The sequence below is a fragment of the Photorhabdus cinerea genome (assembly GCF_011189575.1).
Lineage (GTDB): Bacteria > Pseudomonadota > Gammaproteobacteria > Enterobacterales > Enterobacteriaceae > Photorhabdus > Photorhabdus cinerea.
Genome location: NZ_PUJW01000027.1, coordinates 1 through 48310, shown reverse-complemented (window position 1 = coordinate 48310; position 48310 = coordinate 1). Strand labels below are relative to the sequence as shown.

Annotated in this window: 44 protein-coding genes and 1 pseudogene; 41 read left to right on the top strand and 4 right to left on the bottom strand. The window is 42.8% G+C overall.

The window, feature by feature from the left end:
- Positions 1 to 286: 286 nt before the first annotated feature.
- Positions 287 to 1468, bottom strand: a complete 1182-nt coding sequence (gene ubiF, locus C5469_RS19255) for a 3-demethoxyubiquinol 3-hydroxylase (RefSeq protein WP_207629225.1) — start codon at positions 1466 to 1468, stop codon at positions 287 to 289.
- A 198-nt stretch (positions 1469 to 1666) separates the two neighbouring features.
- On the opposite strand from ubiF, the gene miaB reads away from it, so the two are divergent.
- From miaB to crcB, 24 genes are all read left to right on the top strand, one after another.
- Entirely contained in the window at positions 1667 to 3097 is a 1431-nt protein-coding gene (gene miaB / locus C5469_RS19250) for a tRNA (N6-isopentenyl adenosine(37)-C2)-methylthiotransferase MiaB (protein WP_166310018.1), read from the top strand.
- An 87-nt stretch (positions 3098 to 3184) separates the two neighbouring features.
- A complete protein-coding gene (locus C5469_RS19245; protein WP_207629223.1) occupies positions 3185 to 4162 on the top strand; it encodes a PhoH family protein in 978 nt (325 codons plus the stop codon).
- The gene (gene ybeY / locus C5469_RS19240; RefSeq protein WP_166310016.1) at positions 4159 to 4626 is read left to right on the top strand and encodes an rRNA maturation RNase YbeY; all 468 of its coding nucleotides are present in this window, start codon (positions 4159 to 4161) and stop codon (positions 4624 to 4626) included. The genes C5469_RS19245 and ybeY overlap by 4 nt, the downstream gene beginning before the upstream one ends.
- 72 nt (positions 4627 to 4698) lie before the next feature.
- On the top strand, positions 4699 to 5580 hold the full coding sequence (gene corC / locus C5469_RS19235) for a CNNM family magnesium/cobalt transport protein CorC (RefSeq protein WP_166310014.1): 882 nt from the start codon (positions 4699 to 4701) through the stop codon (positions 5578 to 5580).
- Positions 5581 to 5587: 7 nt separating this feature from the next.
- On the top strand, positions 5588 to 7117 hold the full coding sequence (gene lnt, locus C5469_RS19230) for an apolipoprotein N-acyltransferase (protein ID WP_166310012.1): 1530 nt from the start codon (positions 5588 to 5590) through the stop codon (positions 7115 to 7117).
- Between the two features lie 117 nt (positions 7118 to 7234).
- Positions 7235 to 7696 (top strand): carboxymuconolactone decarboxylase family protein, encoded by a 462-nt coding sequence (locus tag C5469_RS19225; RefSeq protein ID WP_166310011.1) that lies wholly within the window; start codon positions 7235 to 7237, stop codon positions 7694 to 7696.
- 441 nt (positions 7697 to 8137) lie between these two features.
- Positions 8138 to 9031: an amino acid ABC transporter substrate-binding protein gene (locus C5469_RS19220; RefSeq protein ID WP_166309987.1), complete on the top strand. Its 894-nt coding sequence runs from the start codon at positions 8138 to 8140 to the stop codon at positions 9029 to 9031.
- 132 nt (positions 9032 to 9163) lie between these two features.
- Positions 9164 to 9904: an amino acid ABC transporter permease gene (locus tag C5469_RS19215; protein WP_166309985.1), complete on the top strand. Its 741-nt coding sequence runs from the start codon at positions 9164 to 9166 to the stop codon at positions 9902 to 9904.
- Positions 9905 to 10579: a glutamate/aspartate ABC transporter permease GltK gene (gltK, locus tag C5469_RS19210; RefSeq protein ID WP_166309983.1), complete on the top strand. Its 675-nt coding sequence runs from the start codon at positions 9905 to 9907 to the stop codon at positions 10577 to 10579.
- Positions 10579 to 11304: an amino acid ABC transporter ATP-binding protein gene (locus tag C5469_RS19205; RefSeq protein ID WP_166309981.1), complete on the top strand. Its 726-nt coding sequence runs from the start codon at positions 10579 to 10581 to the stop codon at positions 11302 to 11304. The genes gltK and C5469_RS19205 overlap by 1 nt, the downstream gene beginning before the upstream one ends.
- 162 nt (positions 11305 to 11466) lie before the next feature.
- Positions 11467 to 14049 carry a leucine--tRNA ligase gene (leuS, locus tag C5469_RS19200; RefSeq protein WP_166309979.1) on the top strand — a complete coding sequence of 861 codons (2583 nt, stop codon included), beginning with the start codon at positions 11467 to 11469 and terminating at the stop codon, positions 14047 to 14049.
- A 13-nt stretch (positions 14050 to 14062) separates the two neighbouring features.
- Positions 14063 to 14611 carry an LPS assembly lipoprotein LptE gene (gene lptE, locus C5469_RS19195; protein ID WP_339414583.1) on the top strand — a complete coding sequence of 183 codons (549 nt, stop codon included), beginning with the start codon at positions 14063 to 14065 and terminating at the stop codon, positions 14609 to 14611.
- On the top strand, positions 14608 to 15648 hold the full coding sequence (holA, locus tag C5469_RS19190) for a DNA polymerase III subunit delta (protein ID WP_166309977.1): 1041 nt from the start codon (positions 14608 to 14610) through the stop codon (positions 15646 to 15648). Before lptE ends, holA begins: the two co-directional genes overlap by 4 nt.
- Positions 15632 to 16309, top strand: coding sequence for a nicotinate-nucleotide adenylyltransferase (nadD, locus tag C5469_RS19185; RefSeq protein WP_166309975.1), 678 nt, complete (start codon positions 15632 to 15634; stop codon positions 16307 to 16309). The genes holA and nadD overlap by 17 nt, the downstream gene beginning before the upstream one ends.
- An 88-nt stretch (positions 16310 to 16397) precedes the next feature.
- Positions 16398 to 16724, top strand: a complete 327-nt coding sequence (gene rsfS / locus C5469_RS19180) for a ribosome silencing factor (RefSeq protein WP_166309973.1) — start codon at positions 16398 to 16400, stop codon at positions 16722 to 16724.
- 2 nt (positions 16725 to 16726) lie between these two features.
- Positions 16727 to 17197 (top strand): 23S rRNA (pseudouridine(1915)-N(3))-methyltransferase RlmH, encoded by a 471-nt coding sequence (gene rlmH / locus C5469_RS19175; protein ID WP_166309971.1) that lies wholly within the window; start codon positions 16727 to 16729, stop codon positions 17195 to 17197.
- Between the two features lie 39 nt (positions 17198 to 17236).
- Positions 17237 to 19132 carry a peptidoglycan DD-transpeptidase MrdA gene (gene mrdA / locus C5469_RS19170; RefSeq protein WP_166309969.1) on the top strand — a complete coding sequence of 632 codons (1896 nt, stop codon included), beginning with the start codon at positions 17237 to 17239 and terminating at the stop codon, positions 19130 to 19132.
- A gap of 8 nt (positions 19133 to 19140) precedes the next feature.
- Positions 19141 to 20253 (top strand): peptidoglycan glycosyltransferase MrdB, encoded by a 1113-nt coding sequence (gene mrdB / locus C5469_RS19165; RefSeq protein ID WP_166309967.1) that lies wholly within the window; start codon positions 19141 to 19143, stop codon positions 20251 to 20253.
- Between the two features lie 13 nt (positions 20254 to 20266).
- Positions 20267 to 21277 carry an endolytic peptidoglycan transglycosylase RlpA gene (rlpA, locus tag C5469_RS19160; protein WP_166309965.1) on the top strand — a complete coding sequence of 337 codons (1011 nt, stop codon included), beginning with the start codon at positions 20267 to 20269 and terminating at the stop codon, positions 21275 to 21277.
- A gap of 163 nt (positions 21278 to 21440) precedes the next feature.
- A complete protein-coding gene (gene dacA / locus C5469_RS19155) occupies positions 21441 to 22652 on the top strand; it encodes a D-alanyl-D-alanine carboxypeptidase DacA (RefSeq protein WP_166309963.1) in 1212 nt (403 codons plus the stop codon).
- 148 nt (positions 22653 to 22800) lie between these two features.
- Positions 22801 to 23064 (top strand): DUF493 family protein YbeD, encoded by a 264-nt coding sequence (gene ybeD / locus C5469_RS19150; RefSeq protein WP_054476689.1) that lies wholly within the window; start codon positions 22801 to 22803, stop codon positions 23062 to 23064.
- Between the two features lie 131 nt (positions 23065 to 23195).
- Positions 23196 to 23837, top strand: coding sequence for a lipoyl(octanoyl) transferase LipB (gene lipB / locus C5469_RS19145; RefSeq protein WP_166309961.1), 642 nt, complete (start codon positions 23196 to 23198; stop codon positions 23835 to 23837).
- A 109-nt stretch (positions 23838 to 23946) separates the two neighbouring features.
- Positions 23947 to 24912, top strand: a complete 966-nt coding sequence (lipA, locus tag C5469_RS19140; protein ID WP_166309959.1) for a lipoyl synthase — start codon at positions 23947 to 23949, stop codon at positions 24910 to 24912.
- 14 nt (positions 24913 to 24926) lie between these two features.
- Positions 24927 to 25301: a fluoride efflux transporter CrcB gene (gene crcB, locus C5469_RS19135; protein WP_166309957.1), complete on the top strand. Its 375-nt coding sequence runs from the start codon at positions 24927 to 24929 to the stop codon at positions 25299 to 25301.
- Positions 25302 to 25373: 72 nt separating this feature from the next.
- On the opposite strand, the gene cspE is transcribed toward crcB, so the two are convergent.
- Together cspE and C5469_RS19125 are read right to left on the bottom strand one after the other, a co-directional pair.
- A complete protein-coding gene (gene cspE / locus C5469_RS19130; protein WP_021323071.1) occupies positions 25374 to 25583 on the bottom strand; it encodes a transcription antiterminator/RNA stability regulator CspE in 210 nt (69 codons plus the stop codon).
- A gap of 230 nt (positions 25584 to 25813) precedes the next feature.
- Positions 25814 to 26275 (bottom strand): methylated-DNA--[protein]-cysteine S-methyltransferase, encoded by a 462-nt coding sequence (locus C5469_RS19125; RefSeq protein WP_166309955.1) that lies wholly within the window; start codon positions 26273 to 26275, stop codon positions 25814 to 25816.
- Positions 26276 to 26607: 332 nt separating this feature from the next.
- On the opposite strand from C5469_RS19125, the gene nrdH reads away from it, so the two are divergent.
- From nrdH to emrB, 13 genes are all read left to right on the top strand, one after another.
- Positions 26608 to 26838, top strand: coding sequence for a glutaredoxin-like protein NrdH (gene nrdH / locus C5469_RS19120; RefSeq protein ID WP_166310026.1), 231 nt, complete (start codon positions 26608 to 26610; stop codon positions 26836 to 26838).
- Between the two features lie 13 nt (positions 26839 to 26851).
- The gene (gene nrdI / locus C5469_RS19115; RefSeq protein WP_166310024.1) at positions 26852 to 27274 is read left to right on the top strand and encodes a class Ib ribonucleoside-diphosphate reductase assembly flavoprotein NrdI; all 423 of its coding nucleotides are present in this window, start codon (positions 26852 to 26854) and stop codon (positions 27272 to 27274) included.
- Positions 27271 to 29400 carry a class 1b ribonucleoside-diphosphate reductase subunit alpha gene (nrdE, locus tag C5469_RS19110; RefSeq protein WP_166309953.1) on the top strand — a complete coding sequence of 710 codons (2130 nt, stop codon included), beginning with the start codon at positions 27271 to 27273 and terminating at the stop codon, positions 29398 to 29400. The genes nrdI and nrdE overlap by 4 nt, the downstream gene beginning before the upstream one ends.
- Positions 29401 to 29421: 21 nt before the next feature.
- Positions 29422 to 30381 carry a class 1b ribonucleoside-diphosphate reductase subunit beta gene (gene nrdF, locus C5469_RS19105; protein WP_166309951.1) on the top strand — a complete coding sequence of 320 codons (960 nt, stop codon included), beginning with the start codon at positions 29422 to 29424 and terminating at the stop codon, positions 30379 to 30381.
- 597 nt (positions 30382 to 30978) lie between these two features.
- Entirely contained in the window at positions 30979 to 32178 is a 1200-nt protein-coding gene (gene proV, locus C5469_RS19100; RefSeq protein WP_166309949.1) for a glycine betaine/L-proline ABC transporter ATP-binding protein ProV, read from the top strand.
- A complete protein-coding gene (gene proW, locus C5469_RS19095; protein WP_166309947.1) occupies positions 32171 to 33256 on the top strand; it encodes a glycine betaine/L-proline ABC transporter permease ProW in 1086 nt (361 codons plus the stop codon). Before proV ends, proW begins: the two co-directional genes overlap by 8 nt.
- Positions 33257 to 33297: 41 nt before the next feature.
- The gene (gene proX / locus C5469_RS19090; protein WP_166309945.1) at positions 33298 to 34299 is read left to right on the top strand and encodes a glycine betaine/L-proline ABC transporter substrate-binding protein ProX; all 1002 of its coding nucleotides are present in this window, start codon (positions 33298 to 33300) and stop codon (positions 34297 to 34299) included.
- Positions 34300 to 34548: 249 nt separating this feature from the next.
- Positions 34549 to 35739 carry an MFS transporter gene (locus tag C5469_RS19085; protein WP_166309943.1) on the top strand — a complete coding sequence of 397 codons (1191 nt, stop codon included), beginning with the start codon at positions 34549 to 34551 and terminating at the stop codon, positions 35737 to 35739.
- A gap of 114 nt (positions 35740 to 35853) precedes the next feature.
- Positions 35854 to 36612 (top strand): AzlC family ABC transporter permease, encoded by a 759-nt coding sequence (locus C5469_RS19080; protein WP_166309941.1) that lies wholly within the window; start codon positions 35854 to 35856, stop codon positions 36610 to 36612.
- The gene (gene ygaH / locus C5469_RS19075) at positions 36612 to 36947 is read left to right on the top strand and encodes an L-valine transporter subunit YgaH (RefSeq protein ID WP_339414584.1); all 336 of its coding nucleotides are present in this window, start codon (positions 36612 to 36614) and stop codon (positions 36945 to 36947) included. The genes C5469_RS19080 and ygaH overlap by 1 nt, the downstream gene beginning before the upstream one ends.
- 129 nt (positions 36948 to 37076) lie before the next feature.
- Complete coding sequence (gene mprA / locus C5469_RS19070; protein ID WP_036771520.1) at positions 37077 to 37601, top strand: transcriptional repressor MprA; 525 nt, start codon at positions 37077 to 37079, stop codon at positions 37599 to 37601.
- Between the two features lie 238 nt (positions 37602 to 37839).
- Complete coding sequence (gene emrA, locus C5469_RS19065; protein WP_166309937.1) at positions 37840 to 39018, top strand: multidrug efflux MFS transporter periplasmic adaptor subunit EmrA; 1179 nt, start codon at positions 37840 to 37842, stop codon at positions 39016 to 39018.
- A gap of 14 nt (positions 39019 to 39032) precedes the next feature.
- Positions 39033 to 40574, top strand: coding sequence for a multidrug efflux MFS transporter permease subunit EmrB (gene emrB, locus C5469_RS19060; RefSeq protein WP_166309935.1), 1542 nt, complete (start codon positions 39033 to 39035; stop codon positions 40572 to 40574).
- Positions 40575 to 40619: 45 nt separating this feature from the next.
- Here the strand turns inward: emrB and C5469_RS19055 are convergent, their stop codons facing one another.
- Entirely contained in the window at positions 40620 to 41636 is a 1017-nt protein-coding gene (locus C5469_RS19055) for a tRNA/rRNA methyltransferase (protein WP_166309933.1), read from the bottom strand.
- A gap of 137 nt (positions 41637 to 41773) precedes the next feature.
- Here C5469_RS19055 and C5469_RS19050 point away from each other — a divergent pair, with 137 nt between their 5' ends.
- The 4 genes and pseudogenes from C5469_RS19050 (at position 41774) to C5469_RS19035 (ending at position 47833) form a co-directional block, all read left to right on the top strand.
- Positions 41774 to 42448 (top strand): tRNA-uridine aminocarboxypropyltransferase, encoded by a 675-nt coding sequence (locus C5469_RS19050; protein ID WP_166309931.1) that lies wholly within the window; start codon positions 41774 to 41776, stop codon positions 42446 to 42448.
- Between the two features lie 67 nt (positions 42449 to 42515).
- Complete coding sequence (locus C5469_RS19045) at positions 42516 to 45158, top strand: bifunctional acetate--CoA ligase family protein/GNAT family N-acetyltransferase (protein ID WP_166309929.1); 2643 nt, start codon at positions 42516 to 42518, stop codon at positions 45156 to 45158.
- Positions 45159 to 45321: 163 nt separating this feature from the next.
- Entirely contained in the window at positions 45322 to 46677 is a 1356-nt protein-coding gene (gene pssA / locus C5469_RS19040; RefSeq protein ID WP_166310022.1) for a CDP-diacylglycerol--serine O-phosphatidyltransferase, read from the top strand.
- Between the two features lie 275 nt (positions 46678 to 46952).
- Positions 46953 to 47833, top strand: a pseudogene (locus tag C5469_RS19035) (IS982 family transposase).
- Positions 47834 to 48310: the final 477 nt, after the last annotated feature.

Below are 48310 nucleotides of genomic sequence, written 5' to 3'. Positions count from 1 at the left end.
TTTATATTTTCGTTTTCATACTGTATATTCTTTCAAATTTTTATAACCAATTGATTTATATAGAACTTGCACCGGATTCTGATTCCGGCATTCCCAGGTTCAAATCCTGGTACCCCAGCCAGATTTAGAAAACCTGCCATATAGCGGGTTTTTGCCTTATGAGTTTCCTACCTTTGCTTTCTCTGTTTTTCCTTTCGCGCACAAATATACAGGCTGTCTACGTCATAGCTAAATCTACGACGTTATTAGTGGTTCCCCACCACTTCCAGCAATGCTAATTTACACGCTACAATCCCAATGCATATTTGAGCACCGCTTTTTTCATTACGCCAGCTCGCTGAGCTGCCATCAGCGCCAGATTACGTGCTACTTTCAACCCCAGTAATTCACTCCTGAACACGGTGTAAAATAGATCCATTCCAGCCTGCATCATCAGGTTATCTGGCATTCTGCAACGTTGGTAACGCATCAGAACTTCCAATGAATCCCATTGCTCTGTTAATTCTCTGGCCTTCACCAAAACATTAAGCAAAGTATTCACATCACGATAACCAAGATTTACCCCTTGTCCAGCCAGCGGATTAATTGTATGAGCAGCATCACCCAACAACACCAATCCTTCACGCACATAGCTGTTAGCATGATGACGAGTTAAGGGAAATGAGCCAGCTACAACTGGAGTCACTTTACCTAACCGCATAGGAAATGCCTGAAAAATCTCCTGCTCAAGTTGAGCCATTGACATTGTCTGTAACTGCCGTATACGCGCCGGTTTGTCATACCATACCAATGAAGCCCATTGACCAAATAGTGGGAGAAATGCTCTTGGACCTGAAGGAAAAAACTGCTGCCAAGTAATATCCTGTTGTGGCTGCTCTGTTTTTACCGTAATCAACATACAAGACTGTCTGTACTGCCAGCCATAGCTACCAATTCCAGCCATTTTACGAACCTGAGAACGGGCACCATCAGCGCCAACAATCAAACGGGTATTAATTTTAGTTCCGTCAGACAAAGTAACTAACCAACCTTCTTTCTGACGTTGCATAGATTGTAGGACTGCCGGGCACAGCAAAGTCAGAGCAGGATATTTTTCAAACTGTTGCCAAAGAGCCAACTGCAAAATACGGTTTTCAACCATATAACCCAACTCAGGCAACCCCAGGATTTTTGCATCAAACACTAAATTGGAATCATGCTGTTCCCAAGTTTCCAATTTACGGTACGGTACACCGCGCATCTGTAATACCGTATCCCATGCACCAAACTGTTTGAGCAAATCCACAGAAGCACAACTAATCGCCGACACGCGCACATCAGGATAACTCTGTGCATCATAAGGCTGTGGTAGCTGATGATCCAACAAAGCAACTGTCCAGCCTTCTTGAACCAACCCAAGCGCTGTCGCAGCACCTATCATCCCTGCCCCTACTACCACTACATCAAAAGTCTGTTGTAAATTATTCATATCAGTCATGCTATTAACTCATTGATTAACACAGTGTACCGGATTTTTGATCCTTCGGTAGAGAATATCCTGTTTAACAGTCTGGTCACTGCTCCTTCAAATGAATACAATATCCGACAACTTTATGCCTAATACACAACTGCTTTTGCAGTGCAGTAATACCTTTCAGCACTGTAGAAAGCCCGGATGCACAAGAAAATGTCGACGATAAAAAAACTGTATATTAAAACTTGGGGCTGTCAGATGAATGAATATGATTCATCTAAAATGGCCGACCTGCTGGAAAGCACTCACGGTTATCAGTTAACCGATGTCGCCGAAGAAGCAGACATTTTACTATTGAATACCTGTTCAATCCGTGAAAAAGCCCAAGAAAAAGTTTTCCATCAATTAGGCCGCTGGAAAAACCTGAAAGACACCAATCCAGATATTATTATTGGCGTAGGTGGTTGCGTGGCCTCCCAAGAAGGTGATTTCATCCGTCAGCGTGCCCAGTGCGTAGATATTATTTTTGGGCCACAAACACTGCATCGTTTACCTGAGATGATCAATCAAGTGAAAGGTACCCGCAGCCCAATTGTTGATATCAGCTTCCCGGAAATCGAGAAATTTGACCACTTACCTGAGCCTCGTGCTGAAGGCCCATCTGCATTTGTTTCCATCATGGAAGGCTGCAACAAATATTGTACTTTCTGTGTCGTACCTTATACCCGTGGCGAAGAAGTCAGCCGCCCATGTGACGATATTTTGTTTGAAATCGCCCAACTTGCTGCACAAGGTGTACGTGAAGTTAACCTTCTCGGTCAGAACGTGAATGCTTATCGTGGTGCAACTTATGATGGTGACATCTGTTCTTTCGCTGAGTTGATCCGTTTGGTAGCCGCTATAGATGGTATTGACCGCATCCGTTTTACCACCAGCCATCCCATTGAGTTCACAGATGATATTATCGCTGTTTATGAAGATACACCTGAATTGGTTAGCTTCCTGCATCTACCGGTACAAAGTGGCTCTGACCGTATTCTGACGCTGATGAAACGTGCGCATACAGCTCTTGAATATAAGAGCATTATTCGCAAATTACGTAAAGCACGTCCCGATATCCTGATAAGCTCTGACTTTATCATCGGCTTCCCAGGCGAAACCCAAAATGACTTCGAGAAAACTATGAAGTTGATCGCTGATGTCAATTTCGATATGAGCTATAGCTTTATCTATTCTGCTCGCCCGGGAACACCGGCAGCTGATCTGCCTGATGACGTCAGCGAAGAAGAGAAAAAACAACGTCTTTACTTGTTACAGCAGCGCATTAACCAACAGGCTATGAACTACAGCCGTGCTATGTTGGGCAGTGTACAACGTATTCTGGTTGAAGGAACTTCCCGTAAAAATGTGATGGAACTTTCCGGCCGTACTGAAAATAATCGAGTTGTCAACTTCGAAGGCCAGCCTGACATGATTGGCAAATTCGTTGATGTTGAAATTGTTGATGTCTACGCCAACTCACTGCGCGGTAAAGTTATCCGTACCGAAGATCAGATGGATCTTCGTATACACGAATCACCTGAGTCCGTAATAGCCCGTACCCGTAAAGAAGATGAAATCGGGGTCGGCACTTATCAGCCTTAAACATAGAGATAATCAGTGATTCAACAAACTCATTCACAAGTAGCAACTCAGGAAATTTTCCTCGAACCAGCCGATAATCAGCGCCTAATGAGCCTGTGTGGTCCGTTTGATGATAATTTGAAACAGCTTGAGCTCCGGCTGGGTATTGAAATCAACCGAAGAGATAACCGTTTTAAACTGATGGGTAAACCGCTGTGCGTTAGCGCAGCCACCAATATTCTACGCCATTTATATGTGGAAACTGCCCCTGTTCGTGGGGTAACCCCTGATATCAAGCCAGAACAGATTCACTTAGCAATTACAGAGAGCCGGGTTCTAGAACAAACCGCCGAAAGCATGCCTGACTACGGTAAGTCCGTTAATATTCGTACCAAACGCGGTATGGTAAAACCACGAACTCCCAATCAAACGCAATATATCGCCAATATTCTCAGCCATGATATTACGTTCGGAGTTGGTCCAGCTGGCACTGGTAAAACTTATCTCGCTGTTGCTGCTGCGGTCGACGCACTGGAGCGTCAGGAAATCCGTCGCATTCTGTTAACCCGGCCGGCAGTAGAAGCAGGCGAGAAACTGGGATTCCTGCCTGGTGACCTGAGCCAGAAAGTTGATCCATACCTGCGCCCGCTTTACGACGCCTTATTTGAAATGCTAGGTTTTGAAAAAGTTGAGAAGCTGATCGAACGTAATGTTATTGAAGTTGCGCCATTGGCTTATATGCGTGGACGAACCCTGAATGATGCTTTTATTATTCTGGATGAGAGCCAGAATACTACCATCGAACAGATGAAGATGTTCCTGACTCGTATCGGTTTCAACTCCAAAGCGGTTGTCACTGGGGACGTCACCCAAATTGACCTGCCTCGTGGACAGAAATCTGGTCTGCGCCATGCAATTGAAGTATTGTCAGGGGTCAATGGGCTGAGTTTTAACTTCTTCCACAGTGATGATGTTGTCCGCCATCCGGTTGTTGCCAAAATTGTCATTGCTTATGAAGAATGGGAAGCAACTGAGCAAAAACGCAAACAGACAATCAGTGAGCAACGCAAACAGGAAGCACAATGAGTTCAGTAATATTTGATTTACAAATTGCCTGTAAGAATTTACAAGGTCTTCCTGAAGAAACCCTATTCCAGCGCTGGCTGGACGGGGTTTTACCTCAGTTCCAATCTGAAAGTGAGGTAACAATCCGTATTGTTGATGAGGCAGAAAGTCACAATTTAAACCTGACTTATCGTGGCAAAGACAAACCAACAAATGTGCTATCTTTTCCATTTGAAGCACCACCAACGGTTGATTTACCTCTACTTGGTGATTTAATTATCTGTCGACAGGTAGTTGAAAAAGAAGCAGAGGAGCAACAAAAAACAGTAGAAGAACATTGGGCACATATGGTTATACACGGATGCCTACACCTGCTAGGTTATGACCATATCGAAGATGATGAAGCGGAAGAAATGGAATCTCTGGAAACAGAAATTATGCAAAAGTTAGGTTACTCCGATCCCTATCTTGCAGAAAAAGAGTAACCACCTACACCATTTTTATGCTAAAAAATATCAACAACAACTTATTTAATGGGAAATTTTCATTAAAACGCCATGAGCGACGACCATCCTTCAAGTAACGATAACCCTGGCCCTAAGAAAGGGTTTTTTACTCTTCTTCTTAACCAACTTTTTCACGGTGAGCCAAAAAGCCGTGATGAACTGGTGGAACTGATCCGTGACTCTGAACAAAACGATCTGATTGATCCTGATACCCGCGATATGCTCGAAGGGGTAATGGATATTTCCGATCAACGTGTCCGTGATATCATGATCCCCCGTTCCCAAATCGTTACCTTAAAACGTAATCAAACCCTGGACGAATGTCTGGATGTGATTATCGATTCTGCTCACTCACGTTTCCCAGTGATCAGTGAAGATAAAGATCACATTGAAGGGATTTTAATGGCAAAAGACCTGTTGCCATTTATGCGCACCGACGCCCCACCATTCAGTATAGATAAGGTTCTGCGTCAGGCTGTCGTTGTACCTGAAAGTAAGCGGGTTGACCGCATGCTGAAAGAATTCCGTTCTCAACGTTATCATATGGCCATCGTCATTGATGAGTTCGGTGGTGTATCGGGTCTGGTCACTATCGAAGATATTCTTGAACTAATCGTCGGTGAAATCGAAGACGAATATGATGATGAAGAAGATGTCGATATTCGTGCCCTGAGCCGTCATACCTATACGGTACGAGCACTGACTCAGATTGAAGACTTTAATGAAGCCTTTGGTACCCAATTCAGCGATGAAGAAGTGGATACTATTGGCGGTTTGGTTATGCAGGCATTCGGTCATTTACCAGCTAGAGGGGAATCTGTTGATATCAACGGTTATCTCTTTAAAGTTGCCATGGCCGATAGTCGGAGAATTATTCAGGTTCATGTTACGATACCGGACGATGCGCCAATGCCTAACCTTGAACAAGAATAGGGTCTGAATGAACAAAGCTTCATTATTACATTGCCAGCGATTTCGTACCTTGCTGGCACTATTTTTCGGAGCCAGTGGAACACTGGCTTTTTCACCTTTTGACTTCTGGCCTGCCGCTATTATCTCCCTGTTTGGGCTACAACTTCTGACTTTAAACAGAACACCCGGACAAGCGGCATTTATTGCTTTTTGCTGGGGATTCGGCTTATTTGGCAGTGGTATAAACTGGGTGTATGTCAGCATTGCTGATTTTGGTGGAATGCCAACCGCGGTTAATATTCTGCTGGTCATATTACTTGCCGCCTATCTCTCGCTCTATCCTGCTTTATTCGCTGGCTTACTCAACCGTTTCTTCACAAAAACGAACGGGGTCAGGCTGGCAATAGCAGCACCAGCACTATGGCAATTCACCGAATTTTTGCGAGGCTGGATTCTAACCGGTTTCCCTTGGCTACAATTCGGCTACAGCCAATTAGATGGACCAATGAAAGCCATCGCACCCATTTTCGGTGTTGAGGCAATTACATTCCTGTTAATGGCTCTGAGTGGATTATTGGTTCTGGCAGTTATACACAGAAACATCATCGCTGGCATTACCGCTATCGCACTTCTGCTATTACCGTGGTCAATACGTCATTACCAGTGGTATAACCTGCAACCTGAAAAAGCGGTTGATGTGGCGCTGGTTCAGGGAAATATCCCACAATCCCTGAAATGGGACCCCAATATGCTCAGTGAAACTCTGGACATCTATTTAAATAACAGCCGCCCATATATTGGTAAAACACCTATTATCATCTGGCCCGAATCTGCAATTCCATCACTGGAAAGTTATCAACGCGGTTTTCTGGCAAAACTGGATATGCTGTTACGTAATCAGCACACCAGCCTGATTACCGGTATCGTTGATGAAAGAGCGGTTGGTGACAGTTATAAGACCTATAACAGCTTGATTGTTCTGGGTGATAAAATACCTTATCAATATCCATCAACTACTCGCTACGATAAGCATCATCTGGTCCCTTTCGGTGAATTTGTCCCGCTGGAATCTCTACTCCGTCCTTTGGCGCCATTCTTCAACTTACCTATGTCTTCATTCAGCCGCGGCAATTACATTCAACCACAGCTTTCTGTTGCAGGATATAACCTGACCGCCGCCATTTGTTATGAAATTATATTGGGTGAGCAAGTTCGTGATAATTTCAAACCGGATACCGAATTCTTACTCACTGTTTCTAATGATGCCTGGTTTGGTAGTTCCATCGGTCCCTGGCAACATTTCCAAATGGCACGTATGCGTTCCCTCGAATTGGGACGCCCATTACTCCGTGGTACTAATAATGGCATTACAGCTGTTATTTCCCCTGATGGGAAAGTACAGGCAGCACTCCCACAATTTACCCGCAATGTTTTGGAAACTAAAGTGACACCCGCAACCGGGATAACACCCTATGCACGTTGGGGTAACTGGCCGGTATGGATAATTACCGTATTGTTTACCTTATTTGCCCTGATATATAACCGCCTTAAATCTTGATTCCGATATCCATGCACCAGAAGGGGGCAAAATTGCTCCCTTGCATCATGCAAAACAGACTAACTTTCAATCCATTTTTTCATCCCATTGATAGAAAAAATAAAGGAGTAACAAGTTATGCAAACGAGTCGTCTGCGGCCAGCGGAAATTTCACCAGAGCTTTATAGCGCAGTTGCAAAAGTCGATGAATTAACTTACCAATCCACCCTAGGTAAAGCACTCATTGAACTCGTTAAGGTAAGGGCTTCCCAAATCAATGGCTGTGCCTTTTGTCTTAATATGCATTCTAAAGCTGCCCGCAAGGCAGGAAATAGCGAACAAAAACTCTATCTCCTGAGTGCCTGGAAAGAGGCACCCATTTTTACATCACGAGAACGTGCAGCTTTAGGCTGGACAGATGCTTTATCCCGGATTGCCGAAATTGGGGCAAAAGATAAACATTACACCCCATTATTAGCAGAATTTGATGAAAAGGAGATTGTCGATTTAACATTATTAATCGGTCTTATCAACCTCTGGAATCGTCTGGCAATTGGTATGAAATATACCTTGCCTAATCCTGCAACTGACCCATCCTAAAATAATTCAGCATGGTTAATCATTAACGATGATTACCATGCTAATCCTCAACTACTGATATCACTCTATGTTATACAAATAACCTACCTAAACGACTTATTGGTATTAATTTTACCCCTCTTTACTATTTTGGCACGTTAATTGCTGTTATCTCCATGAATGAAAAGGAAAATAGCTGTTTCATTAATAAAAAATGGGAAAATGCACCAGAAAAATGATAGTCACGCACTTTTATTGTGCAAGATAAGCAACATTGTTCATTTATAGTGCGAGACAGCTCCCGAAATAGAAACAATTCATTTTCATTACCTAACCCTTTTGTACTATTTTTTAACACTATATATACATATAACAGCAAATGATCCTTGATTAAAAACAAATCACAGAGAGACTTTTGCAAACACAACATCGCAAACGATAACCACATGAAAGGAGTTGTATATGCGAATGCGTAACCTAGTATTAACCATGATGTTACTTGGCGCAGCAGGTGCTGTTCAGGCTGAAGAATTGACGGGAACACTGAAAAAGATTAAAGATGATGGCGTGATCATTGTGGGGCATCGTGAATCCTCCGTACCTTTTGCTTATTACGATAATAATCAAAATGTCGTCGGCTATTCGCAGGATTACTCTAATCTGATTGTTGAAGCCGTTAAGAAGAAACTGGACATGCCAAATCTGCAAGTAAAATTGATACCGGTGACTTCTCAAAATCGTATTCCACTGCTACAAAATGGGACTTATGATTTCGAATGCGGTTCTACTTCCAATAACCTTGAACGCCAGAAGCAAGTCGCTTTCTCTAACACTATCTTCATCATTAATACGCGGTTGCTGACTAAAAAAGGTTCCGGTATAAAAGATTTTCCAGATTTGGCTGGTAAAAATGTCGTTGTTTCCGCAGGTACGACTTCTGAAATATTGCTAAATAAACTCAACGATGAGAAAAACATGAAAATGCGCATCATCAGTGCAAAAGATCATGGTGACTCATTCCGCACTCTGGAATCCGGCCGTGCAATCGCCTTTATGGTAGATGATGCTCTGCTAGCAGGTGAACGCGCCAAAGCGAAAAAACCTGATCAATGGGAAATTGTTGGTACACCGCAGTCTAGAGAAGCCTATGGTTGCATATCACGCAAAGATGATCTTCAATTCAAGAAGCTGATCGATGAGACCATTGTTCAGGCACAAACTTCCGGAGTGGCAGAGAAATCATTTGAGCGCTGGTTCACACAACCCATTCCGCCCAAGAATCTGAACCTGAACTTCTCTTTGTCTGATGAAATGAAAACACTATTTAAATCGCCAAATGATAAGGCACTTAACTAGAAATATAATTAGAAAAATGACTATTTGATTGGCATCACAGGGTGCGAGGTGGCCGTTCCCTACCTCGCTTTTTTTCTCAGCCAATCAATCGTTTTCAGGGGATCAAGCTACACCCTCACAGGGAGTATTATTATGTCAATCGATTGGAATTGGGGCGTCTTTTTACAAGCTGCCCCTTTCGGCAATACGACTTATCTAGGCTGGTTGATAGCTGGATTTCAAGTGACAATTGCCTTGTCTATCTGCGCCTGGATTATCGCTTTCATTGTCGGTTCACTGTTCGGCATTTTACGTACTGTTCCCAATAAAATATTATCTGGGATAGGTACCTGTTATGTTGAGATCTTTCGTAACGTACCGCTGATAGTTCAATTTTTTATCTGGTATCTGGTTGTACCTGAACTACTGCCAGAAAAAATCAGTCTGTGGTTTAAAACCGAACTGGACCCTAATATCCAATTTTTCATCTCATCCACTGTCTGTCTAGGTCTTTTCACCGCTGCACGGATGTGTGAACAGGTCCGCGCCGCCATACAATCACTACCACGTGGTCAAAAAGCGGCAGGGCTGGCAATGGGGTTAACCCTGCCACAAACCTATCGCTATGTCCTATTGCCAAATGCTTACCGAGTGATCATTCCACCAATGACTTCAGAAATGATGAATCTGGTAAAAAACTCCGCTATTGCCTCTACTATTGGTCTGGTGGATATGGCAGCACAGGCAGGTAAGTTACTTGATTACTCAGCACATGCTTATGAAACATTTACGGCTATTACATTGGCCTATATCGGAATCAATCTGGTGATTATGCTTGCCATGCACTTGCTTGAGAAAAAAGTGCGTTTACCGGGTAATATTGGAGGTCAATAAATGTACGAGTTTGACTGGAGTTCGATTATCCCCAGTATCCCGTTTCTGCTAGAAGGCTTAGTCATTACAGCAAAAATCACGATTGTTGCTATTGTTGTCGGTATTCTCTGGGGAACCGTACTGGCCGTTATGCGGCTCTCTTCTGTAAAAGCACTGAGCTGGTTTGCAACTTTATATGTCAATCTGTTCCGTTCTGTGCCATTGGTTATGGTACTGTTATGGTTCTATCTGATTGTGCCTAGCCTAGTGCAGAATGTTCTGGGGATTTCTCCCAAAACAGATATTCGTTTAATTTCAGCCATGGTCGCGTTTGCATTTTTCGAAGCCGCTTACTATTCAGAAATTATTCGGGCGGGCATTCAGAGTATTTCCCGCGGGCAATCTTCGGCAGCATTGGCATTGGGTATGACGCCGATGCAAAGTATGAGGCTGGTTATCCTGCCTCAAGCATTCCGTGCAATGACCCCACTGCTATTGACGCAGGGTATCGTGCTATTTCAAGACACTTCATTGGTGTATGTACTCAGTCTGGCGGATTTTTTCCGTACTGCGGCAAATATCGGTGAGCGTGATGGTACCCAGGTTGAAATGATCCTGTTTGCTGGTTTTATTTATTTTATTATTAGTTTTGCCGCATCCATGCTGGTTAACTATTTGAAGAAAAGGACTGTTTGATGATCTCCCTGAAAAATGTATCCAAGTGGTATGGCCCATTTCAGGTTCTCACTGACTGCTCAACTGAAATTAAAAAAGGTGAAGTAGTTGTAGTCTGTGGCCCATCTGGCTCCGGCAAATCCACCCTGATAAAAACGGTTAATGGTCTGGAATCCATCCAACAGGGTGAAATTCTGGTTAATGACATTAAAGTCAATGATAAAAATACCAATTTGGCGCAATTACGCTCTAAAGTCGGCATGGTGTTCCAGCATTTTGAGCTGTTCCCGCATCTATCCATCATTGAAAATTTAACTCTGGCTCAAATCAAAGTGCTTAACCGCGATAAAAAATCGGCAGAAGAAAAAGGGTTGCAATTACTTGAACGCGTTGGGCTGGCCAATCAGGCTAATAAATTCCCGTCACAACTTTCCGGTGGTCAGCAACAACGCGTGGCAATCGCTCGTGCACTGTGTATGGACCCTATTGCCATGCTGTTCGACGAACCCACTTCCGCCCTCGATCCTGAAATGATCAATGAAGTGCTTGATGTCATGGTTAAACTGGCAGACGAAGGAATGACCATGATGGTTGTTACTCACGAAATGGGCTTCGCCCGTAAGGTAGCCAATCGGGTAATCTTTATGGATGAAGGCAAAATTGTTGAAGACAGCAAGAAAGAAGATTTCTTTGCAAATCCAAAATCAGATCGCGCCAAAGAATTTCTGGCTAAAATTCTTCACTAAAATATATCATTCCCGGTGGTGGCGCCCGTCGCCACCGGATTTTCCCTAATAACCCTCTGTTGCTTATGTATCAAATCAGATATGCTATGCCGACCTCATATTTTACCAACTAAATGATTGCTACAAACGTAGCTTTTTACTCACCATAGGATCATCGGTGCCATGCAAGAACAATACCGTCCAGAAGATATAGAGCCGCAAGTTCAGCTTCACTGGCAAGAGAAGCAAACTTTCAAAGTGACAGAAGATAACAGCAAAGAAAAATATTACTGCCTGTCCATGCTACCTTACCCTTCTGGCCGACTACACATGGGCCACGTACGTAACTACACTATTGGCGATGTTATCTCTCGTTACCAGCGTATGCTTGGCAAAAATGTCCTGCAACCTATCGGTTGGGATGCATTTGGCCTGCCCGCAGAAGGCGCCGCAGTAAAAAACAGCACTGCACCAGCCCCGTGGACCTATGCCAACATCGAATATATGAAAGGTCAGCTGAAAACACTGGGTTTCGGCTACGATTGGGATCGTGAAGTCACTACCTGTACCCCTGAATATTATCGTTGGGAACAGTGGTTCTTCACCAAATTGTATGAAAAAGGTCTGGTTTATAAGAAAACCTCCGCAGTTAACTGGTGCCCCCACGATCTGACCGTTCTAGCTAATGAACAAGTGGTCGATGGCTGTTGCTGGCGTTGTGACACCAAAGTTGAACGTAAAGAAATTCCGCAATGGTTTATCAAAATCACTGATTATGCTGAAGAATTGTTAAACGATCTGGATACGTTGGAAGAGTGGCCTGAACAGGTCAAAACCATGCAGCGCAACTGGATTGGTCGCTCCGAAGGTGTAGAAATCACCTTTGATGTAGCAGATAGTCAGGAGAAACTGACGGTCTACACCACTCGTCCTGATACATTCCTGGGCGCCACCTATGTTGCAGTTGCCGCAGGTCATCCTCTAGCAAAACAAGCAGCAGAAAATAACCCTGAACTGGTTGCTTTCATTAATGAATGCCGTAATACCAAAGTTGCAGAAGCAGATATGGCAACAATGGAGAAAAAGGGCATGGCAACCGGTATGTTTGTCATTCATCCATTGACCAAAGAGAAAGTAACAATCTGGGTTGCAAACTTCGTCTTAATGGAATACGGCACCGGTGCTGTCATGGCAGTTCCTGGCCACGACCAACGCGACTGGGAATTCGCGACAAAATATAACCTGCCAATGAAAGCCGTTATTCTGGACAGTGAAGGTAATGAACCAAATGTTCATGAAGCCCCGGTGACAGATAAGAATGTCCTGTTTAATTCGGGTGAATTTAGCGGCCTGAATCATGAAGATGGTTTCAATGCTATTGCTAATAAACTAGTAGAAATGGGAGTAGGCAAGCGTAAGGTCAACTATCGTCTACGTGACTGGGGTGTCTCCCGTCAACGCTACTGGGGCGCACCGATTCCAATGGCAACGTTGGAAGATGGCACGGTTGTTCCGGTTCCAGAAGATCAACTGCCAGTTATTCTGCCGGAAGATGTCACCATGAATGGCATCACCAGCCCAATTAAAGCTGACCCTGAATGGGCAAAAACCACTATCAATGGCCAACCAGCATTGCGTGAAACAGATACCTTCGATACCTTTATGGAATCTTCTTGGTACTACGCCCGCTACACTTGTCCAGATTACGATAAGGGCCTAATCGATCCAGCAGCAGCTAATTATTGGCTACCCGTTGACCAATACATCGGTGGTATCGAACATGCCATCATGCACCTGATGTATTTCCGTTTCTTCCACAAACTGATGCGTGATACAGGCATGGTCAATTCCAATGAACCTGCTAAGCGTCTATTATGTCAGGGAATGGTTCTGGCAGATGCTTTTTATTGCACTGGCAAAAACGGTGAAAAAATCTGGATATCCCCAGTTGATACCATTGTTGAGCGTGATGATAAAGGTCGTATCATTAAGGCAACAGACAAAGAGGGTCATGAACTGGTTTATACCGGCATGAGCAAAATGTCTAAATCCAAAAACAACGGTATTGATCCACAATTGATGGTAGAAAAATATGGTGCCGATACCGTTCGCCTGTTTATGATGTTCGCAGCTCCACCAGAGCTAACCCTGGAATGGCAAGAATCCAGTGTTGAAGGGGCTAATCGCTTCCTGAAACGCGTATGGCGCTTGGTTTATGAACATAGCAGCAAAGGGGAAACTCAGCCGCTGAACATCACAAGCTTGACCGTGGAACAAAAAGACCTGTTCCGTGATCTACACAAAACTATCGCTAAAGTCACTGATGATGTCGGTCGCCGCCAGGCATTCAATACTGCCATTGCTGCTGTCATGGAATTGATGAATAAACTGACCCGCGCCCCACAGGAAACTGAGCAAGATCGCGCTCTGATGCAGGAAGCTTTGCTGGCAGTTGTCCGCATGTTGTCACCAATGACTCCACATGCTTGTTTTATTATGTGGCAAGCTCTGGGTGGTGAAGGTGATATTGATACGACTGATTGGCCACAGGCTGATGAACAGGCCATGGTTGACGACACAAAACTGGTAGTCATTCAAGTTAACGGTAAAGTGCGTGGTCGTGTTACTGTGCCAGCAGATGCGGCGAAAGAATATGTTCATGATATGGCTGCAAAAGAATATGGTGTGGCGAAATACCTTGAAGGCGTCACTATTCGTAAAGTCATCTACGTACCAGGCAAATTGCTGAATCTGGTCGTCGGCTAATAAAGGAGGCAATGTGCGGCATCGTATTTTAACGTTGTTGCTGGGGTTAGCGGTGCTGGTCACCGCTGGCTGCGGTTTTCATCTGCGTGGTACCACTCAGGTACCCCAAGAACTCAAAAAGCTGCAATTAGCGAGCAGCGACCCATACGGGCCACTGACTCGTTCTGTGCGCCAGCAACTTCGTCTGAATAACGTCACAATCCTTGAAAATGGCAGCGCCGAAGTTCCTATTCTGAAACTAATAAGTTCTTCTGAAAATAAAGACACCGTCTCTGTTTTCCAGGATGGTAAGGCAGCTGAGCGCCAACTGATCCTATATGTCAATGCACAGGTTATTATGCCAGACGGCAGCGTCTATCCGCTCCAATCTAGGGTTGATCGTTCTTTTTTCGACAACCCGTTAGAAGCACTGGCGAAAGATGCTGAAAACGAGATGATCAATCAGGAAATGCGTGAACAGGCTGCTCGCCAGTTAGTTCGCCAGTTACTGACTGTTCACAGTGCAGAAGAACAAAAAGCCAAGGAAAAACAGGCTGGACAGCAAACTGCACAAGCACAATGATCAAGCTCTATCCCGAACAACTGATTTCGCAGCTCAATGAAGGGCTGCGAAACTGTTATCTGATATGGGGCAATGACCCCCTGCTATTACAGGAAAGCCAAGATCATATCCGCAGAGCCGCTGAACAGCACTCTTTCACTGAACACTTCACTTATGCCCTGGATAATCATACCGAATGGAATGAGATATTCAGTATTTGCCAGTCACTAAGCCTATTTGCCAGCCGTCAAACACTCACTTTACTGCTGCCAGAAAATGGCCCTAACACAGTAATAGCTGAACAACTGGTAAAACTGGCAGAATTGCTTCACCCAGATATACTGCTGATACTACGCGGTTTAAAATTGACCAAAGCTCAGGAAAACAGTAACTGGTTTAAAGTATTAGGAAAAAATGGAGTTTACATCAGTTGTCAGACACCTGAACTGAGCCGTCTACCTCAATGGATCGCACAACGGGCCAAAGTCATGAAACTGACTCTGGAAGAGCCAGCCAATCAACTATTATGCTACTGTTATGAAGGAAACTTACTGGCACTGGCCCAAGCTCTTGAGCGGCTCTTCCTGCTATATCCAGATGGTAAACTGACCCTACACCGTGTTGAAAATGCCGTAAATGACGCGGCTCACTTCACACCTTATCACTGGGTAGATTCATTATTATCAGGAAAGGCAAAACGAGCCTGGCATATCCTGAAACAGTTAAAACAGGAAGGTTGTGAAACTGTTATTTTGCTGCGTACCATACAACGTGAACTACAGCTGCTACTTACACTAAAACGCCAAAGCACCACAACTCCCATGAAAACTCTGTTAGATCAACATCGAGTATGGCAGAACCGCCGCCCATTACTGACAAGTGCGCTGCAACGTCTAACTCGACATGATTTGCAACTAGCAATTCATCTACTTGTACAAATGGAGCTTCGGGTTAAACAGGATTACGGTCAGTCTGTATGGCCAGATTTAGAAACACTTTCCATGTTGTTATGTGGAAAAATATTACCTGAGAGCTTTTTTAATGCCTCATACCATTAATACTACTTGTCCAGTACAACCCGTTATTCAAGCATTATTTGGTGGAACATTTGACCCAATCCATTATGGGCATTTGCATCCAATCGAAACTCTGGCACATCAAACTGGCCTGAAGCGAGTAATTTTGTTGCCAAACCATGTCCCCCCTCACCGCCCACAACCAGAAGCCACCGCACAACAGCGGCTTACAATGGTACGGCTAGCAACACAGGACCATCCACTGTTTACAATCGATACCCGTGAACTGGAACGCACTACTCCTTCTTACACAATCGATACATTGGAATCGTTCCGTCATGAGCTTGGTGAAAGACAATCACTGGCATTTATAATCGGTCAGGACTCTTTGTTATCACTACATACCTGGCATCGTTGGTCAGAACTACTGAATACCTGCCATTTGCTGGTTTGTGCCCGTCCCGGTTATCAAACCCAATTTGCAACAACTGAAATGCAGCAATGGCTTACGCAACACCAAATCTACGACCCTGCCCTACTTAACAGCAAACCTAATGGTTATATCTATCTGGCAGATACACCACTATTGCGTATCTCAGCAACAGATATCCGCCAGCGTCTCCAGCAAGGGCTAAATTGTGATGATTTACTCCCCTCTTTGGTACAAAAGTATATAGATTCACAGGGGTTATATCGCCAATAGCGAAATCTGGCCCGATTAGTCATTTAGTTGGCTTACTCTCCAGTGGCCCGGCATGCTATTATTCGGCACTATTTGATAAAAAATAAGGATGAACCTTTTGCAAGGTAGAGAACTCCAACAATTTGTTATGGATAAACTTGAAGACTCCAAAGCACAAGATATTGTTTCTCTGGATGTTCATGGGAAATCCAGTATTACCGATTGCATGATTATCTGCACCGGGACCTCCAATCGCCACCTGATGTCTGTCGCAGATCATCTGGTTGATGATTGTCGTGCGAGTGGTCTGACTCCACTTGGCGTTGAGGGACAGGGCGTATCCGATTGGATTGTCGTAGACCTCGGTGAAGTTATCGTACATGTCATGCAGGAAGAGAGTCGACGCATGTATGAACTTGAAAAACTTTGGAGCTGAGTTTGAAGCTGCAATTAGTCGCTGTAGGTACAAAAATGCCGGACTGGATACAGGCCGGCTTTACGGATTATTTACGCCGTTTCCCAAAAGATATGCCATTTGATCTGGTAGAAATTCCTGCCGGTAAACGGGGTAAAAATGCTGATATTAAACGCATTCGGGAGAAAGAAGGTGAACAGATGCTGGCCGCTGTCGGCAAAAGCAACCGTATTGTCACCCTGGACATTCCGGGTTCTCGTTGGGAAACGCCTCAACTGGCGCAACAGCTTGAACATTGGAAACAGGATGGCAGAGATGTCAGTTTGCTGATAGGCGGGCCAGAAGGTCTTGCTCCGGCATGTAAAGCTGCGGCGGAACAAAGCTGGTCATTATCACCTTTGACCTTACCCCATCCTTTGGTCCGGGTTTTAGTTGCAGAAAGCCTGTACCGGGCATGGAGCATTACCACCAATCATCCCTATCACCGGGAATAATTTGGTTACCAACGGATAAAAGCGAATTCTGGCAATGGGATGAAGAATAAACGTACCCCTTTTCGTGATTATACGGCTGAATCAGCCCTGTTTGCCCGCCGCGCATTGGTGGCGTTTATCATCATCCTGGTACTGACTGGTATCCTGATTGCCAATCTTTACCATTTACAGATCACTCGCCACGAAGACTACCAAACCCGTTCAAACGAAAACCGTATCAAACTGGTTCCAATCGCGCCAAGCCGAGGTATTATTTATGACCGTAAAGGCACACCATTGGCGCTTAACCGAACAATCTACCAGTTGGAAGTCATACTTGAAAAGGTCGAGAACCTTCAGCAAACGCTGAATGATTTACGGGATATTATCGATCTGACTGATGAAGATATTGCTAACTTTGAAAAAGAACGTAAGCGCTCGCGCCGCTTTACCTCCATTCCACTGAAAACTTCACTGGATCATATCCAAGTAGCACGCTTTGCCGTTAATCAGTACCGTTTCCCCGGTCTCGAAATAAAAGGCTATCAACGCCGCTTCTACCCTTATGGTTCAGCACTGACTCATATCATTGGTTACGTCGCTAAAATTAATGATAAAGATGTAGAACGGCTGGACAAGGAAGGAATTTTACCCAATTACGCCGCCACCCATGATATCGGCAAACTAGGTATTGAACGCTATTATGAGTCTGTTTTACATGGCAAAACCGGTTATGAAGAAGTCGAAGTCAATAATCGTGGCCGAGTGATACGTCAATTACATGAACAGCCGCCACAAGCCGGGCAAGATATTTATCTGACTATCGATCTTGAGTTGCAGATCTATATTGAGAAACTACTCACAACCAGCCGCGCTGCCGTCGTTGTCAGTAATCCACATAATGGGGAAATTCTAGCACTGGTATCTAATCCAAGTTATGATCCAAATCTATTCGTAAATGGTATCTCCAACAAGAACTATCAGGAATTATTAAATAATCCTGACCGACCGCTTATTAATCGCGCTACTCAAGGGATCTATCCTCCTGCTTCAACGGTAAAACCTTTTATTACCGTTGCAGCACTAAGCACCGGCGTTATCAATAAAAATACCACCATTTTTGATCCGGGCTGGTGGCAATTGCCGGGTTCAGAAAAACGCTACCGTGACTGGAAACGCTGGGGACATGGCAGTCTCAATGCATATAGATCCATCGTGGAATCTGCGGATACTTTCTTCTATCAGGTTGCCTATGATATGGGAATTGACCGCTTATCTGAGTGGATGACTAAATTTGGTTATGGTGAATACACGGGCATTGACCTGTCTGAAGAACGCACAGGTATCATGCCTACCCGCGAATGGAAACAAAAAAAATATAAAAAACCTTGGTATCAGGGAGACACTATTCCTGTCGGTATCGGCCAGGGATATTGGACAGCAACGCCAATTCAAATGGTAAAAGCGCTAACAACCTTAATTAATGATGGTAACGTAAAAACACCACATCTGCTGCTGGGTAAGAAACTGAAAGGTGAGATGATCCCTTATCAACAAACAGAAAATATTCAAATAGGTGATATCCATTCAGGATATTGGGAACTGGCAAAAAGCGGTATGTATGGTGTTGCTAACCTGCCAAACGGTACTGGTCACAAGAGTTTTACTAGAACGCCGTATAAAGCAGCTGCCAAATCAGGAACAGCACAGGTCTATAGCTATGAAACTTACAATGCCAGTAAAATTGCTGAGCATTTACGGGATCACAAGCTAATGATTGCCTTCGCCCCTTATGAAAACCCAACAGTAGCCCTTTCTATCATTTTAGAAAATGGTGGTGCTGGTCCAACAGTAGGGACCCTTGTTCGCCAAATCCTCGACCATGTACTGTTAGGGGATAACAACACAACATTACCGGATGCGGCTCCAACCCCACCCGGAACAGAAAATGACTGAATAACGCCATGACAGAAAACCAGAAAAAGGTTCCTCTCTGGACCAGATTACATATCGATTTACCGCTGTTGCTGTGCATTCTAGCACTGCTAGTATACAGCGCTTTTGTTATGTGGAGTGCCAGTGGTCAAGATATGGGGATGATGGAGCGCAGAGTCAGCCAAATTGGTGCCGGACTGGTTGTCATGATAATTATGGCGCAAATCCCCCCAAGAGTTTATGAAGGCTGGGCACCTTATCTATATGTTGTTTGTGTCATTTTACTGATTTTTGTCGATGCGTTCGGACAGATCAGTAAAGGGGCGCAACGCTGGCTCGATCTAGGGATCATCCGTTTCCAGCCTTCTGAGATTGCCAAGATCGCGGTGCCACTGATGATTGCCCGTTTTATGAACCGCGATTTGTGTCCGCCATCGCTAAAAAATACAACTATCGCTCTGATGCTAATTTTCCTGCCAACTTTACTCGTCGCCGCCCAACCAGACCTCGGTACTTCAATTCTGGTCGCTTTTTCCGGCCTGTTTGTCCTATTCCTTGCCGGGATGAGCTGGCGGCTGATTGGTATTGCAGTCCTGTTATTAGCCTGTTTTATCCCGATCTTATGGTTCTTTCTGATGCATGGATATCAACGCGATCGGGTAATGATGTTACTTGATCCAGAAACTGACCCTTTGGGTAAAGGTTACCATATCATTCAATCAAAAATCGCTATAGGCTCCGGTGGCCTATCAGGTAAAGGTTGGTTACTCGGCACACAATCTCAGTTGGAGTTTCTTCCAGAACGCCATACAGACTTCATATTTGCCGTACTCTCGGAAGAACTTGGTTTAATCGGCGTACTACTGTTACTAACATTATATTTGTTATTAATTATGCGCGGGCTGGCCATCGCAACCAGAGCACAGAACACTTTTGGCCGGGTCATGGTTGGCGGCCTGATGTTAATTCTGTTTGTTTATATCTTCGTCAATATCGGCATGGTGAGCGGCATTTTACCTGTAGTAGGCGTTCCTTTACCATTTGTCAGTTATGGCGGATCAGCATTGATCGTCTTAATGGCTGGTTTCGGGATTATAATGTCGATTCACACACACCGAAAATTATTGTCTAAAAGTTTATAGAGAAGAGGTTTCAATGCGTCAACACTGGCTTATACTCGGCATGATTGCAGCTCTGTTATCCGGCTGTACCGCTCCTAACGAGCAAAAATCTTCCCCGTTACCGGCGGTACCAACGCAGGATGTTCTGGGTGCAGAACCTCACTATGAGCCTTATCATCCTGGTGCCAATAATGATTATCAGATGAACGGGCATATTTATCATATTGTGCAAGACCCATCTCAGTTTAGTGAAACGGGTTATGCCAGTTGGTATGGTGCAGAATACAGTGGCAAAATGACAGCAATTGGTGAACGTTTTAACCCTTATGCACTGACCGCCGCCCACCCAACACTACCAATCCCGAGTTATGTTCGCGTGACCAACTTAAGCAATGGCCGTATGATGATAGTCAGAGTCAACGACCGCGGTCCTTATAAGCCAGGGAGAATTATCGATCTATCGAAGGCTTCTGCTGAACGCCTGAACTTAACCCAAAGTACCAAAGTTAAGATTGATTTTATTCAGGTCGCTCAGAATGGTTCTGTATCTGGCCCCGGTACTGTTGGCAGTCAGATAGTTAAACAGAGTTATGCCCTGCCAGGCAGACCAACGCTGACAACAAGCCAGCTAGGAACACCCACAATGGGAAATGTTCCTGATCAGACTGGCAGCCGCCCTCTGACCAATCAGCCTGTGGAACAAACGCAACCATTGGCTATACAACTAGAAGCTACTGAGCAACTACCAGCAATGAAGCTACAACCACCTAAACCGGTTGCCGACAGTGCTTCAACAGCAACAGTACCAACAAGCTCCTCTGCAAATGATTTTATGGTCCAGGTTGGTGCCGTTAGCAGTGAGCAACGGGCAAAAAAGTGGCAACGAACGTTAGAACAGCGCTTTAATGTTCAAGGACGCGTAACTCAATATAGCAATGTTTATCGTGTACAATTGGGACCATTTAACAATCGCCAGCAAGCTACCGATTTACAACAGAAATTGGCTGACCAGATGCAGCAATCTTCTTTTATCGTCAGTCCTTAGCTTTCCTCTCGCTGATATCTGGGTTTTGCTTAGATATCAGCAAGCAAGGTAAAAAAACGTAAACCGGCGGCCTGTCAAAATTTGCCAATGTCAGTATTTTTCTTCATTTGCTATGATGTGGCCCGATATCAACCTTATTCTCACGGATGTTGTCCAACCGACCATGAAATACACAACCACTTCTCGTTTTATAAAAAGCGCCACCTTGAGTATTGCGCTGGCAATGAACGTTCCTGCCTTTGCCAATGGGAATGATGTAAACCTGAAAACGATGATCCCAGGTGTACCTCAGATTGATGCTGAAGCTCATATTCTTATCGACTACAACTCAGGTAAAGTTCTGGCAGAGATGAATGCAGACTCTCGCCGTGACCCTGCCAGCCTGACAAAAATGATGACCAGTTATGTTATTGGTCAGACAATCAAATCAGGCAAAATCGGGCCGAATGATATGGTCACGGTTGGTACTGATGCATGGGCAACAGGTAATCCGGTATTTAAAGGCTCTTCCCTGATGTTCCTCAAACCCGGAGATCAGGTTTCAGTTTCTATGCTATCCCGCGGTATAAACTTGCAATCCGGTAATGATGCTTGTGTTGCAATGGCGGATTATGTTGCTGGCAGCCAAGAGTCGTTCGTCAATCTGATGAATGGCTATGTAAAATCGCTTGGCTTGCAGAATACATATTTCAAAACAGTTCATGGCCTGGATGCAGAAGGCCAATACAGCTCTGCCCGTGATATGGCGCTGATTGGTCAAGCGCTAATCCGCGATGTTCCTGAAGAATATGCTATCTATAAAGAGAAAGAATTTACCTACAACAATATCCGTCAGATAAACCGCAACGGTTTGTTGTGGGATAAAAGTCTGAATGTAGATGGTATCAAAACCGGTCACACTAATGCAGCGGGTTATAACCTGGTTGCTTCTGCAACTGAAGGCGATATGCGTCTGATTTCTGCGGTACTCGGCGGTCACACTTATAAAGGCCGAGAGACAGAAAGTAAGAAACTGCTAACCTGGGGTTTCCGTTTCTTTGAAACCGTCTCGCCACTGAAATCTGACAAAGAATTTGCCTCTGAACCTGTTTGGTTTGGAGACAATGATAGGGTTCAGCTAGGCGTTGATAAAGATGTTTATCTGACTATTCCCAGAGGCCGTTTGAAAGATCTGAAAGCCAGCTATGTCATGAATGATACTGAATTACATGCCCCGCTGGCGAAAAATCAGGTCGTCGGTACAATCAACTTTCAACTTGATGGCAAGACTGTCGAACAGCGTCCTTTAGTTGTTATGAATGAAGTGAAAGAAGGCGGTGTTTTCAGCCGTTTTATCGACTATATCAAACTGCTGTTCCATCACTGGCTTGGCTAATAGTTAAACCTAAAGCAGGGACCTACCGAAACAAGTCAGGCTACAGCCTGACCGTAATAAGTATCCCCGTTGATGTAAACGGGGAAGATATCAAATTTTATAGAAAAGACTGACCAGACGTATTGCGGAAAGCAAAACAGGAGCGCCCATGAAAACAAAATTAAATGAACTGCTTGAGTTCCCTTGCTCATTCACCTACAAAGTAATGGGTTTAGCTGAACCTGAGTTAGTCAATCAGGTCGTTGAAGTGGTTCAGCGCCACGCGCCGGGCGATTACTCTCCACAAGTGAAGCCAAGCAGCAAAGGCAACTACCACTCAGTATCCATTACTATCAATGCTACTCACATTGAACAAATAGAAACCCTGTATGAAGAGTTAGGTAACCTTAAACTGGTACGAGTAGTGTTGTAACATAAACTAAAACAATCCCCTGTAATTTCTTAGGGGATTGCTTATCTATCAGAAACAGCACCATTTCAAGTGTACTAAACTGGTGAGAATCTCTTCTGAGGGTTATACTGGCTAAATCTTATAGCTACCAAATGAAGTTTCAATTGCAACATAAAACGATTTTCTTACGCCAATTAGGAATACAACCCTACGAGCCGATTTCTGATGCAATGCACTTGTTTACTGAGCAGCGAGATATTAGTACACCCGATGAAATCTGGCTGGTACAGCATCCAAAAGTATTTACTCAGGGACAAGCAGGTAAAGCAGAGCATTTGCTATCTCTCGGTGATATTCCGATTATCCAATCCGATCGTGGTGGACAAGTCACCTATCATGGTCCTGGTCAACAGGTTATGTATGTCATGATTGACATCAAGCGCGCCAAAATTGGTGTACGGCAATTGGTTACAGCGATAGAAGATACTGTCGTTAAAACACTTGCTCACTTTGGTGTGGAGTCCTATGCCCGATCAGATGCTCCTGGTGTTTATGTCAATGAAGCCAAAATTTGCTCCCTCGGATTACGAATACGCAAAGGCTGTTCTTTCCACGGTCTGGCACTCAATATTGCAATGGATTTAGAACCATTTCTACGAATTAATCCTTGTGGCTATGCTGGCATGAAAATGACTCAACTCAGTGAATTAGTCCCTGGAATTACTATTGAGCGAGTACAACCTATCCTAGTAGAAACCTTCTGCCAACAGTTAGGATTTAAACTGAATAGTTAAAGATGCTATAATTTTTTGATATTTTTCAAAATTTTTTAATGGATTTATCACACAGTGGGCTGAAGATAAATCTCAACCTGATGAATTTAACACTGGAACCAGCACGACTATGAGTAAACCAATTCAGATGGAACGCGGAATTAAGTACCGCGACGCAGACAAAATGGCGCTGATCCCTGTCAAAACAGTGATTACCGAACGCACAGAAATCTTGCGTAAACCTGAGTGGATGAAAATCAAACTTCCTGCGGATTCCAGCCGCATTCAGGGTATCAAATCTGCTATGCGCAAGAATGGTCTGCATTCCGTTTGTGAAGAAGCTTCCTGCCCTAACCTAGCTGAATGTTTCAATCACGGTACAGCGACTTTTATGATCCTTGGCGCAATTTGTACCCGTCGTTGCCCTTTCTGTGATGTTGCCCATGGCCGTCCAATGGCTCCTGATGCCAACGAACCGGTAAAACTGGCACAAACCATTAAAGATATGGCCCTGCGCTATGTGGTCATCACCTCCGTTGACCGCGATGATCTGCGTGATGGTGGTGCTCAACACTTTGCTGACTGTATTTCTGCTATCCGTGAAAAGAATCCATCCATTAAAATTGAAACCCTGGTTCCTGATTTCCGTGGACGTATGGATCGTGCACTTGAAATACTAACAGCGACACCACCGGATGTTTTTAATCATAACCTGGAAAACGTACCACGGGTTTACCGTCAGGTACGCCCCGGCGCAAACTATGAGTGGTCACTGAAATTACTTGAAAAGTTCAAAGAAGTCCATCCTGATATCCCAACCAAATCTGGTCTGATGGTGGGCCTCGGTGAAACCAACGAAGAAATTCTTGATGTTATGCGTGATCTGCGCCGCCACGGTGTCACCATGCTGACTCTGGGCCAATATCTACAACCCAGCCGCCACCATTTACCGGTACAGCGCTATGTCAGCCCACAAGAATTTGATGAAATGAAAGAAGAAGCTCTGGCGATGGGATTCACCCATGCTGCTTGTGGGCCATTTGTCCGTTCTTCTTATCACGCTGATTTGCAAGCCAGAGGTGAAGAAGTTAAATAACCATAAGCCTCATTATGATTAATATTATTCTGGCTGTATTTATCGGCGGAGGCTTAGGTAGTGTATTACGTTGGTTTATAAGCCTCCGCCTTAATAATATTTCTACTCATATCGCGGTCGGCACCCTTACCGTTAATTGTATTGGTGCATTCCTTATCGGACTGGGGTTGGTATATTTTAATAAATCCACATATCTTAATCCGGCCTGGAAATTAATGCTGACCACCGGCTTTTGTGGTGGTTTAACAACATTTTCTACTTTTTCTGTCGAAGTTGTTTATCTGCTACTAGATGGAAAACTAGGGTGGGCACTGGGAACTGTTTTGCTTAATCTTTTTGGATCACTGCTGATGACAATTTTAGCTTTCGCATTGATGAACGAGCTTTAAATTTCATCACACCTATAGCAAAAATTAAAAAAACCCGTTGAAACAACGGGTTTTCGAAATACGGAGTTAAAATCAGATAGCGACAACGTTTACAGCAGATGGGCCTTTAGCGCCGTCAGTGATTTCAAACTCTACCTTTTGACCTTCTGCCAGAGTTTTAAATCCGTTACTCTGAATAGCAGAGAAATGTACGAATACGTCTTTGCTACCATCTTCTGGAGTGATAAACCCGAATCCTTTAGATTCATTAAACCACTTAACGTTACCTTTAATTTTTGACATCAAACATACCTTTAATGTGAAAATAAGACACAAAACCTGTGTCACATACAGTACAGCAAATAAATTGGTTCACTGTCTACAACCAAGATCACGAAAAGCATAATAAAATTCGATGGATGTTATCTTTATTTAGTTCTGCTGCTAAATAATGCACATATATAAATATTCTATAACCGTCCCTGGTCTTTTATCAGGCAATTTATCAAACAAACAAACAAACAAACAAACTGTTATGCTCTTTCATGCTCCAACAACCAACTTTTAATATTTAAACCCCCGGTATATCCAACTAATTTACCATCATGCCCAATAACACGGTGGCAAGGCACAATTAATGAAATCGGATTACGAGAATTAGCCATTCCTACTGCACGACAATAATTCGCTGAACCCAATGCCAATGATAATTGCTTATAACTCCACACTTCGCCAAATGGGATCTGACATAACTGCAACCATACACGCTGTTGGAATTCAGTTCCCTCTGGGTTGAGTGGAACAAAAAACTCAGTACGTTTACCCGCAAAATATCCCCGTAGCTCTTTCACGCACTGTTTAGTGATATCGTTTTTCACTTCAGGCGCTGTTTTTTCATCAACAAAATATAGACTGGTCACTCCTTTATCATCCGCAGTGATATGAACATACGGTTTAGGAAATCCTTTAGGTGTCTCAAAATACTGATGATACATAACCACCTCTCTTGAAAAAAATATCAATCATTATTGAGATTAGAGTAAATCGTCTTTTCAATAAATTGCAATGATGAATTCAGTTGCTCCCTTACCACTGACTAGAAAACTTAAGCTTTCCTAAAGAGGAGAAAAACCCTCCAACCACAAGGAATAACTAACACTGTAATTTTGAAGATGGTCATTCAGCATAGAATTGACACCATATATAGTGTGGTTGAAATAAAACTTCACTATATATAGTATAAATCAAATTGGTACCTTTTAAGAAATTGTTACTAATGAACCAAACTTTGTCACCACATGTCCACAAACTGGAAAAGGAGTGCTTAATGTGCATTACTATTTATAGCAAACCTGACTGCGTACAATGCAGCGCAACCTACCAAGCTCTAAGCCGAAGAAACATTCCTTATCAGATTGTTGACTTAACCAAAGACCCTCAGGGTTTAGCTATTATCCGCGCCATGGGCTACCAGCAAGTTCCAGTGGTCATCGCAGGCACACAGCACTGGTCAGGATTCCGCCCTGATAAAATCAATACGTTAGCCGAGAATTTGTAGGTTTATTATGAATATAAATCCTCTGATTTACTTCTCTAGTTCATCAGGTAATAGCCATAGATTTGTCCAGAAACTGAAAATGCCAGCTCTTCGCATTCCAGTAGACAAATCAGTTATCCCACTAAACGTAACCTCTCCTTACATTTTGCTGATACCAAGTTATGGTGGCGGCGGTGCTAAAGGCGCGGTTCCGCCACAAGTGATCCGATTTCTGAATATTGCCGAAAACCGAGCTCTAATTCGGGGAGTCATAGCCGCCGGGAATACAAACTTTGGCGAAGCTTATGGCATTGCCGGACGGATAATTTCAGAAAAATGTCAGATACCTCTTCTGTATCGTTTTGAGTTAATGGGCACCGAAGAAGATGTACAACGGGTACGCTGGGGTATTCAAAGATTTTGGCAACACTACTCACCAGAGAATATGCAATCATGACTTCCCAAATTAACAAACAGCAGGATTATCACGCTCTAAATGCTATGCTCAATCTATACGATAGTGAAGGAAAGATTCAGTTTGATAAAGATAAACTGGCTATTTATCATTATTTCCGCCAGCATGTAAATCAAAACACGATCCATTTCCATGATCTAAAAGAGAAACTGGATTTCCTCCAGCAAGAGGGGTATTACGAAACAAAGGTACTGGAGCAGTACGATTTTGCTTTTATTAAAAAGCTCTTTCGGCAAGCCTATAGCAAAAAATTCCGCTTTCAAACCTTTCTGGGCGCATTCAAATACTACATCAGCTATACCCTGAAAACCTTCGATAATAAACGCTACTTAGAACGTTATGAGGATCGGGTATGCATGGTAGCGCTAACTCTAGCTCAAGGCAGCCAGACACTGGCTTGTCGTCTGGTCGATGAAATTATCAGTGGCCGTTTTCAACCAGCGACACCAACTTTCCTTAATTGCGGAAAAAAACAGCGGGGAGAGTTGGTTTCTTGTTTCCTGCTTCGCATTGAAGACAACATGGAATCCATTGGGCGTTCACTCAATTCAGCATTACAGCTTTCAAAACGTGGTGGCGGTGTCGCATGCTTACTCAGTAATCTACGAGAAGCAGGCGCACCAATAAAAATGATTAAAAATCAGTCATCAGGTGTCGTTCCTGTGATGAAAATGCTAGAAGATGCATTTTCGTATGCCAACCAACTTGGTGCTCGTCAAGGTGCTGGTGCCGTTTATCTCAATGCTCATCACCCTGATATTCTTAGTTTTCTGGACACAAAACGGGAAAATGCTGATGAAAAGATCCGTATAAAAACACTCTCTCTTGGTGTTGTCATTCCTGATATTACTTTTGAATTGGCTAAAAACAACGAAGATATGTATCTGTTCTCACCTTATGATATTCAAAGAGTTTATGGTGTACCAATGTCTGAAATTAGCATTACAGAAAAATATGCTGAAATGGTGAATAACAAACACATTGGTAAATCAAAAATCAACGCCCGTGAATTTTTCCTGACATTAGCTGAGATACAATTTGAATCCGGTTATCCTTATATTATGTATGAAGACACGGTGAATCGTGCTAGCCCAATTAAGGGCCGAATTAATATGAGCAATTTATGTTCCGAAATTTTGCAAGTTAACAGTGCCAGTGAATATGAAGATGATTTAAGTTACCGCCATATCGGCAAAGATATTAGTTGTAATTTGGGATCAATGAATATCGCTCATACAATGGATTCACCTAATTTTGCGCTTTCAATTGAAACAGCTATCCGCGCTTTAACAGCCGTATCAGATATGAGCAATATCCGTTCAGTGCCTTCTATTGAAAAAGGAAATCTGGATTCCCATGCAATTGGTTTAGGCCAAATGAATCTGCACGGTTATCTGGCAAGAGAAAGAATTCATTATGGTTCTGAGGAGGGAATAGATTTCACAGATATCTATTTCTATATCGTTACTTATCATGCTCTGCGCACTTCAAATCAGATCGCAATTGAGCGTAATAGTTACTTTAAAGGTTTTAACGACTCTCGTTACGCCAGCGGTGAATTTTTCAATAAATATACGGAAAGATCCTGGCAACCTCAGACCAAAAAAGTCTGTCAGTTATTTGAACAAGCAGGAATCGTTATTCCTAATCAACAAGACTGGCTTGAGCTGAAAACCTCGGTTATGGCTCATGGTATTTATAATCAGAATATTCAGGCTATTCCTCCTACAGGTTCTATTTCATATATCAACAATTCAACATCAAGTATTCACCCGATTGTCTCCCGTATCGAGATCCGTAAAGATGGTAAAGTAGGACGGGTATATTACCCTGCCCCATTTATGACTAACGACAATCTTGAATATTACAAAGATGCCTACGAAATCGGGCCAGAAAAAATTATTGATACTTATGCTGCAGCGACTCAACATGTCGATCAGGGATTATCACTGACACTTTTCTTCAAAGATGACGCCACGACCCGAGACATTAACAAAGCGCAAATTTATGCCTGGCGTAAAGGGATCAAAACGCTTTATTACATTCGTTTAAGACAAATTGCTCTGGAAGGTACAGAAATACAAGGCTGTATTTCATGCTCATTGTAAAATTAATGCTGGAAATTTATTATGATTAACAATCCTGTATGTGCAATTAACTGGAATCGGATTGAAGATGACAAAGATCTGGAAGTCTGGAATCGGCTAACAACCAACTTTTGGCTACCAGAAAAAGTCCCGTTATCTAATGATATTCCCTCTTGGAACACATTGACAGCAGAAGAGAAAAAACTAACTATCCGGGTTCTTACTGGCTTGACCTTACTGGATACGATTCAAAACACTGTTGGCGCTCCAGCATTGATGGAGGATGCACAGACACCTCATGAAGAAGCAGTTATGTCCAATATTAGCTTTATGGAAGCTGTTCATGCACGATCTTACAGTTCTATCTTTTCAACACTATGCCTGACTGCCGATGTGGATGATGCTTACCACTGGAGTGAAAATAATCCAGTATTGCAGAATAAAGCTAAAATTATTTTAAATTATTATTGTGATGATCATCCATTAAAGAAAAAGGTAGCCAGTGTTTTTCTGGAATCATTTTTGTTCTATTCCGGCTTTTATTTACCTATGTATTGGTCAAGCCGCGGAAAATTAACAAATACAGCCGATTTAATCCGGCTTATTATTCGTGATGAAGCTGTTCACGGTTATTATATTGGGTATAAATTCCAAAAGTCATTGGAAAAACATTGTAAATCAAAGAAAAAAGAAATTAAAGACTTCACCTTTTCATTATTATTCGATTTATACGAAAATGAAATAAAATATACGGAAGAGCTTTATAATATTGTCAATTGGACAGAAGATATAAAAAAATTCCTGCATTATAATGCTAATAAAGCACTAATGAATCTGGGATATGAATCCTTATTTCCATCAGAAATGACAGATGTTAGCCCAGCAATACTTTCTGCATTATCACCTGATGCAAATGAGAATCATGATTTCTTTTCTGGTTCCGGTTCATCATATGTTATCGGTAAAGCAGTTAATACAGAGGATGAAGATTGGGATTTCTGAAGAAAATGACTTTATTTTATATAGAATATTTCGAACGTCAGATAACCATAGTACGATAATATTCAAAAATAATATCATTAAGCCTGTTTTTTAAACGATAAAATGCCATAAAATCCTTATATTTTTTATGGTGTTTTTACAGTTGCAACGATTCCTGTGAACATTCTCTGCCAGAAACAACCATTCCCCTCATATCAAACGATAGAAAACATTAATAAGTCTAATTAATTGTAAATTAAATTTCATTCTAATCAGATATAATCAACATTATAAATTAATAACCAATTCCATCTAAAATACAATTGCTGGATTATTACTTATACTTCACAAAAATATATTAATAACAATAACATAGAAACAAATCATCCTTTCAGCAATAGAATCAATTCATAGAAAATAATTTGCTAATAATAATGAAATAACGCCAAATATATTGACTCCAATTAATTTAATATCACTATTTTTTACATTAATTAACATTAACATAGGGTTGTCAGGCTCTCTCAGTATGTTAGGGTATATATCTTCAAAGAATCATGCAGAGATGAATAATGCATAAAACCATTAAATAACCATTGAAAGGAAAGTAACTATTTCATGGCAATTAAACTCGAAGTTAAAAACCTCTATAAAATATTTGGCAATCATCCAGAATATGCATTCAAATTACTGAATTCTGGCTTGAATAAAGATCAGATATTTGAAAAGACAAGTCTGACTGTTGGTATACAAAATGCCAATCTGGCCATTGAAGAAGGCGAAATATTTGTCATCATGGGATTATCAGGCTCCGGAAAATCCACAATGGTACGCCTTCTCAATCGTCTGATAAAACCGACTCGCGGTCAGGTATTAATTGATGGTGAAGATATTTCTGAGATTTCAGAAACAGCCTTAAGAGAAGTTCGCCGTAACAAAATCAGTATGGTTTTCCAATCATTCGCGCTGATGCCACATTTAAATGTACTGGAAAACAGTGCTTTTGGTATGGAACTTGCTGGTATTCCCAAACAAGAACGTTACAAAAAAGCGTTGGATGCACTGAAACAGGTAAATCTGGAAAATTATGCGCAATCCTATCCAGATGAACTTTCAGGCGGAATGCGCCAACGAGTTGGGCTTGCCAGAGCTTTGGCCAATAACCCAGACATTTTGCTGATGGATGAGGCGTTTTCTGCCCTTGACCCATTAATTCGTACAGAAATGCAAGACGAGCTGCTAAGTCTACAAGGTACTCAACCACGAACCATCGTTTTTATCTCCCATGATTTAGATGAGGCAATGCGTATCGGCGACCGGATCGCCATTATGCAAGGCGGAGTGGTTGTACAAGTCGGGACACCAGATGAAATCCTGAACAATCCAGCAAATGACTATGTGAGAACTTTTTTCCGTGGCGTAGATATCAGCCATGTATTCAGTGCTAAAGATATTGCCCGCCGTCGTCCGGACTCTCTCCTTCACGTTGCACCGGGTTTTGGTCCTCGTTCTGCATTGAAAGTACTTGATGATGAAGACAGAAACTATGGCTACCTGATTGAGCGCGGACAAAAATTCGCAGGTGTAGTTTCGGTAAATTCATTGGAAAAAGCATTACAGGAAAAAAAACCTATTGAACATGCCATATTGGCAGAACCAGCTACCGTTACCGCAGATACGTCTCTTAATGAATTAATTTCTGTTGTAGCGCAATCACCTTGTGCCGTTCCGGTTGTTGGAGATAACGACAAATACATTGGTGTTATTTCCAAAGGGATGTTGTTGCAGGCTTTAGACAAGGAGACACCAATTGAGTAATCAAAACGAACATCAAACCCAGCCGGCACAGGACGCATGGGATACCAATGCCTCCTCCGCTAATAACACAGACCCTTGGGGTAGCGAAGCCAATGTTAACAATTCAGCCGGCTCTGACTGGCTAGATGCACCAGCAACGACTGTACCGCCTGAACACTTTAATATCATGGACCCATTCCAGAACACACTTATCCCTTTGGACTCATGGGTAGCTCATGCTATTGACTGGTTTGTGCTGAATTTTCGGCCAACCTTTCAGGGAATACGTGTTCCAATAGATTTTGTTCTCAGTGGTTTTGAACAATTTCTAACATCAATGCCCGCACCGATTGCCATCATGTTGTTTGCCTTGATTGCCTGGCAGCTATCAGGCATTGGTATGGGGATCGCCTCACTTGCTTCGCTGATAGTGATTGGTGCAATTGGGGCATGGTCTGAAGCGATGGTTACTCTGGCACTGGCTCTGACATCTCTACTGTTTTGTATCATCATCGGCTTACCGCTTGGTATCTGGCTGTCACGTAGCGAAAGAGCGGCAAAGATTATCCGGCCTATGCTTGATGCGATGCAAACCACTCCGGCATTTGTCTATCTGGTTCCAATTGTCATGCTGTTTGGTATCGGCAACGTGCCTGGAGTTATCGTCACCATTATCTTTGCGCTACCTCCAATTGTTCGTCTAACAATTTTGGGTATCAAACAGGTTCCGGCTGACCTGATAGAAGCAGCCGAATCTTTTGGCGCCAGCCCTCGACAAATGCTGTTTAAAGTGCAGTTACCACTAGCTATGCCAACCATTATGGCCGGTGTAAATCAAACCCTGATGCTAGCGCTGTCAATGGTTGTTATCGCATCAATGATTGCAGTCGGTGGTTTAGGCCAGATGGTTCTGCGAGGTATTGGTCGTCTTGATATGGGGCTTGCCGCCGTGGGTGGTGTCGGGATCGTTATTCTTGCGATTCTCCTTGACCGTCTAACCCAGTCTCTTGGCCGTGACAGCCGCACCAAGGGGGCAAATCGCTGGTATGCCACTGGACCAATGGGATTAATTATCCGCTTGTTGAGCAAAAAAGCGTAATTTTTAATCAACATATAATCATTACAACAGGAGATGAAACTATGCACAAAATAGTTATCTGGGCTGTAGTAGCCCTATCATCACTAATAAGTCCGCAGATATCCGCTGGTGAATTACCGGGTAAAGGTATCAGCGTACAGCCAGTACAAAGCACCATTACCGAAGAAACATTCCAGACACTGATCGTCAATAAAGCACTGGAAAAGCTTGGTTATGATGTCAAACCAATCAAAGAAGTGGACTACAACGTCGCCTACTCATCTATCGCTTCCGGTGATGCAACCTTCATAGCAGTAAGTTGGGAACCGCTGCACAACAACCAATATCAAGCAGCCGGCGGTGACGCCAAATTTTACCGCGTTGGTAATTACGTGGAGAACTCCGCACAGGGGTACTTAATCGATAAAAAAACAGCGGAAAAATACAACATCACCAATATCGCCCAACTGAAAGATCCGAAAATAGCTAAGTTATTTGATACCAATGGTAACGGCAAAGCCGATCTTACCGGCTGTAATCCCGGCTGGGGCTGTGAAGCCGCAATTAATCATCACCTCAAGGCTTATGGTCTGAACAACAGCGTTGAGCATAATCAGGGAAACTATGCAGCTATGATGGCGGATACGATTACCCGCTATAAAGAAGGTAAACCTATCCTCTATTACACTTGGACACCTTACTGGATCAGTGATGTGCTAAAACCCGGTAAAGATGTCATCTGGCTGCAAGTTCCTTTCTCGGCGATGCCTAACGGTGAAAAAATAGATACTAAGCTGCCAAATGGGGCAAATTATGGTTTCCCGCCAAGTATTATGCATATTGCCGCCAATAAACAATGGGCGGAAGATAACCCGGCGGCAGCCAAGCTATTTTCTATTATGAAAATGCCGCTTGCTGATATTAACGCCCAAAACCTGCGAATGCATAATGGTGAAGCATCACAAGCGGATATTGAACGCCACGCCAATGGTTGGATTAAAGCTCATCAAAAATTATTTGACGATTGGGTTAAAATTGCCATTGAAGTCACCGGAAATAATTAACACTCTGGATACCATAGTGAATTGGTCTATGCCAATTCACTATTTCTTCACTTCTATTTTCTCTTAATACCAAACTGGCCGGCTCAATTAATGTTTTTGGGACTCATCCCGCCATTCCCACTGTTTTAGCATTGAATCTAATAATAAAAACTCATTACAATGCGAAAAATCTAGCACGTGACTACTGATATCTTTAATAAAGTACCTACTCTCCCTTAATCTGCCACTTAAACATGAGAAAACCCAACTATGGAAGAAAATATTTCCCGAACCCCATTAAGTCCGGCTTTAATTGCTCTGATGGCAATTTCCACAGGCTTGGTTGTTGCTAGTAACTACTATGCGCAACCACTACTTGATACCATCGCTTTACAATTTAACATAACTACCAGCGAAGCAAGTTTTATTGTCACCTCAGCCCAACTGAGCTATGCCATTGGCCTGATATTCCTAGTGCCATTAGGGGATATGCTTGAACGACGCAGTCTGATTGTTTCGATGACAATATTGGCCGCTATCGGCTTGCTGATTACCTCTACGTCGCAGAATATTTGGCAAATGCTACTAGGAACAGCTTTGACAGGCTTATTTTCGGTAGTTGCCCAAATTTTGGTCCCTCTGGCCGCAACACTCGCTCTTCCCCATCAGCGCGGAAAAGCAGTCGGTACAATTATGGGTGGCTTGCTACTTGGGATATTGCTGGCAAGAACAATCTCAGGAGCAATGGCTACCTTGGGTGACTGGCGAACTATTTTTTGGGTTGCTAGCTTATCACTGGTAATTCTTTCCCTGACATTATGGCGCTACCTGCCACGTTACAAGCAAGTGACTGACCTTAATTACTTCCAATTACTTAGATCTATTGTACAACTCGTTGCCACAAGCCCCCTTCTCAGGGTTCGCGCTGTATTGGGAGCACTAACATTTGCCAATTTCAGCCTTTTATGGACCTCAATGGCATTCCTGCTTGCATCGCCTCCTTTTAATTATTCTGAAGGGGTAATCGGTTTATTTGGCTTAGTCGGTGCCGCCGGAGCACTAATGGCAACCAGAACAGGACAACTAGTCGATAAAGGAAAAGGTTCTCTGACCACCAGCATCGCTCTGATGCTATTGCTTCTTTCATGGATACCAATTGGCCTTGCCAAAGAATCATTAATTAGCTTCTTAATTGGCATTTTGATCCTCGACATTGCAATTCAGGGGGTTCACGTCACTAATCAGAGCACGATATACCGCATCATGCCAGAAGCCAGAAATCGACTTACCGCCGCTTATATGACCAGCTATTTTATTGGTGGTGCTCTTGGCTCTCTGGTTGCTGGTTATGCTTATAAACACTCAGGCTGGTATGGCGTTACTGCCGCTGGAATGACTATTTGTATCATCAACCTGCTCGTATGGTTCTTGGGCAAAAAACATGAACCTAAGACATTGTAGGAAGCCCTCATGACAAAGAATGTTTAAATAAAAACATTTAGTAGGGACAATATTCTCTATTTCATTTCATTTTGTTAATGTTACATAACATTCACATAACCAGATGTATATTCTATGCCTATTCCTGACACATTAACGCCTTTACCCGATAAAAGATCTTCTTTTACTGAAGGAATAATAGACAGTTTGCCTATCGTTATCGGCTACATACCTGTAGCTTTTGCTTTTGGCCTTAACGCGGTCAAACTTGGCTTTAACCCAATAGAAGCCATTTTCTTTTCATGCATCATCTATGCAGGTGCAAGTCAGTTTGTTATCACTGCCCTACTGAGTGCAGGTACATCATTATGGGTTTCTGCTCTAACCATAATGGCAATGGATGTTCGCCATATCCTTTATGGCCCATCTTTAAGGCTCCGTATCAAAGATAAATTAACGGAGAAAAAAACCCTCATTTGGGCCTTTGGCCTGACAGATGAAGTTTTTGCCGCAACCACCGCAAAACTTATTAAGAACCAACGCAGTTGGAGTGAAAACTGGATGGTTGCCATTGCGATCTGCTCCTGGCTTGCCTGGGTCATAGGAACAGCAGCTGGCGCATTTCTTGGCAACGGTTATCTGGAATCCTACCCCGCTATAGAAGCGGCCATGACTTTCATGTTGCCGGCGCTATTCTTGAGTTTCCTTCTTGCATCTTGCAGAAAGCAAAATAGCTATTGTGTTGTAGCAGCTCTGACCGGAGCACTATTGGGGATTACGTTTTTCTCAATCCCTATTGCCATTCTGGCAGGTATTGTTGGTGGTTGTACTGCTGCATTATTACAACCAAGAAACAGTTGCAATGGCATTTCTGACCAAAAGGAAACACCATGATTGACAGTAGAATTCTGATCATCGGGCTATTCGTTGGATTAGCGAATTTTTTATTCCGCTATCTGCCACTGCGTTTTGGTACAGCACGTCAGTCTGCCGGCAGACAAGGCGGAAAAGTAAACATTATTCTTGATAGCATTGGCATCGCATCCATCTGCTCTTTACTGATCGTTTCCGGTATACCTGATGTAATGAAAGATAATCAAAAGCTATTTCCTACCCTGATGGGCTTTCTAACTATCTGCTTAGTTTTCTACAAAACAAAGAAAATTATACTCTCAACTCTATTAGGTGCTCTACTTTTCGGACTAACATTCAAAATATTTATGAATTAGGTATCAATATCAAAAGAAATATGATGATAATAAATAACTACAATTGCTAAATTTATCTTTTAATATACCATTTGGATGTTTGATAACAAAAGTTATCTTACCAGTTGAAACTAATAAGGTATCTAAATAATGGAAAGTTCGTTTACGCCTACCGAAGAATTACTGAATATTCGTGCAGCACAGCAAGCCAAATTAAATAAAGATATTCCTTATCAAGAGATCCTGTTGACTAGGTTATCAATGCACGTCCAAAGTAAGTTGCTTGAAAACCGTAATAATATGTTGAAAGCTCAAGGAATCAATGAAACTTTGTTCATGGCCCTGATGATCCTTGATACTAAAGAAAGCCACAGTATTCAGCCATCAGAACTCAGTGCCGCTTTAGGTTCTTCCCGTACTAATGCCACTCGTATCGCTGATGAATTGGAAAAGCAGGAGTGGATTGAAAGAAAAGAAAGTCATAACGACCGCCGTTGTCTTCATCTTCACCTGACAGAGCAAGGTACAAAATTCTTAAATAGTTTGCTTCCACCTCAACATGACTGCCTGAGAAGACTTTGGTCATGTCTTGACCAAGAGGAACAAAAACAGTTAGAGAAGTTAATGAGAAAATTACTGGTCAAACTTGATACAATGGGCGATTGTATCAAATAAATAGCTTGTCGTTTAATCGAACATTTTTTATCCAAGCAACACTTTCCTGGTTAAATTGTTCGAAAAAACTTTCTTGTTAGCCAATATGATCTATTCTGCAAAAAGCTAACACTTATTCTTCGATAACATTGGACTTTGTGTAATTCACCTTTCCAGTAGTGATGATATAGCGCTACTGGAAACGTGATCCTGAAAAATGGTAGTTACCGGAAGAAAATAACAAGCACGGAGATTGACTATGAGTGCAAATGAGAAAGTGCAAGCACCACAAAGCCCAACCCATAGCAAAAAAAGACGGCGCTGTCGCGCCTTAGTGTTACTGACTCTTGCCTTTACCTTACTTGGCATTGCCTACTTTTTTTATTGGCTTATCGTCTTACGCCATCATCAAGAAACAGATAATGCCTACGTTACAGGCAACCAAATTCAAATTATGTCGCAAGTTGCTGGCAGCGTAATCACCGTTAACTTCGATAACACTGACTTTGTGAAAAGCGGTAGTGTGCTGGTACAACTCGATCCTCGTGATGCAGAATTAGCACTGGAAAAAGCGAAAACAGCACTAGCCAACAGTGTCCGTCAAACTCATCAGCAGATGATTAACAGTAAACAATATCAGGCTAATATTGCCCTACGTCGCTCTGAGTTGACCCGAGTTCAAAGTGATCTCAGCCGCCGTGAAGTGCTCGGTGCTCAGAAAGTCATTGGTAAAGAAGAATTGCAACATGCACGAGAAGCTGTTGCTAGCTCCCAAGCTGCATTGGATGTCGCTATCGAACAATATAACGCGAATCAGGCAATCATTCTGAACACCCCTTTAGAAAAACAACCCGCAGTTGAACAAGCTGCAACGGAAGTTCGCAATGCCTGGCTGACATTGCAACGCACTAAAATAGTCAGCCCAATTGATGGCTATGTCTCACGTCGCAGTGTACAAATTGGGGCACAAATCAATAAAAATACCCCCCTGATGGCAATAATTCCGGCAAACGATATGTGGATTGAAGCTAACTTCAAAGAGACTCAACTCGCTGACATGCGTATTGGTCAACCCGTAGAAATCACCAGTGATTTTTACGGTGAAGGCAAGATATTTAATGGCAAAATCACTGGGCTTGATATGGGAACTGGAAGCGCCTTCTCTTTGCTGCCAGCTCAAAATGCCAGTGGCAATTGGATTAAGGTTGTTCAGCGCTTACCCGTCCGCATTGAACTGAATCCTGAACAATTAGAGAAATATCCATTACGCATTGGCCTATCAACTAAAGTCAGGGTAGATACCACTCATTCCGATGGACAAGTTCTATCAGACAGAACACGCACTAAATCGGCTTATCACACGACGGCTCTGGAAATAGATATGTCTCCGGCAAATAAAATAGTCACCGACATAATTAACAACAATTCTGGAAAATAATACCGGAGGCCAAAGTGACAAGACCGCCACTTACAGGCGCTAAACTTGCATGGATGACTATTGCGTTATCCTTGGCAACTTTTATGCAAGTTTTGGATTCTACAATCGCTAACGTGGCAATACCCACTATCGCAGGTAATCTGGGATCATCAAATTCTCAGGGGATTTGGGTAATTACCTCTTTCGGTGTTGCTAACGCGATTTCAATTCCAATTACTGGGTGGCTGGCAAAGCGCATCGGTGAAGTTAAGCTATTCATCTGGTCAACAGTCTTATTTGCTATATCTTCCTGGTTATGTGGTACTTCCAACAGTCTTGAGATGCTAATCTTCTTCCGGGTCATTCAAGGATTAGTGGCAGGTCCTCTTATTCCTCTTTCACAAAGCCTACTACTGAACAATTATCCACCAGCCAAAGGAAATATGGCGCTGGCATTATGGTCAATTACTATTATTGTCGCACCGATTTTTGGCCCGATCCTGGGGGGTTATATCAGTGATAACTATCATTGGGGATGGATTTTCTTTATCAACGTTCCTATTGGTATCGCAGTTATTTTGATTGCTATGCAAACCCTAAAAGGACGTGAAACTCAAACAGAAATCAAACCTATCGATACAATAGGACTCCTATTGCTGGTTATCGGGGTGGGTTGTTTACAAATCATGTTGGATCAAGGAAAAGACCTAGACTGGTTTAATTCTACAGAAGTTATTGTATTGGCTGTGATAGCCGTAATCACATTGATATTCCTGATAGTATGGGAATTGACCGATGACAACCCAATTATTGACCTGTCACTATTTAAAGAGCGCAATTTTACTATTGGCTGCTTCTGTTTAAGTTTGGCCTATCTACTCTACTTTGGCACAATTGTTTTGTTGCCTCAGTTATTACAAGAAGTGTTTGGCTATACCGCAACATGGGCAGGTCTTGCCGCTGCACCCGTAGGGTTGCTGCCATTGATAATATCCCCGCTAATCGGTAAGTTCAGCAATAGAGTAGATATGCGTTACATAGTAACATTCAGCTTTATTGTTTACGCTGTTTGTTATTACTGGCGTGCATATACATTCGAACCAGGCATGGATTTCGCCGCTTCCGCATGGCCTCAATTTATTCAGGGGTTTGCTATTGCCTGCTTTTTTATGCCACTAACAACCATCACCCTTTCCGGTTTACCGTCAGAGCGAGTGGCATCTGCATCTAGTCTATCGAATTTTATTCGCACATTGGCTGGGTCAATAGGAACATCAATAACGACAACTATGTGGACTCAGCGCGAATCAATGCATCACTCTCATTTTACTGAATACATCAATCCTTATAGCTTTGATACTCAACAGATCTATCAACAACTATCGGCACTGGGAATGAATAACCAGCAAATTTCTGCTTATCTGGCAAAAGAGATTACCCATCAGGGACTCATCATTTCAGCAAATGAAATTTTCTGGCTCTCCGCCGGCGTATTCCTGATTTTGATCATGCTTGTTTGGCTAGCTAAGCCGCCATTCACACAAGGAAGTAAAGAAGGTATTAGCGGAGCTCACTGAATCTTAAATAACGAAACGGGAGCACTACAGCTCCCGCTTTTACGATCAGGCTTTATTCTGTCGCCACCATTCAGCCAGCATAATGCCAGTTGCAACAGAAACATTCAGGCTTTCAACCAAACCTGTACCACCAACGAACAGGCTCATATCACCATGTTCCCAGGCACTGTCACTCAGGCCATCACGTTCTTGACCAAGTACCAAAACCATTTTTTCAGGCAATTCAGCTTTAGCTAAATTGGTGCTGCCTTTATGGCTGGATGTTGTCACAATATTGTAACCAGCTTCACGAAATTTATTCAGTATAGTGGTAAAGCCATCAGCATCAATACCTTTAATATGTTCAGCACCACCCTCCGCTGTACGAATAGCCGCACCAGATTCTAGCAAAGCCACATCCTGCAAAATCACACCCTGCACTCCGAAATGCGCACAGCTTCGCATAATAGCACCAAGGTTATGTGGATTACCCACATCTTCAAGAGCCAGAACACAGTCTTTTGCCGGAGCACTTTTCAGGTAGGTCTCCGCATTCAAACCACTGCGTTTTTTAATCAGAAAACAAACACCGCCATGATGCTCAGTCCCTGATACTTTCGTCAGTTCAGCTTCATCCACAACATGATAAGCTTTACGGTTGGCAGCCATCCATTTTAGAGCATTACGGAATCGTGGTGTCACTGACTCAACAAACCAAGCTCGAACTATCGCCTCAGAACGGTTTTTAAACATCGCCTGACAAGCATTTTCACCATAAATCCGGGTTTCTTCCATGCGCTGACGACGAAGCTGCTCTGGATCAATCTGGCTTTTCCCACTGATACCGCCATGCTCTGGCGTTAAAGAATCACTCTCAGGGCGAGAAACTGTTTTCCAGGGCGATCTTTCACGCTCAGTAACACGCGGAGAACGGGATGATCGCTCATTGTCCCGACGACGCTGACCTTGATCGCGCCCTTTACCCGACGGACGTTTGTTATTACCGCGGCTGTCATTTTTGTCCTCACTACGGACATACATCACTTTGACTTTGCCATTTTTACCACTGTATGAATCGTTCATTCGTTTCTCCAACTACTTTATGGCGCGAAGATTACCTGATGTGCGCATAGTAAGCTACCTCTGACAACCACAATCCATTAAAATGTGTCCTCAATTTTTTCTTGCCTTATTACCTGAAGGACCCAGGTTCCTGATTTATGAATGATAATGCTGTCTTCCAACTGCGCCAACAACGCCTTGCTCGTTCCACTCGTCCCTTTCGTGCTCGCGGTTGCCGTATAGAACGTTGCTCTTACTGTCTGCTGCCACAAAAAAACTGCTTGTGCGATACAATCAAGCCGGCAAATGCTACCAGCCGCTTTTGTCTTATCATGTTTGATACCGAGCCAATGAAGCCGAGTAACACGGGTAAACTGATTGCTGACATTCTTCCTGATACGCAAGCTTTTCTTTGGTCAAGAACCACACCTGATCCAAAAATGCTGACTGTGATCCACGATCCTTCTCGTCAGCCCTATCTGATATTTCCGGAAAGCTATGCTCAACCACCGCGTAAAGTTTATCGGCATATTCCTACTGATAGTAAACCACCGTTATTTATTATGTTAGATAGTACATGGCCGGAAGCCAGGAAAATTTTCCGTAAAAGTCCTTATCTGGATAATATTCCATTGTTATCTGTTAACAGCGCCGCAAAAACAAATTATTTATTACGGATGTCCGCCAGAGAAGAACAACTCTGTACCGCAGAAGTGGCAGCCATCATTCTGGAACAAGCTGGAGACATAACAGCTTCTCAGCAACTGCTCACTCATTTTAGCTATTTCCATCAGCAATATCTGGCAGGTAAACCTCATCATCCAAAAGCGTAAATCACAGCAATTGCTGGAGAAATCCGCTACAGTTGTCAACATTAATCGCTAATTAAGGAGCCTCTTGATGAGCCAGCGAGGACTTGAAGCTTTATTACGCCCTAAATCCATTGCTGTAATTGGTGCTTCAGAAAAACCAGAACGAGCTGGTTCAGTTATGATGCGTAACCTGCTCGCAGGAGGGTTTGCCGGGCCAATACTACCGATAACCCCAAATAAAAGTTCCGTTCAAGGGGTTTTAGCCTATCCTTCAATCGATAAATTACCGATTACACCCGACTTGGCTGTTATCTGTACTCATCACAGTCGCAACTTGCAATGTCTGGAGCAATTGGGAAAACGAGGTTGTAAAACAGTTATTATTCTTTCTTCACCAAAATCCCAATTTGCCGAACTAAGACAGTGTTGCCAACGCTATAGTGTCCGATTACTCGGACCAAACAGTTTGGGATTATTAGCACCCTGGCAAGGACTGAACGCCAGTTTTTCTCCGGTTCCAATACTCAAAGGGAAGTTAGCCTTCATTTCTCAATCCGCAGCAGTATCCAATACCATTCTTGACTGGGCACAATACAGAGGTGTCGGATTTTCCTACTTTATAGCGCTAGGCGATAGTGTCGATATTGATATTGATCATCTGCTTGATTTTCTGGCTCGTGACAGTAAAACCAGCGCCATCTTGCTCTATCTTGAACATATCCATGATGCCCGTCGTTTTCTTTCAGCATCCAGGAGTGCTTCCCGTAATAAACCGATCCTCGTGGTTAAAAGTGGTCGTACCAAGCGGGCACAGAAATTACTTGGTGAGCAACAAAATCTGGATGCTGCTTATGATGCTGCTATTCAGCGCGCTGGATTATTACGGGTACAAGACACGCATGAAATGTTTTCGGCTGTAGAAACATTAAGTTATATGTCACCTTTGCGAGGAGAGCGACTGTTTATCGTCAGTAATGGCGCAGCTCCAGCAGCAATGGCGCTGGATGAATTATTCCGCCGGAACGGTAAATTAGCGACGTTAGGTGAAGAAACAACGAAAGCATTGAAAACACAGTTACCAGAAACTATCGCTTTACATAACCCGCTGGATTTAAGAGATGATTCCACCGTGGAACGTTATATCACAGCATTAAAACCGTTGTTGGACAGCCACGACCATGATGCCCTGTTACTTATTCACTCACCTAGCGCCATTGCTCCCGGCGTTCATACAGCAACTAAAGTGATTGAAACAATCCGACAACATCCACGGGGAAAATGGCTCACTATCTTTACCAACTGGTGTGGTGAATATTCGTCACAAGAAGCCCGCCGTTTGTTCAGTGAAGCCGGTATCCCAACTTACCGAACCCCTGAAGGCGCTGTGACTGCTTTTATGCATATGGTGGAATATCGTCGCAACCAGAAACAATTAACAGAGACACCAGCATTACCAGCAAATATCACCGCCAATACAGCTCGCGCCCATCAGTGCATACAACAAGCTCTGGAACAAAGGAATTTTCGTCTAGATACCCATGAAGTTCAACCTATTCTGGAAGCCTATGGCCTCAATACACTTCCGACATGGATTGCTCATGACAGTGATGAAGCCGTCAGTATTGCCCAACAGATTGGTTATCCTGTCGCCCTGAAATTACGTTCACCAGATATCCCACATAAATCAGAAGTTCAGGGAGTTATGCTCTATTTGCGAAATGCAGATGAAGTCAAGGCTTCTGCTCAAGCAATTATCGAACGAGTCAACCAGAACTTTCCACAGGCAAGAGTTCAGGGATTGTTAGTTCAAAGCATGGCAAACCGCGCCGGAGCACAAGAATTGCGTATCGCAGTAGAACAAGATGAAGTATTTGGCCCACTGATTATGCTAGGTGAAGGTGGTGTTGAGTGGTTACAGGAAACACAGGCAGCGGTTGCATTGCCACCTCTTAATATGGCATTAGCACGATATTTAGTTATTCAAGCCATTAAAAGTAGAAGAATTAAGCTCAGGGGCTCTCCTCAACCACTAGATGTACTAGTACTCAGCCGACTTTTGGTTCAAGTGTCAAATCTATTACTTGATTGCCCGCAAATCATACGATTGGACATTCATCCTTTACTAGCTTCTGGAGATGAATTCACACTATTGGATGTTTCGATGGAATTGTCTTCAATAGAGGGTGACCCAAGAACCAGATTAGCTATCCGCCCATATCCAAGCGAACTAGAAGAAACCATAAAACTGAAAAGTGGTGCAGAATGCCTTCTGCGTCCGATTCTGCCAGAAGATGAACCATTGCTGAAAGATTTTATCGGTCAGGTCACTAGAGAAGATCTCTATTACCGCTATTTCAGTGAAATCAGCGAATTCACCCACGATGATCTGGCGAACATGACTCAAATTGATTACGACCGTGAAATGGCATTTGTTGCCGTGCATCACCCTAAAAACAACCCAGAAATTATCGGTGTTACCCGTGCCATAGCTGACCCAGATAATGTCGAAGCAGAATTCGCTGTGCTAGTACGCTCTGATTTAAAAGGGATTACCCTTGGGCATCAGCTTATGATAAAACTTATTAATTATACGCGAGAACATGGCATAAGACGCCTCAATGCCATTACCATGCCAGAAAATCGGACTATGATAAAACTCGCTAAGAAACTGGGATTTACCATAGATATTCAATTTGAAGATGGTATTGTAAACTTAACCCTTGAACTTTAAATCAACTACGTGATGAATCGCACAGACTTGAATCATTAGAGAGTAGAGCGTCAAATCATGCTCACAATTAGCCAGACTAATGGTATTATCGCCAGATCATTTGATTCATTGCTTTATATAGTAGTATTTCAGCCATCCAACATAAGAGAAAAAACGCACTGTGATGTTGTCTAAATTCAAACAAGCTAAACACCAACAGCACCTTGCACAACTGCCTAAGCTACCTCAGTCAGTTGCTGATGTTAAAACACTTTATCAACCCGAAGTGTTCCGCAGCACCCTGCTGGAAGAAATTGCTAACGCTGAAAAACATATTTATATCATCTCCCTTTATCTGGAAAATGATAACGCAGGGCAAGATATCCTTAATGCACTTTATGCAGCTAAGCAAAAACGCCCCGAATTAGATATTAAAGTCTTTGTTGACTGGCATCGGGCACAACGTGGACGAATTGGTGCTGCTGCAATGGCAACGAATGCCGACTGGTATTGCTCTATGGCAGAAGCATATCCTGATATAAAAATTCCAATATTAGGTGTACCAGTAAATACCCGTGAGGCATTGGGTGTTTTACATTTAAAAGGTTTTATCTTTGACAATACTGTGGTTTATAGCGGAGCGAGCATTAATGATGTCTATCTCCACCAACATGATAAATATCGCTATGACCGCTACCATTTGCTTCACAATGCAAAACTTGCAGAAGCAATGAAACAGTTTGTTGATAATTACATTCTCTCCGCAGAAGCTGTACAGAAACTGGATTGTAAAAATCGCCCTCGTAGCCCTGAAATTAAAAATCTGATCCGTCAACTTCGTTTTTCTCTGCGACACACCACTTATCAGATTAATAACCAGGCAACTAACGATGAGTTATCTGTCACTCCACTTGCTGGTTTGGGGAAGAAAAACCTTCTTAATAAAACCATTAACCATCTGATCGCCAGTACAGAACAGAAACTCATTATTTGTACTCCATATTTTAACCTTCCAGCAGTAATTGTTCGGTTGATTGTTCATCTGCTACGTCGGGGTAAACAAGTGGAAATTATTGTCGGCGATAAAACAGCCAATGACTTTTATATTCCACCAGAAGAACCATTTAAAATTATCGGTGCATTGCCATATCTATATGAAATCAATCTGCGCCGTTTTATCAGTAGATTACAGAACTATGTTGACAGCGATCAACTGACCGTACGGTTATGGAAAGATGGCGATAATAGTTATCATCTGAAAGGTGTGTGGGTGGATAATCAATGGCAGTTGATTACAGGAAATAATCTTAATCCTCGCGCCTGGGGACTAGATTTAGAAAATGCAATTCTTATCCACGATCCTCATGAAGAAATGCAAGAACAGCGCACAAAAGAACTGAACTGTATACGTACTCACACTACGATTATTAGCAATTATCAGGAATTAGACAGTATCCAACTTTACCCAGTCAAAGTACGTAAACTTATTCGTCGCTTACGCCGCATCCGGGTAGACAAATTGATTAGTCGTATCTTGTAATTGAATCGATAAAGCCGATGATATTATAAATCCTCTGTAGCGAATAACTTCAGAGGATTTTATGTCATTGGAGGTACGTACATTCAGAGTCATCTTTAAGGATTAAATAGTATGGTCATTAATCCTGCTACTATCATCAACAAAAAACTTATCAGACTACTGAGTCTCGAATTACTATTTAATTTAACCTGAGATTTGCTTAAGAAGGGAACTAAGTGCCTGAGGCACGATCAAAGTTTTTGCTAAAGAAAACAAAATAGTGAAGATCCTCAGACATGTCTAATTTAGAAGAACTTTACTGCTGCGTCGATGACTTTTGCCAAAAATTTATTCCTCTCTGGCATCAACAGTTAATTGAAAATGGCTTGCTCAAACGTCACCGCGAAGCTTCCCTTTCTCTCAGTGAAGTGATGACGCTCCTCATTTTATTCCACATGAGTCATTATCGTGATTTTAAAACGTTTTATATTTAGCATGTTAAACACTATCTTAAGGCCGATTTTCCCGGGTTGGTCAGCTACACTCGAATGTTAACCTTGAAGCAAAGGGCGCTCATTCCTCTATGCGCTTTTTTTTCGTCACGCAAGGCTGAAACCCAAGGGATCGCTTTTATTGATTCAACCAATATTGCCGTTTGCCATAACCTCCGTATTCCCCGTCATCGCGTATTTGAGGGCGTCGCACAGCGAGGGAAAACGAGTACAGGCAGGTTTTATGGCTTTAAACTTCATCGGGTTATCAATGATTGTAGTAAACTTTTGGCGGTTAAGTTGACCTCAGGAAATAAAGATGATCGTCATCCCGTCAAAGCGCTGGTACAAGGGTTAACAGGGTGTTGGCGATAAAGGGTATTTGTCACAGGCCCTGTGCGATGAACTGGAAGCAGAAGGAATAACGTTAATCACTCATGTCCGTAGTAACATGAAGGCAAAAGCGTTATCTCTCTGGGATAAACTGATGTTAAGAAGGCGATTTCTGATAGAAACGGTCGTGGATCAGCTCAAAAATATTTCTCAGATAGCGCATTCAAGACACCGCAGTCAGCTCGGTTTTTTTATTGGAAATCGTCGCTGGCTTAATTGCTTATACATTCCAACCTAAAAAACCGAGTTTGAATTTACGGGATTATGATATCGCTATTTTTAAACGAAGCTGAGGTTAATTTAACAAACCCACTTTAATTGGTTGAATACTGTCCTAGTAATATACTATTTTAAAATTTCATATATGATATAACTAAGATTATTATTCTTATAGGGTAGAAAAATAAAGTTTCTTCATTCGAATTTTATTTCTAAAACCAATACAAATATAGCTGAAATAATAAAAATTATTTTTAACACTGAAATATCCAATGTTACTTACTTCACGAGATAATATTTTTGAAGAAAACCATAACAATGAGTTAACTTTATAATTTAATTATATATTTTCTATAAACTGAAGTAACCGGCTTAAGTTATTTACTCATCCAATAGAGCTCTGGAGCAGCTAAGCTGCCTTCTACATCCCCCTCCGCCCGTGCCCTGCCAATCCCGGGCGTCAGAAACGGTTCTCACCGTCCTATCCCCGGTTACCTGCCCCGGGCAGAATGAACCGCCCGGCGCGCCGGCATGTCATCGCTTCTCCGGCA

Excerpts from the sequence above, each read along its gene's own strand:
- ubiF (WP_207629225.1), bottom strand. The coding sequence starts at position 1,468 with ATGAATAATTTACAACAGACTTTTGATGTAGTGGTAGTAGGGGCAGGG.
- miaB (WP_166310018.1), top strand. The coding sequence starts at position 1,667 with ATGTCGACGATAAAAAAACTGTATATTAAAACTTGGGGCTGTCAGATG.
- C5469_RS19245 (WP_207629223.1), top strand. The coding sequence starts at position 3,185 with ATGAGCCTGTGTGGTCCGTTTGATGATAATTTGAAACAGCTTGAGCTC.
- ybeY (WP_166310016.1), top strand. The coding sequence starts at position 4,159 with ATGAGTTCAGTAATATTTGATTTACAAATTGCCTGTAAGAATTTACAA.
- corC (WP_166310014.1), top strand. The coding sequence starts at position 4,699 with ATGAGCGACGACCATCCTTCAAGTAACGATAACCCTGGCCCTAAGAAA.
- lnt (WP_166310012.1), top strand. The coding sequence starts at position 5,588 with ATGAACAAAGCTTCATTATTACATTGCCAGCGATTTCGTACCTTGCTG.
- C5469_RS19225 (WP_166310011.1), top strand. The coding sequence starts at position 7,235 with ATGCAAACGAGTCGTCTGCGGCCAGCGGAAATTTCACCAGAGCTTTAT.
- C5469_RS19220 (WP_166309987.1), top strand. The coding sequence starts at position 8,138 with ATGCGAATGCGTAACCTAGTATTAACCATGATGTTACTTGGCGCAGCA.
- C5469_RS19215 (WP_166309985.1), top strand. The coding sequence starts at position 9,164 with ATGTCAATCGATTGGAATTGGGGCGTCTTTTTACAAGCTGCCCCTTTC.
- gltK (WP_166309983.1), top strand. The coding sequence starts at position 9,905 with ATGTACGAGTTTGACTGGAGTTCGATTATCCCCAGTATCCCGTTTCTG.
- C5469_RS19205 (WP_166309981.1), top strand. The coding sequence starts at position 10,579 with ATGATCTCCCTGAAAAATGTATCCAAGTGGTATGGCCCATTTCAGGTT.
- leuS (WP_166309979.1), top strand. The coding sequence starts at position 11,467 with ATGCAAGAACAATACCGTCCAGAAGATATAGAGCCGCAAGTTCAGCTT.
- holA (WP_166309977.1), top strand. The coding sequence starts at position 14,608 with ATGATCAAGCTCTATCCCGAACAACTGATTTCGCAGCTCAATGAAGGG.
- nadD (WP_166309975.1), top strand. The coding sequence starts at position 15,632 with ATGCCTCATACCATTAATACTACTTGTCCAGTACAACCCGTTATTCAA.
- rsfS (WP_166309973.1), top strand. The coding sequence starts at position 16,398 with ATGAACCTTTTGCAAGGTAGAGAACTCCAACAATTTGTTATGGATAAA.
- mrdA (WP_166309969.1), top strand. The coding sequence starts at position 17,237 with ATGAAGAATAAACGTACCCCTTTTCGTGATTATACGGCTGAATCAGCC.
- mrdB (WP_166309967.1), top strand. The coding sequence starts at position 19,141 with ATGACAGAAAACCAGAAAAAGGTTCCTCTCTGGACCAGATTACATATC.
- rlpA (WP_166309965.1), top strand. The coding sequence starts at position 20,267 with ATGCGTCAACACTGGCTTATACTCGGCATGATTGCAGCTCTGTTATCC.
- dacA (WP_166309963.1), top strand. The coding sequence starts at position 21,441 with ATGAAATACACAACCACTTCTCGTTTTATAAAAAGCGCCACCTTGAGT.
- ybeD (WP_054476689.1), top strand. The coding sequence starts at position 22,801 with ATGAAAACAAAATTAAATGAACTGCTTGAGTTCCCTTGCTCATTCACC.
- lipB (WP_166309961.1), top strand. The coding sequence starts at position 23,196 with ATGAAGTTTCAATTGCAACATAAAACGATTTTCTTACGCCAATTAGGA.
- lipA (WP_166309959.1), top strand. The coding sequence starts at position 23,947 with ATGAGTAAACCAATTCAGATGGAACGCGGAATTAAGTACCGCGACGCA.
- crcB (WP_166309957.1), top strand. The coding sequence starts at position 24,927 with ATGATTAATATTATTCTGGCTGTATTTATCGGCGGAGGCTTAGGTAGT.
- cspE (WP_021323071.1), bottom strand. The coding sequence starts at position 25,583 with ATGTCAAAAATTAAAGGTAACGTTAAGTGGTTTAATGAATCTAAAGGA.
- C5469_RS19125 (WP_166309955.1), bottom strand. The coding sequence starts at position 26,275 with ATGTATCATCAGTATTTTGAGACACCTAAAGGATTTCCTAAACCGTAT.
- nrdH (WP_166310026.1), top strand. The coding sequence starts at position 26,608 with ATGTGCATTACTATTTATAGCAAACCTGACTGCGTACAATGCAGCGCA.
- nrdE (WP_166309953.1), top strand. The coding sequence starts at position 27,271 with ATGACTTCCCAAATTAACAAACAGCAGGATTATCACGCTCTAAATGCT.
- nrdF (WP_166309951.1), top strand. The coding sequence starts at position 29,422 with ATGATTAACAATCCTGTATGTGCAATTAACTGGAATCGGATTGAAGAT.
- proV (WP_166309949.1), top strand. The coding sequence starts at position 30,979 with ATGGCAATTAAACTCGAAGTTAAAAACCTCTATAAAATATTTGGCAAT.
- proX (WP_166309945.1), top strand. The coding sequence starts at position 33,298 with ATGCACAAAATAGTTATCTGGGCTGTAGTAGCCCTATCATCACTAATA.
- C5469_RS19085 (WP_166309943.1), top strand. The coding sequence starts at position 34,549 with ATGGAAGAAAATATTTCCCGAACCCCATTAAGTCCGGCTTTAATTGCT.
- C5469_RS19080 (WP_166309941.1), top strand. The coding sequence starts at position 35,854 with ATGCCTATTCCTGACACATTAACGCCTTTACCCGATAAAAGATCTTCT.
- mprA (WP_036771520.1), top strand. The coding sequence starts at position 37,077 with ATGGAAAGTTCGTTTACGCCTACCGAAGAATTACTGAATATTCGTGCA.
- emrA (WP_166309937.1), top strand. The coding sequence starts at position 37,840 with ATGAGTGCAAATGAGAAAGTGCAAGCACCACAAAGCCCAACCCATAGC.
- C5469_RS19055 (WP_166309933.1), bottom strand. The coding sequence starts at position 41,636 with ATGAACGATTCATACAGTGGTAAAAATGGCAAAGTCAAAGTGATGTAT.
- C5469_RS19050 (WP_166309931.1), top strand. The coding sequence starts at position 41,774 with ATGAATGATAATGCTGTCTTCCAACTGCGCCAACAACGCCTTGCTCGT.
- C5469_RS19045 (WP_166309929.1), top strand. The coding sequence starts at position 42,516 with ATGAGCCAGCGAGGACTTGAAGCTTTATTACGCCCTAAATCCATTGCT.
- pssA (WP_166310022.1), top strand. The coding sequence starts at position 45,322 with ATGTTGTCTAAATTCAAACAAGCTAAACACCAACAGCACCTTGCACAA.